Annotated in this window: 55 protein-coding genes (2 of these 55 cut by a window edge); 34 read left to right on the plus strand and 21 right to left on the minus strand. The window is 61.9% G+C overall.

Annotated elements, in window-relative coordinates; all coding sequences use genetic code 11:
- Together BUC36_RS09735 and BUC36_RS09740 are read right to left on the minus strand one after the other, a co-directional pair.
- Positions 1 to 955, minus strand: partial view of an MATE family efflux transporter gene (locus BUC36_RS09735; protein ID WP_073274103.1) — the 5' portion only. Its footprint begins 476 nt before the window's first position; only the first 955 of its 1431 coding nucleotides appear in the window; the start codon lies at positions 953 to 955; its stop codon lies off the left edge, out of view.
- Positions 956 to 1130: 175 nt separating this feature from the next.
- Positions 1131 to 1733: a LysE/ArgO family amino acid transporter gene (locus tag BUC36_RS09740; protein WP_073274107.1), complete on the minus strand. Its 603-nt coding sequence runs from the start codon at positions 1731 to 1733 to the stop codon at positions 1131 to 1133.
- 108 nt (positions 1734 to 1841) lie between these two features.
- Here BUC36_RS09740 and BUC36_RS09745 point away from each other — a divergent pair, with 108 nt between their 5' ends.
- On the plus strand, positions 1842 to 2729 hold the full coding sequence (locus tag BUC36_RS09745; RefSeq protein ID WP_073274109.1) for a LysR family transcriptional regulator ArgP: 888 nt from the start codon (positions 1842 to 1844) through the stop codon (positions 2727 to 2729).
- A gap of 22 nt (positions 2730 to 2751) precedes the next feature.
- Here BUC36_RS09745 and BUC36_RS09750 read toward each other — a convergent pair whose 3' ends face one another.
- The 4 genes from BUC36_RS09750 to BUC36_RS09765 all read right to left on the minus strand — a co-directional run bounded on the left by BUC36_RS09750 (position 2752) and on the right by BUC36_RS09765 (position 5362).
- The gene (locus BUC36_RS09750; protein WP_073274111.1) at positions 2752 to 3270 is read right to left on the minus strand and encodes a hypothetical protein; all 519 of its coding nucleotides are present in this window, start codon (positions 3268 to 3270) and stop codon (positions 2752 to 2754) included.
- A gap of 24 nt (positions 3271 to 3294) precedes the next feature.
- Positions 3295 to 3792 (minus strand): DUF2938 domain-containing protein, encoded by a 498-nt coding sequence (locus BUC36_RS09755; protein ID WP_073274113.1) that lies wholly within the window; start codon positions 3790 to 3792, stop codon positions 3295 to 3297.
- Positions 3793 to 3855: 63 nt separating this feature from the next.
- Positions 3856 to 4770, minus strand: coding sequence for a LysR family transcriptional regulator (locus BUC36_RS09760; protein WP_073274115.1), 915 nt, complete (start codon positions 4768 to 4770; stop codon positions 3856 to 3858).
- Between the two features lie 34 nt (positions 4771 to 4804).
- Positions 4805 to 5362, minus strand: a complete 558-nt coding sequence (locus tag BUC36_RS09765; protein WP_073274119.1) for a gamma carbonic anhydrase family protein — start codon at positions 5360 to 5362, stop codon at positions 4805 to 4807.
- Positions 5363 to 5427: 65 nt separating this feature from the next.
- On the opposite strand from BUC36_RS09765, the gene BUC36_RS09770 reads away from it, so the two are divergent.
- Genes BUC36_RS09770 through BUC36_RS09780 form a run of 3 tightly spaced genes read left to right on the plus strand, consistent with a single transcriptional unit; the run spans position 5428 to position 8616 of the window.
- Positions 5428 to 7479 (plus strand): M3 family metallopeptidase, encoded by a 2052-nt coding sequence (locus BUC36_RS09770; RefSeq protein ID WP_073274121.1) that lies wholly within the window; start codon positions 5428 to 5430, stop codon positions 7477 to 7479.
- A 32-nt stretch (positions 7480 to 7511) separates the two neighbouring features.
- Positions 7512 to 7781: a YheV family putative zinc ribbon protein gene (locus BUC36_RS09775; RefSeq protein WP_073274123.1), complete on the plus strand. Its 270-nt coding sequence runs from the start codon at positions 7512 to 7514 to the stop codon at positions 7779 to 7781.
- Positions 7782 to 7788: 7 nt separating this feature from the next.
- The gene (locus BUC36_RS09780) at positions 7789 to 8616 is read left to right on the plus strand and encodes a hypothetical protein (RefSeq protein WP_073274125.1); all 828 of its coding nucleotides are present in this window, start codon (positions 7789 to 7791) and stop codon (positions 8614 to 8616) included.
- A 110-nt stretch (positions 8617 to 8726) separates the two neighbouring features.
- Here BUC36_RS09780 and BUC36_RS09785 read toward each other — a convergent pair whose 3' ends face one another.
- From BUC36_RS09785 to BUC36_RS09815, 7 genes are all read right to left on the minus strand, one after another.
- A complete protein-coding gene (locus BUC36_RS09785) occupies positions 8727 to 9386 on the minus strand; it encodes a hypothetical protein (protein WP_073274127.1) in 660 nt (219 codons plus the stop codon).
- Between the two features lie 105 nt (positions 9387 to 9491).
- Positions 9492 to 10844, minus strand: a complete 1353-nt coding sequence (locus tag BUC36_RS09790; RefSeq protein WP_234994939.1) for an MATE family efflux transporter — start codon at positions 10842 to 10844, stop codon at positions 9492 to 9494.
- A 32-nt stretch (positions 10845 to 10876) separates the two neighbouring features.
- Positions 10877 to 12340 carry an aldehyde dehydrogenase family protein gene (locus BUC36_RS09795; RefSeq protein ID WP_200797218.1) on the minus strand — a complete coding sequence of 488 codons (1464 nt, stop codon included), beginning with the start codon at positions 12338 to 12340 and terminating at the stop codon, positions 10877 to 10879.
- Positions 12341 to 12359: 19 nt separating this feature from the next.
- Complete coding sequence (locus BUC36_RS09800) at positions 12360 to 13772, minus strand: NAD(P)/FAD-dependent oxidoreductase (protein WP_073274129.1); 1413 nt, start codon at positions 13770 to 13772, stop codon at positions 12360 to 12362.
- 19 nt (positions 13773 to 13791) lie between these two features.
- Complete coding sequence (locus BUC36_RS09805; protein WP_073274131.1) at positions 13792 to 15183, minus strand: APC family permease; 1392 nt, start codon at positions 15181 to 15183, stop codon at positions 13792 to 13794.
- Positions 15184 to 15196: 13 nt separating this feature from the next.
- Positions 15197 to 16798 (minus strand): tetratricopeptide repeat-containing sulfotransferase family protein, encoded by a 1602-nt coding sequence (locus tag BUC36_RS09810; RefSeq protein WP_073274133.1) that lies wholly within the window; start codon positions 16796 to 16798, stop codon positions 15197 to 15199.
- Positions 16799 to 16919: 121 nt separating this feature from the next.
- Entirely contained in the window at positions 16920 to 19289 is a 2370-nt protein-coding gene (locus BUC36_RS09815) for a TonB-dependent receptor (protein WP_073274135.1), read from the minus strand.
- A gap of 281 nt (positions 19290 to 19570) precedes the next feature.
- Here BUC36_RS09815 and BUC36_RS09820 point away from each other — a divergent pair, with 281 nt between their 5' ends.
- From BUC36_RS09820 to BUC36_RS09845, 6 genes are all read left to right on the plus strand, one after another.
- Positions 19571 to 20461 carry a helix-turn-helix transcriptional regulator gene (locus BUC36_RS09820; protein WP_073274137.1) on the plus strand — a complete coding sequence of 297 codons (891 nt, stop codon included), beginning with the start codon at positions 19571 to 19573 and terminating at the stop codon, positions 20459 to 20461.
- Between the two features lie 101 nt (positions 20462 to 20562).
- Complete coding sequence (locus BUC36_RS09825) at positions 20563 to 22269, plus strand: amidohydrolase (RefSeq protein WP_073274139.1); 1707 nt, start codon at positions 20563 to 20565, stop codon at positions 22267 to 22269.
- Positions 22270 to 22643: 374 nt separating this feature from the next.
- Positions 22644 to 23789: a cytochrome c oxidase subunit II gene (coxB, locus tag BUC36_RS09830; protein WP_073274142.1), complete on the plus strand. Its 1146-nt coding sequence runs from the start codon at positions 22644 to 22646 to the stop codon at positions 23787 to 23789.
- A gap of 9 nt (positions 23790 to 23798) precedes the next feature.
- Positions 23799 to 25349, plus strand: coding sequence for a cytochrome c oxidase subunit I (gene ctaD, locus BUC36_RS09835; protein WP_073274144.1), 1551 nt, complete (start codon positions 23799 to 23801; stop codon positions 25347 to 25349).
- Between the two features lie 16 nt (positions 25350 to 25365).
- Positions 25366 to 25938, plus strand: a complete 573-nt coding sequence (locus tag BUC36_RS09840; protein WP_073274146.1) for a cytochrome c oxidase assembly protein — start codon at positions 25366 to 25368, stop codon at positions 25936 to 25938.
- Positions 25939 to 25943: 5 nt separating this feature from the next.
- On the plus strand, positions 25944 to 26834 hold the full coding sequence (locus BUC36_RS09845) for a cytochrome c oxidase subunit 3 (protein WP_073274148.1): 891 nt from the start codon (positions 25944 to 25946) through the stop codon (positions 26832 to 26834).
- Positions 26835 to 26882: 48 nt separating this feature from the next.
- Here BUC36_RS09845 and BUC36_RS09850 read toward each other — a convergent pair whose 3' ends face one another.
- A complete protein-coding gene (locus tag BUC36_RS09850; RefSeq protein ID WP_073274149.1) occupies positions 26883 to 27107 on the minus strand; it encodes a DUF2909 domain-containing protein in 225 nt (74 codons plus the stop codon).
- A gap of 35 nt (positions 27108 to 27142) precedes the next feature.
- Between BUC36_RS09850 and BUC36_RS09855 the strand changes: the two genes are divergently transcribed.
- From BUC36_RS09855 to BUC36_RS09900, 10 genes are all read left to right on the plus strand, one after another.
- A complete protein-coding gene (locus BUC36_RS09855; protein ID WP_084535783.1) occupies positions 27143 to 27934 on the plus strand; it encodes an SURF1 family protein in 792 nt (263 codons plus the stop codon).
- Positions 27935 to 27962: 28 nt separating this feature from the next.
- Positions 27963 to 28604, plus strand: coding sequence for a hypothetical protein (locus tag BUC36_RS09860; RefSeq protein ID WP_073274151.1), 642 nt, complete (start codon positions 27963 to 27965; stop codon positions 28602 to 28604).
- Positions 28605 to 28618: 14 nt separating this feature from the next.
- The gene (locus BUC36_RS09865) at positions 28619 to 29719 is read left to right on the plus strand and encodes a COX15/CtaA family protein (RefSeq protein ID WP_073274153.1); all 1101 of its coding nucleotides are present in this window, start codon (positions 28619 to 28621) and stop codon (positions 29717 to 29719) included.
- A gap of 14 nt (positions 29720 to 29733) precedes the next feature.
- Positions 29734 to 30093: a hypothetical protein gene (locus tag BUC36_RS09870; RefSeq protein ID WP_143186928.1), complete on the plus strand. Its 360-nt coding sequence runs from the start codon at positions 29734 to 29736 to the stop codon at positions 30091 to 30093.
- A 55-nt stretch (positions 30094 to 30148) separates the two neighbouring features.
- Positions 30149 to 31042: a heme o synthase gene (gene cyoE, locus BUC36_RS09875; RefSeq protein WP_073274157.1), complete on the plus strand. Its 894-nt coding sequence runs from the start codon at positions 30149 to 30151 to the stop codon at positions 31040 to 31042.
- A 3-nt stretch (positions 31043 to 31045) separates the two neighbouring features.
- Positions 31046 to 31732 carry an SCO family protein gene (locus BUC36_RS09880; RefSeq protein ID WP_073274159.1) on the plus strand — a complete coding sequence of 229 codons (687 nt, stop codon included), beginning with the start codon at positions 31046 to 31048 and terminating at the stop codon, positions 31730 to 31732.
- A gap of 84 nt (positions 31733 to 31816) precedes the next feature.
- Positions 31817 to 32614, plus strand: coding sequence for a CPBP family intramembrane glutamic endopeptidase (locus tag BUC36_RS09885; RefSeq protein ID WP_073274161.1), 798 nt, complete (start codon positions 31817 to 31819; stop codon positions 32612 to 32614).
- Between the two features lie 46 nt (positions 32615 to 32660).
- On the plus strand, positions 32661 to 32990 hold the full coding sequence (locus BUC36_RS09890; protein WP_073274164.1) for a hypothetical protein: 330 nt from the start codon (positions 32661 to 32663) through the stop codon (positions 32988 to 32990).
- 104 nt (positions 32991 to 33094) lie between these two features.
- The gene (locus tag BUC36_RS09895) at positions 33095 to 34303 is read left to right on the plus strand and encodes a dipeptidase (protein ID WP_073274166.1); all 1209 of its coding nucleotides are present in this window, start codon (positions 33095 to 33097) and stop codon (positions 34301 to 34303) included.
- 48 nt (positions 34304 to 34351) lie between these two features.
- Complete coding sequence (locus BUC36_RS09900) at positions 34352 to 34708, plus strand: heavy metal-binding domain-containing protein (protein ID WP_073274168.1); 357 nt, start codon at positions 34352 to 34354, stop codon at positions 34706 to 34708.
- Positions 34709 to 34784: 76 nt separating this feature from the next.
- Here BUC36_RS09900 and BUC36_RS09905 read toward each other — a convergent pair whose 3' ends face one another.
- From BUC36_RS09905 to BUC36_RS09915, 3 genes are all read right to left on the minus strand, one after another.
- Positions 34785 to 37403 carry a TonB-dependent receptor gene (locus BUC36_RS09905; RefSeq protein WP_084535787.1) on the minus strand — a complete coding sequence of 873 codons (2619 nt, stop codon included), beginning with the start codon at positions 37401 to 37403 and terminating at the stop codon, positions 34785 to 34787.
- Positions 37404 to 37642: 239 nt separating this feature from the next.
- On the minus strand, positions 37643 to 38443 hold the full coding sequence (locus BUC36_RS09910) for an iron chelate uptake ABC transporter family permease subunit (RefSeq protein ID WP_084535789.1): 801 nt from the start codon (positions 38441 to 38443) through the stop codon (positions 37643 to 37645).
- Complete coding sequence (locus tag BUC36_RS09915) at positions 38444 to 39181, minus strand: ATP-binding cassette domain-containing protein (protein WP_234994940.1); 738 nt, start codon at positions 39179 to 39181, stop codon at positions 38444 to 38446.
- Positions 39182 to 39329: 148 nt separating this feature from the next.
- Here BUC36_RS09915 and BUC36_RS09920 point away from each other — a divergent pair, with 148 nt between their 5' ends.
- Positions 39330 to 40217, plus strand: a complete 888-nt coding sequence (locus tag BUC36_RS09920; protein WP_234994941.1) for a metal ABC transporter solute-binding protein, Zn/Mn family — start codon at positions 39330 to 39332, stop codon at positions 40215 to 40217.
- A 6-nt stretch (positions 40218 to 40223) separates the two neighbouring features.
- Here the strand turns inward: BUC36_RS09920 and BUC36_RS09925 are convergent, their stop codons facing one another.
- The gene (locus BUC36_RS09925) at positions 40224 to 40682 is read right to left on the minus strand and encodes a hypothetical protein (RefSeq protein WP_143186929.1); all 459 of its coding nucleotides are present in this window, start codon (positions 40680 to 40682) and stop codon (positions 40224 to 40226) included.
- A 317-nt stretch (positions 40683 to 40999) separates the two neighbouring features.
- Positions 41000 to 41293 carry a hypothetical protein gene (locus BUC36_RS09930; protein WP_073274174.1) on the minus strand — a complete coding sequence of 98 codons (294 nt, stop codon included), beginning with the start codon at positions 41291 to 41293 and terminating at the stop codon, positions 41000 to 41002.
- A 358-nt stretch (positions 41294 to 41651) separates the two neighbouring features.
- Between BUC36_RS09930 and polA the strand changes: the two genes are divergently transcribed.
- Complete coding sequence (gene polA / locus BUC36_RS09935; protein WP_073274176.1) at positions 41652 to 44390, plus strand: DNA polymerase I; 2739 nt, start codon at positions 41652 to 41654, stop codon at positions 44388 to 44390.
- A 398-nt stretch (positions 44391 to 44788) separates the two neighbouring features.
- Here polA and BUC36_RS09940 read toward each other — a convergent pair whose 3' ends face one another.
- Entirely contained in the window at positions 44789 to 45826 is a 1038-nt protein-coding gene (locus BUC36_RS09940) for a hypothetical protein (protein ID WP_073274179.1), read from the minus strand.
- Between the two features lie 78 nt (positions 45827 to 45904).
- Here BUC36_RS09940 and BUC36_RS19210 point away from each other — a divergent pair, with 78 nt between their 5' ends.
- The 6 genes from BUC36_RS19210 to BUC36_RS09970 all read left to right on the plus strand — a co-directional run bounded on the left by BUC36_RS19210 (position 45905) and on the right by BUC36_RS09970 (position 51506).
- Complete coding sequence (locus BUC36_RS19210; RefSeq protein ID WP_073274181.1) at positions 45905 to 46561, plus strand: phosphoribosyltransferase; 657 nt, start codon at positions 45905 to 45907, stop codon at positions 46559 to 46561.
- Positions 46558 to 47202, plus strand: a complete 645-nt coding sequence (locus BUC36_RS19215) for a dienelactone hydrolase family protein (protein WP_073274184.1) — start codon at positions 46558 to 46560, stop codon at positions 47200 to 47202. Before BUC36_RS19210 ends, BUC36_RS19215 begins: the two co-directional genes overlap by 4 nt.
- Entirely contained in the window at positions 47199 to 48167 is a 969-nt protein-coding gene (locus tag BUC36_RS09955; RefSeq protein ID WP_073274186.1) for a ribose-phosphate diphosphokinase, read from the plus strand. Before BUC36_RS19215 ends, BUC36_RS09955 begins: the two co-directional genes overlap by 4 nt.
- Before the next feature lie 262 nt (positions 48168 to 48429).
- On the plus strand, positions 48430 to 50259 hold the full coding sequence (locus tag BUC36_RS09960) for an adenosylcobalamin-dependent ribonucleoside-diphosphate reductase (protein ID WP_073274189.1): 1830 nt from the start codon (positions 48430 to 48432) through the stop codon (positions 50257 to 50259).
- 575 nt (positions 50260 to 50834) lie between these two features.
- Positions 50835 to 51281 carry a tetratricopeptide repeat protein gene (locus BUC36_RS09965; protein ID WP_073274191.1) on the plus strand — a complete coding sequence of 149 codons (447 nt, stop codon included), beginning with the start codon at positions 50835 to 50837 and terminating at the stop codon, positions 51279 to 51281.
- 15 nt (positions 51282 to 51296) lie between these two features.
- The gene (locus BUC36_RS09970; RefSeq protein WP_073274193.1) at positions 51297 to 51506 is read left to right on the plus strand and encodes a hypothetical protein; all 210 of its coding nucleotides are present in this window, start codon (positions 51297 to 51299) and stop codon (positions 51504 to 51506) included.
- A 21-nt stretch (positions 51507 to 51527) separates the two neighbouring features.
- Here BUC36_RS09970 and yihA read toward each other — a convergent pair whose 3' ends face one another.
- A complete protein-coding gene (yihA, locus tag BUC36_RS09975; protein WP_073274828.1) occupies positions 51528 to 52157 on the minus strand; it encodes a ribosome biogenesis GTP-binding protein YihA/YsxC in 630 nt (209 codons plus the stop codon).
- 131 nt (positions 52158 to 52288) lie between these two features.
- Here yihA and BUC36_RS09980 point away from each other — a divergent pair, with 131 nt between their 5' ends.
- The 6 genes from BUC36_RS09980 to BUC36_RS10005 form a co-directional block, all read left to right on the plus strand.
- Positions 52289 to 52945, plus strand: coding sequence for a c-type cytochrome (locus BUC36_RS09980; protein WP_073274195.1), 657 nt, complete (start codon positions 52289 to 52291; stop codon positions 52943 to 52945).
- Between the two features lie 214 nt (positions 52946 to 53159).
- Positions 53160 to 53858, plus strand: coding sequence for a thiol:disulfide interchange protein DsbA/DsbL (locus tag BUC36_RS09985; protein ID WP_073274197.1), 699 nt, complete (start codon positions 53160 to 53162; stop codon positions 53856 to 53858).
- 318 nt (positions 53859 to 54176) lie between these two features.
- Complete coding sequence (locus BUC36_RS09990) at positions 54177 to 55388, plus strand: c-type cytochrome (protein ID WP_073274199.1); 1212 nt, start codon at positions 54177 to 54179, stop codon at positions 55386 to 55388.
- A gap of 42 nt (positions 55389 to 55430) precedes the next feature.
- Positions 55431 to 55898, plus strand: coding sequence for an ecotin family protein (locus BUC36_RS09995; RefSeq protein WP_073274201.1), 468 nt, complete (start codon positions 55431 to 55433; stop codon positions 55896 to 55898).
- Positions 55899 to 56145: 247 nt separating this feature from the next.
- Positions 56146 to 56631 carry a hypothetical protein gene (locus tag BUC36_RS10000; RefSeq protein ID WP_073274204.1) on the plus strand — a complete coding sequence of 162 codons (486 nt, stop codon included), beginning with the start codon at positions 56146 to 56148 and terminating at the stop codon, positions 56629 to 56631.
- Between the two features lie 87 nt (positions 56632 to 56718).
- On the plus strand, positions 56719 to 56976 hold the 5' end (the start) of the coding sequence (locus BUC36_RS10005) for a hypothetical protein (protein ID WP_073274206.1). Its footprint extends 459 nt past the window's final position; the window shows 258 of its 717 coding nt (coding positions 1-258); it begins with the start codon at positions 56719 to 56721; the stop codon falls past the right edge of the window.

The raw sequence follows: 56976 nt of genomic DNA on the forward strand, positions 1-56976 counted from the left end.
AGGCGGGCATCAGGGTAAACATCATGATGCGCACGGCGATAGTGGCACCGGCCACCGCATCATTGCCCACTTCGGCGAGGATGCGCATCAGGAATATCCATGAAGTCATGGCCACGATCATCTGGCCGATACCGCCGAGTGCCGTGCGCACAATTTCGAGGGCCACTTTCGAATTCCACACCAGCTGCGAGCCGAATGCGCGGATATGCTTGCCGCCGCGGAAGAGGATCCACAACTGCATGGCTACGCCTACACTGCGGCCGATGTTTGTGGCTATGGCGGCGCCCTCGATGCCCATGGCGGGAATCGGCCCCAGGCCGAATATCAGGATGGGGTCGAGCAGCATATTGATGCCGTTGGCGATCCACAGCACGCGCATGGCGATGGCCGCGTCCCCGGCGCCGCGGTAGACGGCATTGATCACGAACAGCAACATGATCACCGCGTTGCCGCCCAGCATCCACTGGGTGTACCTGTATCCCTCTTCAAGCGCCCAGGCATCCGCGCCCATCAGCGCCAGCAGTTCCCTGGCATAAAAGATGCCGGTGAGCGCAAACGGCAGTGAAACCAGCAGGGCAATAAAAATCGCCTGCACCGCCGTGAGGCCCGCGTCGGCACTCCTCTTCTCGCCGACGCGCCGCGCTACCAGGGCGGTGACGGCGGTGGCGAGACCTATGCCGATGGCGTAGAGCAGGAACAGGTAGGTTTCGGTCAGGCCCACGGTGGCGACGGCCGAAGCCCCGAGCTTGCCCACGAAGTAGATATCCACCACCGCGAAGGTGGCCTCCATGACCAGCTCAAGCACCATGGGCACCGCCAGCAGGAATACGGCGCGACGCATGCCGATGCGGGTGTAGTCCGCCTCGGTACCGCGGATGGCGTTCACAAGTTCGCGCCACAGGGAGCGCGCGCTTGCGGGAGGCGCACTGGCGGAGAGGGTGCTGGATTCGGTCATGGTCGGGTATCCACCGGCTTGTCCGGGTAAAACTGGGGTGAGACCCCCCGCCGGATTCCCGCGGGAGTTGCAACTGGTCGTCTGGGCAGGCTGCCAATCGACAGTCTGCGGACGGGAGAATAACGCCTCGATAGTGCTTGGGGTCAAGTCCCGGGAACCTGTCTGCAGTTTGTTATCAGTTGTCGATCAACAGCTGTGCGGCCACGCCGAACATCATGATGGCCACACCGAGATCGAGCAGGCGCCAGGTCGCGGGGCGCGCCAGCCAGGGCGAGAGCCAGGCCGCACCCAGCGCGAGGCCGAAGAACCAGGTCAGCGACGCGCTGGCGGCGCCCAGCGCATAGGCGCCCGGTTCGGCCTGCTGGACGCCGAGGGAGCCGATCAGCAACACCGTGTCCAGATAGACGTGCGGGTTCAGCAGAGTCACCGCCAGGGCGGTGAGCAGCACCGCACGGCGCGAGCGGGGACCGGCTTCCGCGGCCTGTTCCAGCCCCTGCGGGCGAAGGGCGCGGAGCAGGGCCTTGAGCCCGTACCAGAGCAGAAAGGCCGCGCCGCCCCAGCGCGCCACCGCCAGCAGGGCCGGGCTCTCCAGCAGCAGCGCGGCCAGGCCGAAGACTCCGGCGGCTACCAGCACCGCGTCGCACAAGACGCAGAGCGCGGCCACCGACAGGTGGTATTCGCGGCGCAGGCTCTGTGCCAGCACGAAGGCATTCTGCACGCCGATGGCGACGATAAGCCCGGCGCCCACCAGCAGCCCGTTCAGGTAACTCTGCCACATTCCAGTATTACTCCATTTTCTCTCGGGTAGAGATGACAGTGGTGAGTGTGGGCTGGAAGGTGTTATAAGAAAAACAAATTTTGCTGATCTCCCATTAGGAAAATCGATATGTTCGACTACAAGCTGCTCTCCGCACTCGCCGCCGTGGTGGAGCAGGGCGGTTTCGAGCGGGCCGCGCTGCTTCTGGGCCTGTCGCAGTCGGCGGTGTCGCAGCGGATCAAGCTGCTCGAGGCGCGGGTGGGTCAACCGGTACTGGTGCGGGCGACACCGCCGCAGCCCACCGAGCTGGGCCGGCGCCTGCTCAACCACGTGCAGCAGGTGCGCCTGCTCGAGCGCGACCTCCAGGGGCAGGTGCCGGCGCTCGACGAGGGCGGCGGGCCGGAGCGACTGCGCATCGCGATCAACGCCGACAGCCTGGCGACCTGGTGGGCGCCGGCCGTGGCCGATTTCTGTGCCGCGCAGCGGCTATTGCTGGATCTGGTGGTGGAGGATCAGGAGGTCGGCCTCAAACGCATGCGTACCGGCGACGTGGCGGCGTGCGTCTGCGCCGCCGAGCGCCCGGTCGCCGGTGCGCGCAGTGTTGAGCTGGGAGCCATGCGCTACCGGGCGCTGGCCAGCCCGGCGTTTATCGCCCGGCATTTTCCCGGCCCGGTGACGCCCGCCGCAATGGCGCGCAGCCCGGCCATCGTCTTCGGCCCGGACGACTACCTCCAGCACCGCTACCTGGAATCGCTGGGCGTGGCGGGCAGCTTCGCCTACCACCTGTGCCCATCTTCGGAAGGTTTCGTCCGCCTGATCTCGAACGGCCTCGGCTGGGGTCTGGTGCCGGAGCTGCAGGTGGCCGGCGAGCTGGCCCGCGGTGAACTGGTCGAGCTGTTGCCGGAGCGGCCGCTGGATGTGCCGCTTTACTGGCATCACTGGCGCCACGGTGGTGAGCTGCTGGCAGAACTCACCCGCCAGCTTGTGCGTGCAGCGGAGCGGCTGTTGGTGCGCTAGTCGTTGCGCCGGCAAATACTGCTCAGGCCGCGAATTCGATTTCCACCAGGCTGCAGCTCTGCGTGTAACCCATGGCCCGCTTGATGGTCGGGTACACCGAAGCGGTGGCCACGCAGACTCCCAGCTCGATGCGCTGGCGCTGGTCCAGCTGTGCATCGATGCGCTGCTCCAACAGCGGATCGATATTGCGATAGCTGGCCACCGAGGTGGCGAAGTCGAAAATATCCTTGAGGTTTTCCGGCAGGCGGCTGCCGCCCTGCAGGCAGGCCTGCACTATGGATTTTTCTATACCCGCCTCCAGCGCCATGCGCACATTCAGCTGCAGGCACTCGCCGCAGTCGGCCACCTGCATCGCGGCCAGTTTGCTGACCCAGAAAATATCCAGCGGTAGGAACTCCCGGTGGGTGGCGAGCGGCTGGAAGTCGGCGAATTTCTCGAAGCCCTCCGGCGAGCCGTTCAGGAATTCCTTCAGGTAGCCTGTATCGTAGCGATAGTGCCGGGAGAAGGCCTCCAGTGCTTGCAGGTGCTGTTCCTCGTTCATGACGGTGACTCCTCGTTGGTCGGATTAAATCAGTTTCTGTAACAGAAGCGCGGACAGGTACAGGCCCATGCCGAAAACCCCGTGGGTGAGCAGGCTGTTGATGCGGGCGCGACGGGGATTCGGTGTCCTGGAAGCGGCTACACCGGCACCGAGCGCCGGCTGCATGATGAAAAAGGGCGCGGCCACGGTGGCGAGCCCGAAGGCCAGGGCCGGCAGCGGCGTCGGCTGGCGGACCCAGTCGAGACCACAGATCGAAAGCAGCAGTGCCGCGAAAACAACGCCGGTGGCGTAGTGGGCGCACCAGCCGAGCGCGCGCTCACCGCGCACGGCAGTGGCAGTGGCGATTCCTGCGTGGGCGAAGCGCCCGCGGGGGATACTGCCGAGCCAGCGCCCGACCAGGGCCCAGTCCAGCGACGGCACGCCGAAGAAGCGCAGGCGCAACAGCGCCCAGAGATCCATAAAGGCGGTGGCGCCGACGCCGATCAAAACGGAAAAGAACAGAAATTGAAATGAGTCGCTCACCTGCCGACACCTCCTCAAGCCGATGGAGGCTGCAGTGTCGGCGACGCCGGCGATCGATAAAAGTTAGATGCTATCGGCCACTTCGATAGGTGGGCTGTAGTAGTTGCCGTAGAGGCGCCGCGCCTCCCGTGCAAACCAGCGCGCGGCGGTGCCCTGGGGCGTGCTGGCGGACCACAACAGGTCGACGCCGAGGCTCCATGCGCTGAGCGCGTTGGTCAGGTTCAGCTCCACCAGCTTGCCGCTCTTCAGGAAGGGGCGCGCCAGCTCGTAGGGGGCGTTGACCCAACCGACGCCCTTGCAGGCCAGGTCCAGTGCCTGCAGCAGCGAGTCGCTGTGCCAGGTTTGCGGCGACAGCTGCCAGCGGCGCTTGGCGGACGGCGAGGCCGCGACCAGTTGCCGGTACTGGGCCGCTTCGCTCAGGGCGGCGCCGGGCATCTGCGCCAGCGGGTGCTCGGGGCAGGCGAGGGTCAGAATGCGCTGCTGGCCCAGGTTGTTGAAATCCACTTCGTCCGGGTAGTGGTCGCGGGTGGTGACAAAGGCGAAATCCGCATCGCCCTCGGCGATCCGGCGTATGGCGCACTCGTGGCTGGCGTTGCAGGCGCGGACTTGCGTGTGCGGGAAGCGTTCGCTGAAGGCGGCGAGCATGTCGTTCAGCTTGTCCGGCATCACCAGCTCTTCGAAGACGATGCGCAGCAGCGGCTCCTCGCCGCTCTGGTAGGAGTCCGCCGCCTGCTGGAAACGGCGCAGCTGGCCAATGGCCTGGCGCGCCAGCGGCAACAGCGCCTGGGCAGCCGCCGTGGGGCTTGGGTATTTGCCACTGCGGTCGAAAAGGTCCAGGCCGAGATCCAGTTCCAGGTTCTGGATTTGGCTGCTGACCGCGGACTGGGCGCGGCCCATGTCCCGCGCCACGGCGGAGAAGGAACCCTTCTCGCAGGCGGCGACGAAGGTGCGCAGCTGGTCCAGGTTGAGGTTGTTCATGGGACTTCCCTGTGTGCGGATTGCGGGCGCTAAATCAGGGCTGCTCGTGTTCGGTCAGGTATTGATTCTTCAGCTTGACGTAATTGGCGGCAGAGTAGCGGAAGAACTCTTTTTCCTTGTCCGACAGCGGGCGCGCCTGCTTGCAGGGTGCGCCGACGTAGAGAAAGCCGCTCTCGAGTTTCTTGCCCGGCGGCACCAAAGCGCCGGCGGCCAGCACCACTTCATCCTCGATCACCGCGCCATCCATGACGATGGAGCCTATGCCGATCAGTACGCGACTGCCAACGGTGCAGCCATGCAGACAGGCCTTGTGGCCGATGGTGACGTCGTCACCGATGATCAGCGGCCAGCCATCCTCATTGAAGGGCCCGGCATGGGTGATGTGCAGTACGGCACCGTCCTGCACGCTGGTGCGCTCGCCAATGCGGATGCGGTGCATATCGCCGCGGATTACCGCCATCGGCCACACGGAGCTGTCATCGCCCAGGACGACGTCGCCGATAACGGCGGATTGCGGATCGACATAGACGCCGTTGCCGAGCTGTGGGCAGGTTTCGCGTTCGGAATCGCCGTGAGAGCGCAGTGGGGACATAGACAAGCTCCTGTACAATGAGTCCTCTATCATAGCTTTAACGTCTTCCTAGCACAGGGTGTTGTATGTCCAATCCGCTGCTGAATTTGCCGCTACTGCCCCCATTCGACCGGCTGCAGCCCGAACAGGTGGAGCCGGCGATCGCCGAGTCGATTGAACATTGCCGGCAACAACTCGCGGCGGGACTCGCCGATCCCGGCTGGGATAGCACGCTGGCACCGCTGGAACAGGCACAGGACCAATTGAACCGCGCCTTCTCCCCGATCAGCCACCTGAACAGTGTCTTGAGCGGCCCCTGGCGGGCGCCCTACGAAGCGGCGCTGGCGCAGGTGACCGCATACTGGACCGAACTGGGCCAGAACCGCGACCTGTATGGGGTTTACCAGCAGCTCGCGCAATCCCCGGAGTTTGCCGCCTGGCCGCAGCCGCGCCGCAAGGCGGTCGAACTGGGGCTGCGCGACTTCGATTTGAGCGGTGTCGGCCTGGAGGGCGAAGCGCGCGATGCGTTCGCCGCGAACAGCCGCCGCCTGGCGGAGCTGTCGAGTCAATTCGCCAACAATGTACTGGACGCCACCAATGCCTGGACCTGGCACACGGAGAATGAAACCGAACTGGTCGGCCTGCCGCAGACGGCACTGGCTGCGGCCAAAGCCGCGGCGGAGGCGAAAGATCTAACAGGCTGGCTGATTACCCTCGACGGTCCCAGTTACCTGGCCGTTATGACCCACGCCGACAACCGCGCGCTGCGCCAACAAGTGCATACCGCATTTATCAGCCGCGCATCCGAAACGGGCCCCAACGCCGGTGAATTCGATAACTCGGCGGTGATGGAGGAAATACTGACACTGCGCGCCGAACAGGCGAGATTGCTCGGCATGGCCAACTACGCCGAACTTTCCCTCGCCAGCAAGATGGCCCAGGACAATGCCAGGGTACTGGAATTCCTCAACGACCTGGCCGCGCGCGCCAAACCCGCGGCCGAGCGCGAATTTGCGGAACTGCAGGACTTTGCCCGGGGCAAGCTTGGGCTGGACGAGCTGCGCTCCTGGGATATTGCCTGGGCGGCGGAAAAGCTGAAACAGGAGCGCTACGCCATCAGCCAGGAAGAGCTGCGACCCTATTTCCCCTACGAAAAAGTGCTCGCCGGCCTGTTTACCGTCGTGGAAAAACTATTTGACGTGTCGGTGCAACGGGACGACACGGTGCCGACCTGGCATCGGGACGTGCAGTATTTCTGGCTGTACCGCAATGGCGAGCGCATCGCCGGCTTTTACCTGGATCCCTTCGCGCGCGAGAAGAAGCGCGGCGGAGCCTGGATGGACACTGTCTGTGTCCGCCGGCAGACGCCCGAAGGACTGCAACTGCCGGTGGCTTACCTGGTGTGTAACTTTTCACCGCCGGCCGCAGGCGATGCGCCGTCATTGTTGACCCACTACGAAGTCACCACCCTGTTCCATGAGTTCGGCCACGGGCTGCACCATATGCTCACGCAGATCGATGTGGCGGCGGTATCCGGAATCAACGGTGTGGCCTGGGATGCGGTGGAGCTGCCGAGCCAGTTCCTGGAGAACTGGTGTTGGGAGCCGGAGGTGATCGCGATGATCTCCGCTCACTATCAGAGTGGCGAAGCGCTGCCCCGGGAACTTTTGGACAAGATGCTCGCGGCGAAAAATTTCCAGTCGGCGATGTTTACCGTGCGCCAGTTGGAGTTCGCCCTGTTCGACTTCCGCCTGCACTGCTGCGAGCAGGGCGCCAGTGCCGCCGAGATCCAGCAGCTCCTCGACGAAGTGCGCGGGCAGGTGGCGGTAGTACCGATCGCCGACGAAAACCGCTTCCAACACGGTTTCAACCATATTTTTGCCGGCGGCTATGCGGCCGGTTACTACAGCTATAAGTGGGCGGAAGTACTTTCGGCCGACGCCTTTTCGTTGTTCGAGGAACAGGGCATTTTCGACCGCGCTACCGGTAACAAATTCCTGCACGGTATTTTGGAGCAGGGAGGCAGTCGCGATGCCCTGGAACTGTTCACGGAATTTCGCGGGCGCGAGCCTAATATAGATGCCCTGCTGCGCCACTCGGGTATCGAGCAGCTCGAACTGAATATCAACCCGGGCTAGGCCCGACAATTGCCAGTGATTAAGCAGTAACAATGATCATGACCAACGATAGCGACAAGCGGGACAAGCCGCCGAAAAAACGATTTATCGCGGGCGCCGTCTGTCCGCGCTGCAGTGCGATGGACCGGATAGTAAATTACCGCGAAGGGGAAAAAAATTATCGCGAGTGTATCGCCTGTGGATTCAAGGATGAGATACGTCTGCAATCGTCGCCGCTGGAACCGGCGACCAGAGTCAATGAGAGCGGCAAAAAAGAAGCTGTGGAAACACCGATAAAAATCATCCAGCCAACAAAAAAATAACCAAACAGTGAAAAAAATCTATCTGCTACTGGCGTTCCTGCTGGTCGCTGCCGTTGCCGGTCTGTTTGCCCTGCAGCACTACCGGGAATTGCGCGAGCAACAGCGAGACCAGACCGCGCATTTTCTCGCGCGCTGTGTGAACCAGGGTTTGTTGACGCTGTTTCGGCTGCAGGCCAACGACTGGCGGGCGCGGCCGGATTTCTACGGCGAGCAGGAGCAGCTACTGGAACAGACCGTTGCACAACTGCCCGGGCAACTGCTGGAGGGGGATACGTTTGAGGAGTGGCGGGAAGGCATCGCTATTTGCGAGAGGCTGACCAGGCACAGCAATGTGCAACACGCCACCATCTTTCGTCCACTGGCGGAGTTCGCCGGCCGGGAGGTGTCGGACAGCCGCAAGCTGAAAGAAAGGAAATCGCTGCGCTGGCGCCAGCGGACAATCAACCGGCTAAAGAATTCGGCCGCGGCGGCCGAGAGCTACCTGCAGGACCTGCGCGCGGATGTCGAGACTCAGCTGAGCGGCAGCAGTCTGTCGCCGCTGAGCCGCGAGCGGGCGTTGCAGCAGATCGATGCCGAGGTGCTGGATTACTATCGTCCTGGCAATTTCTCGCGCCGTCAGGTGGACGTCCATCTACAACGGGTGGAACGTTACTATGAATTGCTGGCAGACAATCCGCGCGGCTACAGCGTGAGAGGGGGCAGCCTGTTTTTCTACGACAGAAAGCTACAGCGCGAAGTCGATGAGCTGTACCGGGCTATTTTGCAGGGCGAAGGGCATTTCTATGGGAACTGGCGGCAGATAGTGCAGCGTCAGCAGGCGCCGATAAGGGGTTAAAAAATGGCGAGCGGGCACTGTTATCCGTTATTTTGCCCGCTCAATTCGACCATCCTGATCTTTTTATTATGTGAATCGATTGCTCGTCATCGCTGTAAAATTTGCTGTGCTCAGTGCAGCGTGCTGCTAACCAATTCGGCGATTGGTGGCCGCAATTGGATGTTCAGCGTTCGCGCAAAGTCCGGCCAGGCTCCGGGCGTTTCATTGAAGCGCTGACGGCAGAGAATCATCGCCACCAGGCTGTCCGGGGCCAGGCGCAGGCCGCGGAATCGCCCACCCAGCCCGCAACAGATACTATCGATCTCGCCGGCAAACCGCTCACCGAGCAACTCCCGCACTACCGTATTGGCGATGATCGGATCCATCGGTAACAGCGGCATACCGCAGGCCGGTTGTAAGTGTTCGTTGATCTCTTCCAGTGCGCGGTGGGCCAGGTAGGCATCGTCCAGTAAGGCCGCCAGCCCTACCTGGTCCGGATGGCGTTCCGGCGGTGCGGCGAAGCTGTGGCCGATCACCTTGCGCACCGGGGTGAAATCCAGTCCCGCCACCGAGCACAACTGCTCGACTTGCCACAGCCATTCGGGCACACATTCGATATAGCGGATCACAAAGCAGGTCAGGTGCCGGGCTCTGTCCTGCGGTGGCAAATCAATACTGCGGTGGAGTCTGGGCAGTGCGCGTTTGACAGCGCGGTGGAAGCGGCCCTGGTGGCGCTCCAGGGTGATGGCGCGATCGATACATCGCTGCATCAGCAGATAGTCGTCGGACATCCCTACCACTTTTATTCTGTCAACGGTGCATCCACTCGTACGTTGCATTGCGCTGCGGCAATGCCGCGCAACGATGAAAGCAGATGCTTAGTACCGTCGCTCCAGTCACATCCACGATTTGCCTAAAGTGTAGACGCGAAAATAAATAAGCAGCCCCAAAGAACGTGCGCCAGTCCACAAAAATAGGCTAAACCAGACGCCATGGTTGCCCCAGTCGCGTGTCAGCCACCAAGACGGGAAAAAAATCAGCACCGTGGCAACAAACATCGTATCGCGCATCTGCCGACTTTTTCCCGCACCGATAAAGACACCATCCAACTGGTAACTCCAAACCGCCAACAGCGGCAGGGCGCACAGCCACCAGTAAACGCCATGGGCCTGACTGAGTACCGCTTCCATATCGGTGAACAGCGGCAAAATCCAGTCCCGAGCAAAAACAAGTACCAGCGTGATTGCGCTGGCACTTCCCAGAGCCCAGATACTTGCGCTGCGGACCGTCGAATAAAAAAGTGGAGAAGACTTTTTTCCCACGGCCTCCCCCACCAATGCTTCCGTCGCATGGGCGAAGCCGTCCAGGGCATAGGAGGTCATCATCAATAACTGCAGCAAGATGGCATTGGCGGCGAGCACTGCGTCGCCCTGAGCAGCTCCCTGGGCGGTGAAGAAAGTCAGTGTCAGCAGTAAAAGGCACGTGCGTACAAAGAGGTCGCCATTAATGCGCAGTAGCTCCAGCCAGGGGGCGGCGCGACGCCAGGGGAAAAAATCTGCGGCATAGAGATTGCGCGCAAGCTGCTGCCAGATATCCGTTTCCACGCGCTTGAGCAAGTGCAGGCCGAAAGCAAACGCAAAGATGTCGGCACAGACGGTCGCCATGGCGGCACCGCGCGCTCCGAATCCGAGGCCCATGATCAGCGCGAAATCCAGCAGAATATTCAGCAGATTCGCCGCGAGCAGGATAAATAGTGGCGCCCGGCTGTCCTGGCGGCCAATGAAAAACCCGAGCAGCGCGAAGTTGGCCAGCGCCAGCGGTGCGCTCAACAGGCGGATCTGCAGATAGGCGAGGGCATGGGGCGCAGCGCTGGCGCTGGCGTTCATCCATTGCACTATGGTCGCGAGCAGCGGCGATGCTAACAGCAGCAGGGCCAGGCCGAGCACAAGCGCCAGGGAAAGTGCGCGCAACAGCCAGGCGGCACCACTATCGTCACTGGCATCGCTACCGCTAGTGCGCGCTACCAATCCCGTGGTGCCCATGCGCAGAAAGCCGAAGGCCCACAGCAACATCGACATCACGCTGGCACCGATGGCGACGCCGGACAGGAACTCCGGCGAGTCAAGATGGCCGAGAATTGCCGTATCGACAGCGCCGAGCAGCGGCACCGAGATATTGCTCAGAATCATCGGCCACGCCAGGCTCCATACGCGCTGATAAGACGAGCGCTCGACGGTGGGGTGTTGCATGGCCAATCTCAGTGCGCGGCGGTGACTTCAGCTCAGGATTTGTCGAACCAGTTTATCGCCCGCGCGGCAGGGTCGAAATCCCAGTGCACGTGTTTGGTTTCCATAAAACTGAACAACCCCTCCTCGCCCAGCTCACGGCTGTGGGATCCGCTGTGCTTCATACCGCCGAAGGGTCCGGCAACATTGTCCGGCAGTGGGTCGTTGATCCAAACGGTTCCCGCCTTCACGTTGACAAAAAACTGGCGAATCTGCCGCGGGTTATGCCCCATAAACACGGCACCCAGGCCGTAGCTGGTAGCGTTGACCAGGTCGATCGCCTGCTCGATGTCCCGGTAGGGGGCGACGGCAACAGTCGGTCCAAAGGTCTCCTCCTGCATGCACAGCATGTCCGGGATCGCATCGGCAATGACCGTGGGTTCGAAAAAATAGCCTGAGTCGTGTTGTGAGCTGCGTCGGCCGCCCACCAGTATGCGCGCACCCTTTGCCTGCGCGTCGGCGATATGGCGCTCGACCTTGTCAAAGCCGCTGGCGTCGCACATAGGACCGACGTCGGTGTCTGGATCGAGGCCGTCGCCCAGGCGCAGCGCCGCTACCACCGCGACCAATTCTTCGAGGAACTGCGGGTAGAGGGATTCAGCCACGAATACGCGCTCGGTCGAGGTGCAGATCTGGCCCGCATTCCACATCGACGAGGTAGCGATAGCGCGCGCGGCCAGGGCCGGGTCCATGTCCTCGGCAATTACCGCCGCGTCCTTGCCGCCCAGCTCCAGGTGCAGATTTTTAACCTGATGCGCAGTCGCGCGAATGATGTGTTGGCCGACTGCCGTGGAGCCGGTAAACGCGATAGTCGGCACTTCCGGATGCGTGGTGAGTGCATCGCCGATTTTGTCACCGTAGCCGGTGACGATATTGATTACGCCCGGGGGGAAATGGGCCAGCACTTCTACGGCGAGTTTCAGGGTCGCCAGCGGCGTCTTTTCCGAAGGCTTGACGATCACCGTGTTGCCCGCGGCCAGCGCCGGGGCGATTTTCCAGAACAGGAGCAGCAGCGGGTAATTGAACGGGATAATACACGCGGTAGGGCCGTATGGTTCGCGCATCACGAAGTTGAACGCCGTCTCATTGTCCGCGGGGATCACCTTGCCGATGCCATTTTTGATCAACTGTGCATAGTAGTCGATGGTGTTGAGGCAGATGTCGAGTTCCTCGCGGTGCTCCGCCAGTGCCTTGCCCTGTTCGCGCGTCAGCAGCTCCTCAAATTCTGCGCGGTGGGTCTCGAGCTTCTGCGACATCTGCTTCAGGTAATCGCAGCGCTCGCGTGCTGGCAGTTTGCGCCAGTCCGCGAAAGCGCGCTTCGAACTGGCAATCGCGCGCTCGACGTCTGCAACCGTGGCACTCGGCACGGTATCCAATATTTCCTCGGTCGCCGGGTTAATTACCGCGATGGTCTCGCCGTCGGCCGCATCGCACCAGAGGCCGTTGATATACATCTGCATTTATTGTTCTCCCGATTATTTAATGCATCAACTTTTCCAGCCGGTCCGCTGTGGCGGCGGCAATCCACTTCTGCCACTGCGGCGCCAGGGCACGCAGGTACAGCTGCTCCTCCCAGGCGAACACCCGGTTAATGGTCTTGTAGGCGAGCCAGCGCAGCGGTTCGGGTTCCCAGCGCCGCACGGCATTTTCCGCCGGGCCGATATGCGCCCAGGGCATGGCGCAAAGGTCGGAGCCGCGTTGCAGAATCAGGTCTGCCAGCGTTCGCGCTATCAGGTTCGCTGCACCCACACCCTCACCGACATAGCCGCCGCCGAGGGCGAGGCCGCTGTCGGGATCGAAACTGGCGTGGGGCCGGTAGGCGCGCGGTATACCAAGGGAACCGGCCCAGGCATGGGTGATGCGCGCGTCCTCCAGCTGCGGAAAGAAATCCAGCAGGTAGCGGCGCTGCTGCGCGATTTCCTCGACACTCAGCGCGGCATCGCGGCGAATCTTTGCGCCGAACTCGTAGGAACCGCGGGCACCGAACAGCAGGCGACCGTCTGCGGTGCGCTGGGCATATGAGATGAGGCGGCTAAGGTCGGAGAATGCCGGCCGCGTCGAGAACCCCAGTTCCTGCCACTGGCGGGAGGATAGCGGTTCAGTGACCAGGATCTTGCTCGCCACCGGGATCGTGTGTCGTGCCAATTTCGTGCGCGCGGTCGCCGAATAGGCCTCGAGCGCGGATACCACGGTGCGCGCCCGCACGCGTGCTGACGGGGTTTCGAGACACCGCGACGCGACGGCGACCGCGGGCGTGCGCTCAAAAATCTGTACGCCCATTGCCTCGACGGCATTCGCCAGTGCACGAACCAGCTTGGCGGGATTAATCGTGGCGATGTGCGGCGTGTAGATACCGCCGCGACAGCCGCGCACGTTGACCAGTGCAGTCGCCGCAGGGGCGTCCAACCAGCGATAGTCCTTCTCGCCGAAGCCCTGTGCGTGCAAATCGTCGAGCAACGCCAGCGCGCGTGTTCGCTGCTCGGGGAAGCGGGCCGCCGCGAAGAGGCCGCCGCCGCGCTGAAAATCACAGTCGATATTTTCCGTCTTCAGTACCCGCTCGACTTCGGGAATGATGCCGAGAATCTGCGCGCGCACGGTGTCCGCCTGCGGCGCGGCCAGTTCCCGCAGCATGGCGCCGCTGCCCTCGAGCGCGCTCATCAGCCAGCCACCGTTGCGCCCGGAGGCGCCGAAGCCGGCGGTCTCGGCCTCGAGAATGGCGATCGACAACTCCGGGGCGAGCTTCTTGAGATAGTAGGCGGTCCACAGACCGGTAAAACCGGCCCCGGCGATGGCCACATCCACCTCCAGGTTCCGGGTCAGCGGCGCCCGCGGTGTCACCACTTCATTCAGCTTGTCGAACCAGTAACTGAGGTGGCGGTAATCCCTGTCCATGGGCAGCAGGCGGCGCTGTTCACACCGCGGTCGCGGCGGCCGTGGCCGCACGCTGCGCGCGCTCGTTGACGGCTATCAGTATCTCGCCCACGGCAATGGCCACCAGCGCGCCGATCAGGACCGGCCACTGCACGCCCTCGCCGGGCGTGTAGCAGAACAGGGTGACCGACAGTGCCAGGATGGCGACGCAGGTCCACGCCAGCAGCGTGGCAACGGCCGAGCCGCCGGGCACCCGGTAGGGTCGCGGGGTGGCGGCTTCGCTACTGCGTAATTTCAGGAATGCCAGCACCATGCCGATATAGGGCAGCAGGAAGAGGACGGCGCTGAACGCGAACAGCGACCAGAACAGCTCTTCGTTGGAACCGGCCATAAACCCATACAGCAGTAATACCACTGTGCTGATACAGCCGGTCGCGATGGCGGCTCCGACCGGTGTGCCGTAGCGGGGGTGTTCGATGCCGAGAAACGCCGGCAGTTCGCCGTCATTGGCCGCAGCGGCCGCGGTCGTGTTCACGCCGATGCACCAGGTCACGCCGTTGGACAGGAAGGTAAACAGGGCGGCGGTCCCGAGCACCAATACCAGGGCATTGCCCGCGGCACTGCCGCCGAAGAAAAGGCGCAGCGTATCGAGGAGGCCCTCGACCAGGTTGATGTTGTCCAGCGGAATTGCCGTCAGCACCGCCCAGGTGCCGAGGGTGTAGAGACTGATGATGGTGATGCCGGCCAGCAGCACCGCCCGTGGCACATTGCGCGCGGGCCGTTCGATAGCGTCACTGTTAGCGCACATCAGCTCGAAACCGAGCAGGCCGTAAATGATCACCGGAATGTACTGCAGGCTGTTGCTCCAGTCCGGGGTCAACGCCTTCAGGGTAACGGCGTTCGCCATGCCGTGATCGCCCACATACATCAAACAGCCGGCGATGACCGCAGCAAAAATGACCATCTTCAGGATGGCGCCGAGATTCGGTATCCACTTGCCGATGTCCAGGGTGACGACGTTGATGGCCACCGCAACCCAGGACAGCACTATGCCCATGGTGATCTGCCAGGTGAGTGACAGGTCCGGCGCAAACAGCTGGCTGAAGACACCGGCGAACAGGATAAAGATCGCCGGCATCCACATGGCGTTATTGATCCAGTAACCCCAGATGGCACGCGTGGCCCAGCGGCCGCCGAATGCGCGGCGCATCCACGCGTAGATACCGCCGTGTTCCGGCCAGGCGGTGCCCAGCTCCGCGCTGATCAGGCCGATCGGCACGTAAAAAACCAGCCCGAGAAAAATCCACCAGAAGATGCTCGACACCCCGATGGCCGCGGCTCCGGCCAGGGTTTCCAGCAACAGGCTGGCGGAGACGGTGTACAGGATCAGGTCGGTCAGCTTCAGTGCTTTGTGATTGCCGACAGTGGTCATAAGTGCAGCTCGTTTAGATGGAGTCCGTGGCGATGCCCTGATTGCGCAGTTCCTCAATCATCGGCGCCAGTTGGGTAGCGTATTTTTTCCAGCGCCCGAGGGAGCGCGTGTGCACCGGCTCGCGCACCTGCGCCGCGCTGGCGGTGGACACCGCCTGCTTCTGCGTGTGGAAGTCGAGGCAGGCGTCCTCCCAGGGCAATTCCAGGTGCGCGAGCAGCCGTTTCGCACTGCTGTCGAGATCCGTCACCGCATCCTCGTAAGAGATGTCGAGAAAACGTCCGGGGAAGCGTTCGCGCCAGGTATCCATCAGGCGGCGGTAGCGGGCGTGGTGCCGGGCCATCTCGCGCTGGTCATAGGAGTGCAGGTAGGCATCGGCGAACAGCTGCTTGAAACTGGCGAAGCAGGCGTCCATCGGCTCCCGCGTCAGGTGCACTATCTTGGCGTTGGGCAGCGCCTTCAGGATCAGCGGAATCAGCAGGTAGTTCTGCGGCAGCTTGTCGACAAACCGCGGCTTGTCGCCGCGCATCCGGGCACAGGTCTTCAGGTAAAGCGAACCGAGCTTGGCCATATCGACATCGGCAGCCTGCCGGAATAGATCGGCCGAAAACCGCTTCGGGTTCTGGTGGTTGGTCAGTCGCCGGATCGCCAGACCGAATTGCTGCAGCTCGCCGGCAGAGTGCGCCTGCGAGTGACTGGTGATGATGCGCTCGATCAGGGTGGTGCCGGTGCGCGGCTGGCCGAGTACGAAAATCGGCGCCGGATCCGGATCGCCCTCCGGCAGCGCGTCGAACCAGTCGCGGGTGCAATGCTGTTCGAGAAAGTCGAACATCTCGATCTCCGCCGCCTCGTCATATTCGACGGTCTCGCGCCGTGCCGCCGCGCCGCGGCTGAAGGCGTCGAAGGCGCGGTCCCACTGGCCCAGGTCTTCACACTCCTTGCCGATTGCGTAGTAGTAGAAGGCCCGCACCCGCGGTGAACGGTTGCGCGCGGCCAGGTCTTCCATCTGCTGAATATGGCGTTCGTCGGTCGCCTTGCTGGCACTGGCCATATGCCAGTGCGCCTGCGGGCTGTCGGGGCTCAGGCTGACGATCTTGTTGAAGACCGCGTTCGCCGCGTCGAGCTCGCCGCTGTAGACGAGATTGTTGGCGTAATTCAGTAGGTAGGGCGGGTGGTCGGGCTGCAGGCGGTTGGCGGTTTCGAAACACTGGCGCGCCACGCCGTAGTCGCCCATCAGTGAATAAATGGAACCGAGCAAATCCTGCACCAGTGGGTCTTCGGAGCGGTATTTCAGTGCCTCGCCCAGCGCGGCGTCGGCGGCATTGACCTGGCCCTCGCCCATATGCAGCTTGGCCAGCTGCGCCCAGGCCGCCGGGTGTTCCTTCTGCAGCTTCACCACCGAGCTGAAGGCGCTGAAGGCAATCTTGCGGTTTCTGGATTCCAGGGCGACCAGGCCGACCAGGAAGTGCCCTTGCACCAGGTCCGGCTGGATGCGCAGGACCTGCTGGCAACAGTCGGAGGCGCGCTGGATATCGCCGGCGGCCAGCGCCTGCATGCCCCGTTGCAACAGGGACTGGAGATGTTGAAGCTTTTCGAGCCGTGCGGTTGATTGAATCATCGGTACTGCCCCGCTTATTGTTATTACGTCTGGGTATCCCCGGCCCGGTGGGGAAGGGCGGCAGCCGCGGGTGCGGCCACCGCCGGGGTTGGACCTCTGTCAGTATGCACGCATTGTGCGATCAGTCGAAGTCCATGCCGAAGCGCAGGCCCAGGGTGCGCGGACGCTTGGGCCCGAAGAAGTGCGATGGCAGCACGCCGCCGTTGTTGTTGAGACCGTCCCAGGTAAATTCGTTGGTCAGGTTCTCCGCATAGGCGTCGACGCGCCAGTTGCTGTCGGACTCATAGCCCACGCGCAGGGTCAGGTCCTGGTAGGAATCGATCATGGTGGTATCGAGACCTTCCCAGCCGCCGCCGCGCTCGCCTTCCCAGAAGACTTCCAGACTGCCGGTCAACATGCCGGCACCCAGCGGGAAGTGGGCGTCGAGCACCATGGCGCCGGACCACTCCGGTGCCCAGAACAGCGGGCTGCCCTCGCAGGCGTCGTCGCCGGTGGCACAGATGCCCTGTATCCCGGTCGCCTCGCTGTCCATCCAGCCGAGATTGAACAGCACATTGAAGTTGTCGGTGATCACGGCGGTGATTGAACTCTCGACACCATGCGCATTGACGTTACCGGCGTTTTTGATGATCGCGCCGCCGCCATCGGCTACCACTACCTGCAGGTCGGTGTAGTCATAGGTAAATGCGGACACATCGAAATTCGCGCGGCCGTCGAACAGGGTGTTCTTGTAACCGATCTCCCAGGAGTCGACCAGTTCAGGGGCAAACTTGTTCGGCGCAAAGCCGTCGCCCTGGGCGATGTCCAGGTTGCCGATGGCCGGGTTGCCGTCGGCGTCGTTGCCCAGGTTAAAGGTGCCGAAGCCCCCGGCCTTGAAGCCCTCGGTGAAGCTGGCAAACAGCATGCCACCGTCCTCGAACTGGTATTTGGCAATCGCCCGCGATGTGACCTTGTCCCAGGAGGCGTTGTCGGTGAGGAAACCGTCGGTGGAGAAGCCATAGGCCCAATAGGCGCCCAGGTCGCTATCCGGGGTCGGCACGCTGAGGGCAAAGTCCTTGGTGTCCTTCGTGTAGCGCACGCCGATACCTAGGCTCAGGGCGTCGGTAATCGCGTAATCGAGATCCACGTAGCTGGCCCAGCCGGAATAGCTGCCCTTGACCCGGCCGGTCTCGATCAGGCGGCCGTCCGCCGAGGGACTGAACGGCGATCCGTAGTAGGCGTAAAGGTCGGCACAGCCGCTGAAGGTCATGCCGTTGTAGTAGTTGCCATAGTACTGACACATGATGTCTTCGCTACTGGCGAAGGTGAACTCGGCATCGATCTCTTCCTTGTAGTAAGAGACGCCGGCATACCAGGACAGCGGGCCATCGGTGTCGGATGCCAGGCGGAACTCCTGCTGGAAGTAATCGCCGGTCTGGTCCTGCTGGTAGTCGAGCACATTCAGCGGGGTGCCGTCGTAGTCCTCGGTGTAGAAGTAATCGTGGTCCTTGTAGCCGGTGTTGGAGGTCAGCACCAGCTCGCCGAAGTCATATTCCGCGTGAATGCCGAAGGTCGCTACCTTGGCTTTGTCATTGTCGCCAAGGGTCTGGTCGGAATCCGCATCGCCACGTCCGCCGCGCAGGTTGACGTCGCCGATCGCCGCCTCGAAGCTGTCCCAGATCTCGCCCTTTTCGATGGCGCGGTACACCGAACCGGACTGCTTGCGGTCCTCAAACTCAGCCACGGTGTTAATGGTCAACTGATCGGACTCATAAGTGGTGGACCAGCGCACCGCCTTCTTGTCGTGCTCGATCAGGTCATCGGAGCCCGGGTAGTGGTTTTTGACGAAACCGTCCTCCTGGGAGCTGTAACCGGCGAGGCGCATGGCGAAGTTGTCGTTCACCGGCAGGTTGACGGCACCCTCCACGGCGAAGTGGCCGCGCTGGGCGATGTCAGTTTCGATATAGCCGGTGGTGCTGTCACCGACCTGCGCCTTGCGCGTGTGCACGCTGAAGGCGCCGCCGATGGAGTTCCGCCCAAACAGGAAGCCCTGGGGACCGCGCAGAATCTCGGAACGCTCCATATCGTACATGCTGGTGACCGCAGAACCGTTGCGGCCCTCGTACAGGTCGTTCTTGAAGAATGCCGCCGAGGGGTCGCCGCCGACGCCGAAATCCTGGGTGCGGATGCCGCGCACGCTGATCGCGTCGATAAAGCTGTCCTGGCTGTTGCCGGTCACACCGGGGGTAAAGGACACCAGGTCCTTGACGTCGTTGATGTTGACCTTCTGCGAGAAGTCACCGGACAGGGCGGTAATCGCCAGCGGTACGTCCTGCGCCGACTCCTCGCGCTTGGTTGCAGTTACTGTAACTTCTTCGATTGACAGCACCTGCGCATTGGCAGAGGTGGTGACTGCGGACGCGAGCACAGCGGAAGCCACTGCTAGCGCCAGTTTGGTTTTTGGAATGGCGGGCGCCCCGGAGTCGCGGCGTATCTTTTGATTGGCGGTCATGGTGGTTCCCATCTTTTTATAATCGTTGCCATACCATTACACGTTCAGAAGTTTGCTCAAGTCCCCAAATGGGGTACAAAGGGTGTCTGGCGGCGCGGGCGCCGCCCACAGGACCAGAGGTATCCGCAGCAACTAATGGCATAACGACCGGCTAATCCACGGAATTCCCGGCGCGGGAAGGCGGCGATTTGTATGCGGGCAAATCGCCAGAAACCGGTTATCCGTGCCAGCGGCGGCGATGCCGTCGGCCGGTCGCTGCCGTATTCCTGCAGGTGTCACCTATGTCAGTTGAACTCGCCCGCTTCGAGGCCTGGAATCGCAAGGCGGCGGAATTGCTGGTGCATTCCGGCTGTGTCACTTTCTATGAAGAGCTGGTCGCGGCGATCCGCACGCTGGCGGCCGTGGATCACCCGCAGGTGTGGCTCTATTGCCGTAACCAGCCCCCGCGGATCCTGTTTTACGATATCGACGCGCAGGAACAGGAAGTACAGATAGATTTCTACCGCGATGGCTCCTATCTGCTCGATCCCTTCTACATGGCAATCTCCAACAACAGCAACGCCTCCGGCGTCTACCGCCTGACGGAAATCGGCCCCAGCGAGTTCAAGCAGAGCGATTACTTCCACAGCTACTACGCCCAGCTGGACACCCGCGATGAAATTGTCTTCATGATGGAAGTCGATGCGGACACCTCGCTGCATCTCTGCCTGATGCGCAGCCACAATTCGGACGAGTTCAGTTGCGCCGAGCTGGATTTGCTGCGCGCGGCCGAACCCATGGTGCGCAACCTCGTGGTGCACCACATGAACCAGCTGGACAGTGCGTCGCGGGAAAAGCCGGCGGAATGGCTCGCGGTCACCCGCACAAATCCGGGTATCGGCAACAGCATCAACCAGGCCTTCAATATGTTTGGGCGCTCGATACTCTCCGGCCGGGAGCGCGACGTGCTGGGGCTGATGCTGCGCGGCAACAGCACAAGGTACGCCGCGGAAAAACTCGGCATCGCAGTGGACACACTGCGCAAGCACCGCAAGCATATCTATGAAAAACTCGATGTAAGCTCCCAGAGCGAGCTGTTTTCGCTGTTTTTGAACGCGATATCCAGTGTCGATTCGGCGGCAAACGAGGATCCCCTTTCAATCTATCTCGGCAGTACCGAATCCCGCCCGTAATCTATCCGTTGCCGTGTCCGGAGTTCCCCGATTGGGGAATTTAATCCCCGGTGTCCGCTGGTTAACCTGAAGTTTTGATAAAAACAATAGGGAGTTGTCCGATGGCCCGGAGCAAAAGCAAACTGGCATCGCTGGGTATCGCTGTGTGCGCGGCACTGTTGAGTGGCTGTGATTCCGCCGAAAAAGCGGATCTGGTTATCCTCAACGCAGATGCGCACACGATGGAGATGGCGAGCCCGCGTGCGCGGGCCATAGCGGTGCGCGGCGAGCGTATCGTCTACGTCGGTGACGACCAGGGCGCGGAAAAATGGGTGGGCGCACGCACCAATGTGGTCGATGCCCAGGGCGCTACGCTGCTGCCGGGCCTGATCGACACGCACACCCATCCGGTCACCAGCGCTGTGCAAATGGATGACTGCACCCTCGAGGACCGCGACCTGACACTGACACAGATCGGCGAAGTGGTTACCGAATGCTTGGCGGGAGCCGCGCCGCCGCCGGGACAAATCTTTCAGGTGGTCAATCTCAACCCGGCAAATTTCGCCGCGACCCGGGCCGATCTGGATAAGATCTCCCGGCAGCCGCTGGCGTTGTTCGGCTCTGACGGGCACACCGCCTGGGCCAACAGTGCCGCACTGGAACTCGCCGGCATCGACGAGAACACCGCGGACCCCAGCACCGGCCGTGTCGTGCGCGACGAGGCCGGTGTGCCCACCGGCCAACTGATCGACGATGCCGAAAAATTTCTGCACCCGTTTCTGCACGAGGATGACTTCGTCACCAGGGTCGAGATGACGGCGCGGGCACTGCAGCTGATGCACGGCGTGGGGCTTACTTCGCTGATGGAGGCGGCAGCGACCGAAGAGGAACTGAAAGTCTATCGGGCGCTGGCGGACAGCGACCGCCTGACCATGGACACCACCGTCGCACTCCTTTCCCAAACCCATAACACGGCGGAAAATCTGCAGAACCTGGTGCGCCTGCGCGATCAATACAGCGGCGTCGATGCGCTGCGGATCAACACCGCGAAAATATTTGTCGACGGCGTGCTCGAATATCCGACGCAGAGTGCGGCGCTGCTGGAGCCATACCTGGGCGGGGACGGCTCGATCAGCGATAACCGCGGCGCGCTCTACGCGTCGGAAAAAGAACTCAACGGTCTGGTTCACGACCTGGCCGGAAAAAATTTCAATGTGCACTTGCATGCGATAGGCGACCGCGCGGTGCGCTCCGGACTGGACGCCTTCGCGGCCGCGCGGGCGCAGCAGCTGAGCGCGGCGAAATTCAGTATGTCGCATCTGCAGCTGATTCACCCCGACGACCTGCACAGGTTTGGCGAACTCAATGTCTACGCCTCCTTTCAGCTCCACTGGGCGCGGCCGGAAAATTACTCAGTCGAAGCGGTGCAGCCCTACCTGGGCGACGAGCGCAGCCACTGGATGTACCCGGCGAAAAGCGTGCTCGATGCCGGTGGCACAGTTACCGGTGGCTCCGACTGGAATGTCAGCACCTTCAATCCATTCGAGGCCATGGCCGCGGCGGTATGCCGCTGCAATTTCGATGAGCCGGGCCGCGGCACGCTGATGCCGGAGCAGGCTGTCGGTAACGAGGACATGCTCAGGGCTTACACCATCAATGCCGCCGCCATGCTCGGTCGCGGCGAGGAAACCGGTTCGCTGAAAGTGGGCAAGCGCGCGGATCTGATTCTGGTCGATCGGGACGTCAGTGCCGTCGACGCGGCGGCGCTGCGCGATACCCGTGTGCTCGCCACACTCGCCGCCGGACGGCTGGTTCACGGCGCCCTGTGACCATGGCAAGAAACGGCGTATCGGCGTGGCGGATCAATTGACTTTTTTTTGGCGATGTGTTCCTTTTGTACATGCAGTAGATGCGACAAATAAATACACAGGTTGTTGGTTGTACCTTCCGGACGACGACATCTGAAGTAAAAAATCTTTAATTAGAATAACAAGTTGCACTGACGGCAGTATCGCGGGGAGTTCTCTCCGCCCAGTGTATGTAGTCTTGTGTTACTACAGCATGTCCACAATTTTTGTGTGGAATTGTCCCGGTACCGATTTTCGGCAACCGGGGGGAGTCCAGTTATCCGTGACGCCAGCGGCCGAGAATAATAATTACGGGTTTCGCTACCGAAGCTCGCAACCACGGAGATCTGTAGGCGATGTTGAGAGGCTTCAAACGGCTGTTCGCCTTGCTGACCACTTCGGTGCTGGCTCACTCCGCCCTGGCGGAAGAGCAGGGGGCTGAGCGCTGGGGGGTCAATATGACCCAGGGGGTGACGGAGGTTGCCCACACCACTTATAACCTGCACATGTTGATCTTCTGGATCTGCGTGGCCATCGGTGTGGTGGTATTTGGCGTCATGTTTTACAGCATGTGGCGCCATCGCAAAAGCAAGGGCTACCAGGCGGCGCAGTTCCACGAAAGCACCGCGGTGGAGCTGGCGTGGACCATTGTTCCCACCATCATTCTCATCCTGATGGCGATCCCCGCCACCAAGACCCTGTACGACATCTACGACACCGAGGAAGCCGATCTGGATATCATGATCACCGGCTACCAGTGGAAGTGGAAGTACAACTACCTGGGGTCCGATGTCTCCTTCTTCTCCAACCTCTCCACCCCGCGCACCCAGATCGACAATCAGCAGCCGAAGGGCGAAAACTACCTGCTGGAAGTGGATGAGCCGCTGGTGGTGCCGGTCAACAAGAAGATCCGCTTCCTTATTACGGCCAACGACGTTATCCACGCCTGGTGGGTGCCGGACCTGGCCGTGAAGAAGGATGCTATTCCCGGTTTTATCAATGAATCCTGGACGCGCATCGACGAGCCCGGCATCTACCGCGGCCAGTGCGCCGAACTCTGCGGCAAGGACCACGGCTTTATGCCGATCGTCGTCAAGGCGGTGCCCGAGGCGGAATATACCGCCTGGCTGGACGAGCGCGCGGCCGCTGCGGTGAAGATGCGGGAGCTGACCGAGAAAACCTTCACTTTCGATGAACTGCTGGCGCAGGGCGAGAAAGTCTATAACCGCGCCTGTGCGGCCTGTCACCAGCCGAATGGCCAGGGTGTGCCTCCCACCTTCCCGGCGATCGCCGGCTCCAAGATCGCCACGGGCCCGCTTGATGGTCACATGAGCATGGTGATTCGCGGTTCGCAGAAAAATCCGGCGATGCAGGCGTTTGGCGAGCAGCTGTCCGAGGTGGACCTGGCCGCGGTGATCACCTACCAGCGCAACGCATTCGGCAACGACATGGGCGACACCGTGCAGCCCATCGACATTCTCAATTTTAAGAATAAGCAGTAGGAGTTAGTCATGGCACACGGTCCGCAACCCGGATTCAAGCGGTGGCTGTACACCACCAACCACAAAGACATCGGTTCGATGTATCTCTGGTTCAGTTTTGCAATGTTCCTGCTGGGCGGCTGCATGGCGCTGGTGATTCGCGCCGAGCTGTTCGAGCCGGGCCTGCAGATAGTGCAGCCGGAATTCTTCAACCAGATGACCACCATGCACGGCCTGATCATGGTGTTCGGGGCGGTGATGCCGGCCTTCGTCGGTCTCGCCAACTGGATGATCCCGATGATGATCGGCGCTCCGGACATGGCGCTGCCGCGCATGAACAACTGGAGTTTCTGGATTCTGCCATTCGCCTTCGCGATGCTGGCGTCCACGTTGTTTATGGAAGGGGGGGCGCCCAACTTCGGCTGGACCTTCTACGCCCCGCTGTCCACGGAGTACGCGCCGCCGAGCGTGACCTTCTTCATTTTCTCCATCCATATCATGGGTGCGAGTTCGATCATGGGCTCGATCAATATCATCGCCACCATCCTCAACATGCGCGCCCCTGGCATGACCCTGATGAAGATGCCGCTGTTCGTGTGGACCTGGCTGATCACCGCCTACCTGCTGATTGCGGTAATGCCGGTACTCGCCGGTGTGGTGACCATGATGCTGATGGATATCCACTTCGGCACCAGCTTCTTCAGCGCCGCCGGCGGCGGTGACCCGGTACTGTTCCAGCACGTATTCTGGTTCTTCGGTCACCCCGAGGTGTACATCATGATCCTGCCGGCGTTCGGCATTGTGTCGGCGATCATTCCCACCTTCGCGCGCAAGCCGCTGTTCGGCTACAGCTCGATGGTGTATGCGACCGCGTCCATTGCTTTCCTGAGCTTTATCGTCTGGGCGCACCACATGTTCACCGTCGGCATGCCGATTGCCGGTGAGCTGTTCTTTATGTACGCGACCATGCTGATCGCGGTGCCCACCGGGGTAAAGGTATTCAACTGGGTCACCACCATGTTCCGCGGCTCGATGACCTTCGAGACGCCGATGCTGTTCGCGGTGGCGTTCGTGATCCTGTTTACCATCGGCGGCTTCTCCGGCCTGATGCTGGCCATCGCCCCGGCGGACTTCCAGTATCACGACACCTACTTCGTGGTGGCGCACTTCCACTATGTACTGGTACCGGGTGCCATCTTCTCGATCACCGCCGGCGTCTACTACTGGCTGCCGAAGTGGACCGGCAATATGTACAACGAAACCATGGGCAAGGTGCATTTCTGGCTGGCATTTATCGGCCTCAACGTCACCTTCTTCCCGATGCATTTCGTTGGCCTCGCCGGCATGCCGCGCCGCATTCCCGACTACGCGCTGCAGTTTGCCGACTTCAACCAGATTGCCAGTGTAGGTGCCTTCCTGTTTGGCGCCGCGCAGCTGGTGTTCCTGTTCAATGTGATTCGCACTGTGCAGGGCGGCAACAAGGCCACAGATGAAGTCTGGGAAAATCCGGAAGGGTTGGAGTGGACTGTGCCCTCGCCGGCTCCGTACCACACCTTCAGCACCCCTCCGGCTGTTCGCTGATTTAGGGTGTTGAGCGATGTGGTGGAGTGACAACGCAAAAATAGCTACGAAGCTGCTGGCGCTCGCCGCCAGCATGCTGGTGTTCGCGATTTTTGTGATGCCGCCGCTCTACGACGCCTTTTGTGAAATTACCGGCTTGAACGGCAAGACCGGCGGTAAATACGAGGCGGTACCGGCGGCGGTGGATCGCGACAGACTGGTCACCGTCCAGTTCGTGGCCAGTAACAATGAAAATATGCCCTGGGGCTTCAAGCCGAGTGTTGTCACTGTCAAGGTGCACCCGGGTGAGGCAATGGATACCGTGTTTCTCGCCTCGAATCCGACGGACCGCGATATGGTCGCCCAGGCGATTCCGAGCCTGGTGCCATTCAAGGCCGCCGAGTATTTCCACAAGACGGAGTGCTTCTGCTTCAACCAGCAGGCACTGAAGGCCGGGGAGAGTGCCGAGTTGCCACTGCGTTTTATTGTCGACCCGGATCTTCCCCCGAGCGTTAACACCATTACCCTTTCCTATACGCTGTTTGATATCACGGAAAGAGTCTCAAGCAATCTCGATAACAAAAATACCGACTCCGAGCGAGAGGGATAAAAATTATGGCCAGTGAAAGCAGCTACTATGTGCCCGAGCAGTCCCGGCTGCCAATTTTTGCCACCATAGGCCTGTTCCTGACGGCCTTCGGCGCCGCAAACTGGATTAACGGCGGCAGCGCGTATATTTTCTTCGCCGGTGCCCTGGCCATGGCGACCGTGTTGTGGTTCTGGTTTGCGCAGGTGATCCGCGAAAATATGGCCGGCCTTAACAGCGAGCAACTGAAACGCTCGTATGTGTGGGGCATGGGTTGGTTTATTTTCTCTGAGGTGATGTTCTTCGCCGCCTTTTTTGGTGCCCTCTACTACATTCGCAATTTTGCCTTGCCCTGGCTGGGTGGTGAGGGCGATCGCGGTGCATCGAATATGCTGTGGCAGGGCTTTGAAAATACCTGGCCCCTCTATGTGACGCCGGACGCCGCTGCACATGGCGACGCGGCAAAAATAGTCGGTCCCAAGGAGATCATTGATCCCTGGCACCTGCCACTGCTGAACACCGTTATCCTGCTGTCGTCGAGTGTCACCGTACACTTCGCCCACGTGTTCCTGAAGCAGGGCAAGCGCCGTGCATTTAACCTGTGGCTGGCGCTGACCGTAGCACTGGGCGCGCTGTTCCTGTTCTTCCAGGCAGAGGAATACTACGAGGCCTACAAGCACCTGGGCCTGACACTGGAATCCGGAATCTACGGCACTACCTTCTTCATGCTAACAGGGTTCCACGGCGCGCACGTGACCCTCGGTACCATTATGCTGTTGATCATGCTGTTGCGTTCGGTGATTGCACACCACTTCAAGCCTGACGATCACTTCGGTTTTGAGGCCGCCAGCTGGTACTGGCACTTCGTGGATGTGGTATGGGTGGGACTGTTTATCTTCGTCTATGTGCTGGGGGCGTAAGCAGGCTCGCGCGTGGCGCCCATCGTAATCGGGCGCCCGTCAGGAAAATCAGTATTTTTCAGCCCAGGGCGCCGTATTGGATAGAATCCCGCTGTCAAAGCCATACCAGATGGCCAGTAGCAGCAGTGCAGCGAGGGAGATACGGATGCCCAGGGCATAGAGTGTTCTCTTGGATTGCGGCGCGCCCATATCGCGCAGCAGAAAGAAAAGTGCGCTGGACAGGCTGGCCAGCACCGCGAGAAACAACAACACAATTACGACTTTCAGCCACATAGTTTTTATTCGCCATTTGATGTAGGAGTAGGCCTGTGACCGCCGAGGGTGGCGGCAACGCAGAGTTTGCAGGAGCAATATTCTGCCAGGCAAAAATCGGCATGACAGTTCACACCTCTTCAGTGCCAGCGAAGAACGCCAGTGTAGCACTGATTCGCAGCTGGCCCCTTACCCTGCTAAGCGGCCTGTTTCTACCTTTGCTGTTGTCGCTGGGTGCGTGGCAGTTGCAGCGCGCCGCGGAAAAGGCCGAATTGAATGCGGCCATTGATACCCGCCTGGCATCACAGCCACAGGATCCCGCCAAACTGAAACATCTTCAGGCCTACACACCGGTGCGCCTGCTCGGTTTCTACACGGACGAATACCAACTGCTCGACAATCGTACCCGCGATGGTCGCGTCGGTTACGAGGTGCTGCAGGTTTTTGTTGCCGCTGACCAGCGCTGGCTGGTCAATCGGGGATGGGTCGAGGCGCCGGCACAGCGGGATCAGCTGCCCGCGGTCAGCTGGCCACTCGCGGCAAAGGTTATTACCGGCTTTCTCTATCCGGTGCCGGCAGCCGCTGACACAGCGAACCCGCCACGGGACACCAGAATTCAGCAGCTTGATCGCTCGATAACTGGTAGTCTGGAACTGCAGTCGCCCCAGTGGAGCATTCGCCTCAGTGCCGATTCGGACACGGCGCTGGTGACTGACTGGCAGCTGATCAACAGTCCGCCACAACGCCATCGCGCATACGCCTTTCAATGGTTCGCCATGGCCGCGGCACTGATAGTCTTGTGGCTGTTCGCCGCCACCCGGGCACCGCAACTACTGCGAAAAAAATAATTATAAATACCACCGAGGTAACAATGTCGTGAGTCAGATCAGCCAAAATTCCTCCGCTGGACGGGATGCTTCCGCTGCGAAGCCCTCCGGAATCGGGACAATACAGGGTGTCTCTGTCGTTGCTTCCGTATTACTGCCGATAGTGGCCGCCTACATCGTCTTCTATACCGGTGTGGGCATGCCAACGGGTACAATCAATCAGGGCGAATTGCTGCAGCCACCGGTCAATATCAATCAGCTGACATTCACCGACGGTGATGGTGCGCCTTTGCAACTGGGTGAAGGGCATCCCAAGTGGCGCTACCTGATTCTGCCCGGCGCCGAGTGCGCAGCCGAATGCGAACAGCTGCTTTATACCAGTCGCCAGGTGCATGTTCGCCTCGGCGAAAAGGCAGACCGGGTCGAGCGGCTACTGGTCACGGCGACGCCGTTAACAGACGAGGAGCAGGAGAAATTACGACGGGAGCATCCGCGACTGCGCATTGTGCAGCAGCCGCCGGAGTCGCTCCTCGAGCTGCAGCAACAGACCGCACTTGCCAACATTGCGGAAACAAAGCTGCTACTGATTGATCAAAGGGGCTTCGCAATGATGGCCTACGACAATCATCACAGTGGCAACGAACTGCTGAAAGATATAAAACGTTTACTGAAGTACTCCTACGAGAAGTAGACGGGAGACAAACGATGAATAATTACGAACTGGACCCAACCGACAGCAAACCACACACAGCCTGGCGACTCCGACTCGCGATGGCGGGTTGTGCTCTGGCGGTGGTTGTCGTCGTGCTGGGTGCGTTCACCCGTCTGGTAGACGCCGGTCTCGGCTGTCCGGACTGGCCCGGTTGTTACGGACACCTGACCTGGCCCGACGAACACCATGAAATACAGAGTGCCAACGCGGCCTTCCCCCATGCGCCGGTGCAGACCGATAAAACCTGGCCGGAAATGGTGCATCGCTACTTTGCCGGTTCCCTGCTACTGCTGGTCGGCGGCTTGACCGTACTAGCCTGGCGTCGTCGCGGTCAGCGCGCTTTCAAGCAGACTCACTTCCTGCTCGCACTGATTTTACTGCAGGCAGTGTTCGGCATGTGGACAGTGACGCTGAAACTCTGGCCCCAGATAGTTACCGCGCATTTGCTCGGCGGTATGGCGACGCTATCCATGTTGTGGCTGATCGTCGAGCGCCTGCGCAATAAGGGACGCCTTATCCCTGCGCATGAGTTCCGCTCGTTACAGAAGATTCGCCCGCTGGCTTTCATCGCCGTTGTTGCGGTTGTCCTGCAGATTGCCCTTGGGGGGTGGACCAGCTCCAACTATGCCGCTCTCGCCTGTGCCGACTTCCCGACCTGTCACGGCCAGTGGTGGCCACAGGCGGATTTTCAGCAGGGTTTCAATATCGCCCAACAAATCGGCCCCAACTATCTAGGCGGCGCGCTGGAAAGTGATGCGCGCACCGCCATTCACCTGACCCACCGTATCGGCGCACTGATTGTGAGCGTGCTGGTGTTGGGTCTGGCCCTGCTCGCCTGGCGCGCCGGCTCACGGCGGTGGGCAGTGGGTCTGGCTGGCGTTCTCGGTTTACAGGTGTGTCTCGGCATCGCCAACGTAGTGATGTTCCTGCCGTTGCCGATTGCCGTCGCGCATAATGCCGGCGCGGCATTGCTGTTGCTCGGCCTGCTGACTTTCTGCTATCGCATCCAGACGGCACAACCGACCGATACGGCCAGAGAAAGCTCGCAAGATAAATCCGATGCACATGGCACCGTGCTGGCCGGAGAACTATGAAAAAAAATTCACCAATGCTAGTGGCACTCATGCTGAGCGGCTGCAGCGGGATGGAATTCAATACGAATTTTGGTGGCTATGCCACAAACAGAGTGAAGGCGACCAGCGTCAGAGAGTACTCGGTTGAGGAAATCGATAAATATACCGCAACTTCTCTCGGGTTTGTCGAGGCCTCCAGTTGCCAGGAAAAACCCGGTGATCGGGAGTCCAGTCGCAAGGCACTGGTCTACGACCTGAAGCTCAGGGCCCAGCGGCTCGGCGGCAACGAAATCGTTGTCGAGACCTGTGGCACTGGTGCTGCAGCAATGTGCCAGGCGTATATGGAATGCCGCGCTGTGGCCTATCTGGTGCCGGAGAGGAAAGGCCCACCCTAGCGTCGGTGATGAAATTAGAATCAGCAGGCAATAAAGATAATAACGAGGTGACATCATGAGCACACAGACTGCCACACTGAGCCACAACAGTTGGCGCGACTATTACGAGCTCACCAAACCACGTGTGGTGATGCTGATGATACTCACCTCGGTGATCGGCATGCTGTTGGCGGTGCCCGGTATGGTGCCGCTCGATATTCTATTGCTCGGCAATCTCGGTATTGCCCTGTGTGCCGGCAGTGCCGCCGCGGTAAATCATCTGGTGGACCGCCATATCGATATCAAGATGGCGCGCACCAGCAACCGCCCGATCGCGCGTGGCCGCGTTGAGCCGCAAAAGGCACTACTGTTTGCGCTGTTGCTCGGCAGTATTGGCATGGCCATTTTGCTGGTCTTCGTGAACGCGCTGACTGCATGGCTGACCCTGTTCTCCCTGCTCGGTTATGCCGTCGTCTATACGATGTTCCTGAAGCGCGCCACACCGCAGAATATCGTAATCGGTGGCCTCGCAGGCGCGGCGCCGCCGCTGCTGGGCTGGACGGCAGTGACCGGTGATCTGCACGGCCACGGCCTGTTGCTAGTACTGATTATCTTTGCCTGGACGCCACCACATTTTTGGGCGCTCGCCGTGCACAGGCGTGAGGATTACGCGCGGGCGGACATCCCGATGCTGCCGGTAACGCACGGCGTGGCCTATACAAAGTTGCACATACTGCTGTACACCTTCGTCCTGTTCGCCGTCAGCCTGCTGCCCTTCGCCACCGCCATGCTCGGCTGGCTGTACCTGCTCGGTGCTGTGGTGCTGGGGCTGGGTTTTGTCTACTGGGCGGTGGAAATGCTGCGCGACAAAAATCCGAATGCAGGTATGGAGACCTTCAAGTATTCCATCATCTACCTGATGGCGCTCTTCTGCATTATGTTGCTGGACCACTACCTGATCGCGGTATAAGACATGGAAACTACGGCAAGCCAAGAAAAACTGTTGGGCAGCAGTCCAACGCAGAAACGCGGTATCTGGCTGACAGTAGCGGTGCTGATCCTCTTTATGATCGCCGTCGTGGCCGGCTTCCTGCACAAGATGAGTCAGCCGAGGGTCATCACCGATTCCGAATTGCGCCTGAACGGTGCGGTGAAGCTGGAGCGCCCGCGCATATTGAGCGACTTCGAGCTGGTGGACGACAGCGGCGAGGCATTTCGCACCGGTAGTCTCAGCGGCAACTGGACACTGGTCTTCTTTGGCTTCACCCACTGTCCCGATATCTGCCCAACCACATTGGCCACGTTGAACAGCTTTTACCAGACACTGGACGAAGAGACGCGTGCAGACACCGATATCCTGTTGGTGTCGGTGGATCCGAAACGCGATGGCCCGCAGCAGCTGCACGACTATGTACGTTACTTCCACCCGGACTTTCGCGGCGTTACCGGTGAGTTCCTCAACCTGAAGAGATTTGCCAACCAGCTCAACGTGCCATTCAACAAGGTGCCATTGGCAGATGGGGAATATACCGTCGACCACGGCTCCCAAGTGGTGCTGATCAATCCACGCGGCCACTACCACGCGTTTTTCAAGGCACCGCTGGACCCGGCAAAAATGAAGTTGACCTACCGCTCGATGCGCGCCACCTTTAACGGCTGATAGTGCACGCCGCCAAGCGGTCATACTGGCAGCCCATGCCAAGACCGTACGCGTGTGCCAATGTACACCGGCAAAAGGTTTCTTATGGGTAGTGAATCACTGCACCGCGACGGGCCCCATCGCGCGCTCCAAGGCCGCAATGCCGGCCTCTGGGCCGCGCCGCTCTTGCTCACATTGTGCGCCATACCGTTTGGCTGGACCGGGCTGGCCGCACCGCTGATCTGGCTCTCACTGTATGTTATCGAAACCACGCATGGCTGGCAGAGGGGGCTCGGTTATCTGGCCGCCGCCGTTCTGATGTTGACCACTGCGATGGGATTGCTACCCGGCGGTACGCGCATCGAGCTGATGCCCCCCTATACGGACGCTGCCGGCAATAGCATTTACGCGAACTTCAATACCGGCAAGGCCGTCATCGCCATCGCACTGGTCGCGTTCATGCTGCGCCTGCGCCAGTCTATTCGGGTGGCCGACCTGCCCTATATCCTTGCCGCGGTGACAGTTCCGATTGTCTGCGGCCTGCTGGTGTTTGGCATTTCTGGAAAATTCACGCTGACAATCGTCGTCGCCGCGGTGATCAATCTATTGATTGTCTGCGTGAGTGAAGAGGGGTTTTTTCGCTGGATACTGCAGCGCGGTGCGGAAACTGCGCTGCAGCGCTGGCGCTGGCGCTGGCTGGCGGTACCGCTGGTAACCGCCGTTTTTACTTTCCTGCACACGGGTTGGGCCGCTTCCGCACCGGCGCTGGCCCTGGTGACGGTGGCGGGCCTGTGTTATGCGTTGCTCTGGCATCTGCGACAGAATTTCTGGGCATGTGTACTGGCGCACTGGGGTGTAAATTTGCTGCATCTGTTCGCGCTGCCTTATCCCCTTCCTGGCTGAACAGCCGTACGAACATCAATATCAAAAACCTGACAGGGACTCACAGGTGGACCTAAGCACTCATATCATATTTTCTCTGATTTCCTACAAGATTACCTCGCTGGTCGTGGGCTGCGTATTTGCCTATATGGGCTATCGCCTCTTTATGTCCGGTATCTGGGGCCACGCCGGTGAACTGGAAACCGGCTTCGGCGATAGCCGGGTCGTAATCAAGAAAGCCGCACCGGGTACCTTCTTTGCCCTCTTCGGTGCGGTGATCATTGCGATCACGCTCTACAAAGGACTCGAGTTTGAGAACTATACCAGTGGCAACAAGTCATTTGTGGAGATTGCGGAAGAGGGCGGTAACGATTTGCCCGCTCGGGAATCCCTATAATCGCTGTGGGCATCGCGGAATCTGGCGCATAGTGCAGACGATGTCGATAAGTTGCCGAAACAAGTAGCAATATCTTCGGTCGCAGAAAAATAAAGGTTAATCAAATGAAAAAAATCGTGTTGGTCGCGGCATTGGTTGTAGCTGGCTGTGGTCAGGATCAGCAGGTTAATCGTCGGGCTGAGGCCCTGGCACAACAGTACTTGCTGATCGATACCCATATCGACGTACCCTATCGGATGACCGAGAAACCTGCCGATGTCGGCCTGGCGACACAGGGAGGCGATTTTGACTACCCGCGCGCGAGCAGGGGTGGGCTCAATGCGCCGTTTATGTCGATCTACATCCCTGCGGAAAAAGAAAGCGACGGCAGTGCCAGGGCCTACGCCGATCAGCTGATTGACCTGGTGGAAGGTCTGGTCGCGCAACACCCGGACAAGTTTGCGATTCCACACTCAGTCGCAGAAATGGAGCAGCAGGTGGCCAGCGGCCATATATCGCTGCCACTGGGAATGGAAAACGGCGCAGCCATCGCCGGCGACTTGCAGAATCTGCAGCATTTTGCCGAGCGCGGCGTTCGCTATATCACCCTGACTCACTCGAAAAGCAACCATATTTCTGACTCGTCCTACGATGAGCAGCGGCAGTGGCGGGGATTGAGTGAATTCGGCAAGCAACTGGTGGTGGAAATGAACCGTGTCGGCGTCATGGTGGACGTTTCCCATATTTCGGATGCCGCCTTCTGGCAAGTCATGGAAATCTCTGAGGTCCCGGTCATCGCATCCCACTCGTCGGCGCGGCACTTTACTCCAGGTTTCGAGCGCAACATGAGCGACGAGATGATCCGGGCGCTGGCGGACAAGGGCGGAGTCATCATGATCAACTTCGGCTCCACGTTTATCAGCGCGGCGTCACGGCAGTCGCGTGAAAAGATCCGTGCGGCCACAGACGAATTCATGCGCGAGCGGGGCCTCAACGAGGACAGTGAGGAAGTCAGCGAGTTTGAACAGCAGCTTACCGAAGACACCTTCGTCTATGCGGAGCTGGACGACGTACTCGACCATTTCGACCATGTGCGCGAATTGGTTGGTGTCGACTATATCGGTATCGGTTCTGATTACGACGGTGTCGGCGACAGTCTGCCGATGGGGCTGAAAGATGTCTCTCAGTATCCGAACCTGATCCGCGGACTGCTGGAGCGCAATTACAGTGAAGCCGATATCGAGAAAATCCTTGGCGGCAACCTGCTGCGGGTATGGCGAGCCAACGAGACCTATGCGCGGGCAAGGCGCGAAGGCGAACAGGTGCAGCGCTGACGGAAATCCGTGTAACCAAAGTGTACAGAACAGGGAGAGAAAATCGCGATGTTGAAAACGACAACTTCAGTGGTCGATGGCCGGGAGATCAAGGACTACCTCGACGTGGTAGTCGGTGAGGCCATTCTGGGGGCAAATATTTTCAAGGATATCTTTAGCGCTGTGCGGGATGTTGTCGGTGGTCGCGCCGGCTCTTACGAACGCGAGATGGCAAAGGCGCGCAAGGTGGCCTTTGAGGATATGGAAACGCAGGCCCGCAATCTCGGTGCCGACGGTATCGTAGGCATCGACATCGACTACGAAGTGGTCGGACAGCAGGGCGGCATGATGATGGTCAGTGTCAGCGGCACCGCCGTAAAGTTCGCCGCTAGCGAGCGTTTATCGGGTTCGCGACAGCCCGAATAAGTAGCGAGTGAGCCGGGAATAAAAAGGGAGAGCCGAAGCTCTCCCCTGGTTTTACATCCTGTAACGGCAATCTGACTTAGAAGCTGTAGGTCATCTTGCCGTAAACGAAGCGACCGCGCGGATCGTGCAGTCCGGAAACATAGCCATACAGATCCGAGTCGCCGTCGCCGATGGCGAAAGGCGGTTCCTCATCCAGCGCGTTGTCAGCGCCGATGCTCAGTACCATGTTGTCGAAGCCGGTATAGCGGGCCTGCAAATTCACGGTCATGAACGAGTCCACCGTGCGGGAGTCATTGGTGTCATAGTCCAGGGTGCCGTCGAAATCGATATCGGGCGTATCCTCAAACTCGCCGATATAGTTCAGGCCCACGGTGAATGCGAAGGCATCGCGTGCCCAGTCCGCGGATGCCGCCCAGCGGTGCTGCGGGTATTCATACTCGCCGGCCAGGTCGCGGGTCAGGAAGTCGTCGCCACTGGAATTCAATTCCACTCGCTCAAACTCCGCCAGGTAGGAGTAATCCAGGCGCAGACCCAGATCGCCACCGGCCACGGCCATGCCGGAATAGACCAGGCTCAGGTCGACACCGGAGACCGTCTGCTCACCGATATTGATAAAGCCGCTGTTGATGGACTGCAGTGAGCCGAGGGACTCGCCGGGCAGGGGGGCGGAACGGACGCACACGGTGCTGTTCTGGTCGTTACAGAACTGGCTGTAGAGGTAGCCGAACGGCACCTCGTCGATCTTGCCTTCCTGGGTGATGCTCCAGTAATCCACGGACAGCTGCATGCCGTCGATGGGCTTGACCACCGCGCCCAGGTTGAAGGACTCGGACTCCTCGGCCTCCAGATCCGGGTTGCCGGCGAACTCGATCGTGTAATCGGTGCTGGCACAGTAGGCGTCATTGACGGCGCAACCGAAAGTATCGGCAAAGAAAATGGATTCCTGCGACGGCCCCAGACCTATCTGGGCCAGAGACGGCGCACGGAAACCGGTTCCCCAGGAAGCGCGCAGGGACAGCATGTCACTGGCGGTCCACAGCAGGTTGGCCATCGGGTTGGTAGTGGTGCCGAAATCACTGTAGTCGTCGTAGCGGCCGGCCAGTGTCAGGTCGAGGTTGGCGGGCAGCGGAATCGCGAACTCAACAAACGCCGAGGTGATATCGCGGCTGGCGGAGGCGGATACGGACTCGGTGCCGAAGATCAGCCCGCGCTGGAACTGGTCGTCCGGAATATCGGAGGCCTTTTCCTCGCGGTGTTCGACACCGGCAGCCATGGCGATGGCGCCATTGGCGGTGTCGAACAGGTTGCCGTTGATGGTGAAGTCCATACTGCGCAGTTCGGACTTACCCTGGCGCACCAGGCTGGTGGTGATGGCGTCGATCACAGACTGCGGATTCTGCACGCCGCCGAAGGGGTTGTAGCGGCCCGCATCGATCTCCTGCTGCAGCAGGTCGGTGCGCACCCAGCCCTGGGAGCGGTTGCCGGTCTGAGTGGATTCGCTGCGCGAGCGCTGCACCGAGGCTTCCCAGTCCCAGTCAGCGACACTGCCGCGCAGGCCGAATACACCGCGCAGGTTGTCGGTCTCGATGCTCCACTGGCGCGCGCCGGCATCGACGGTGCGGTAGCGGCCGACATCGATGCTGCTGGCACCGGTAAACGGGTTGTCCGGATGGGTGATGGGCACGGTCAGGCCGGCGTCCTCATCCAGCGGGGTCGGCGCACCCTGGGCGATGGAGGTGTTGTGCTGCACGGCGATTTCGCTGAAGAACTCCACGCTGTCGCTCAGCTGGGTGTGACCCAGCATCAGCATACCGGTGCGCTCGGCTTCCGGGGTCAGCAGGGTCCAGGGGCCGTAGTCGTAGACACAGGTCTGGCCGAAGGCGCTACCGGACGGGCAGCCCGGATCGATGGTGGTCTCGCCGTCGACGATAAAGCGGCCCGGATAACCGCGCGAAGAACGGAAATCCATACCGCCGCGGGAGGACTGGTCGGCGGTGTCGAGACCGCTGCGCTCCACACTGGCGAGGGTGGAGTTGCTGCGGTGATCGAAGATCAGGGTCAGGTTCGAGTCGTCACCGTTGACACCCCAGACAGCGGCCACCGACTGCTCGTCATAGCCGTCGGCACCACCGTAGTCGACGGAAATCTCTGTGCCTTCAAAATCCTTGCGCAGCACCAGGTTGACCACGCCGGCAACGGCATCGGATCCATAGATCGCGGAGGCGCCGTCCTTCAGTATTTCCACCCGCTCTACTGCGGCGAGGGGAATGCTGTTGATGTCGACGAAGTTGGTGGTGATGCTCTCGGCAAAGGCGCTGATGGCGACGCGCTTGCCGTTGACCAGTACCAGGGTGGCGTCGGCGCCCATGCCGCGCAGACTCACGGCGGCGGCGCCGTTGGCGGTGGAGTCCTGGTTGTTGCCGCGGGTGGAGAAGGTGCCGTTACCGGCAGCGGGATTCTTTTCGAACATCTGCTGCAGGTTGGTGTAGCCGGACTTTTCGATGGCCTCGCGATCCATGACCTGGATCGGTGTGGCCGTCTCGAATTCGGCGTTGCGCTGAATGCGCGAGCCGACTACGGCGACTTCCTCGATAGCGCCCTCCTCGGCGGCGAAAAGAGTTTGCGGTACGGCCGCAGCGGCCGCGGTGAGTATTGCGCTAGCCAAGGCGTTGCGACGAAAGAACAGTTTTTCCATGATCGTTGCTCGTCCATTTATTGTCGTTATCAGTGACCGACCGAAACTGACTGGTCGTCGGCCAACACTAGCAACGGCCGAATTCTGAAACAATTGGCTGGCGACGGGATGAGCAATTATTGAGGGGATTGGTGAGGGCGATCACGACTGCAGTGCAATCTTGGTCGCAAATCTAGAATAAAGCTTAACGAATGTACCAGTTGGTTAGGTCAAAATTCCTCCTACTGCGGGATGAGGAGTCAGGCTTTGCGAAACTGGCACCCGAGAAAAATCATCCCGGCCGCCAGCACGATAGATGGCCCCGCCGGTGTATCCCACAGGATCGATGCCAGCAGTCCGAGTACCACTGCCGCACAGCCGATCGCCGACGCGAGACCGGCCATGCGCTCCGGCGTATTGGAAAATTTCCGCGCGGCGGCGGCGGGAATAATCAGCAGCGCGGTGATCAGCAGTACGCCGACCACTTTCATGGCGATGGCGATCAGCAGTGCCAGCATCAGCATCAGCGCCAGGCGGATTTTTTCCACCGGCACACCCTCCACCGCGGCAAGCTCTTCGTGCAGGGTAAAAGACAGCAGCTTTTCCCACAGAAAATACAGCAGCGCGGCAATCAGTGCGGCCGCGGCCAGCATCAGTACCAGATCGCGACCGCTGACGGCGAGCAGATCGCCGAGCAGCAGCGACAGCAGGTCGACTTTGATCTTGAACAAACTGACCGTGACGATACCCAGCGCCAGCATCGAGTGGGACAGTATCCCCAGCAGGGTGTCGACCGCCAGCTTCTGGTGGCGCTGCAGATAGACGAGCAGTAACGCCAGCACACAGCAGGTGGCGCCGACGGCCAGCGTTGGCATCACCTGCAGCACGAAACCGAGCGTGACGCCGAGCAGTGCCGAGTGGGCCAGGGTATCGCCGAAATAGGCCATGCGCCGCCACACGGCAAAGCAGCCCAGCGGGCCGCTGACCAGCGCCACCAGCAGGCCGGCGGCCAGGGCGTACCAGAGAAATTGGCTGTGCAGCAATTCGCCGAATTGGGCCACTTATTTACGCTCGTCTTGGTTGGCGGAGTGAGTGTGCGGTTGACGCGCGGAGTGATCGCAGCGCTGCGCCCCGACGATATCGCCACTCAGGCCGTGTTGGTGATTGTGCTGGTGGGTGTAGGGGGCCACCTTGTCGCCGAAGAGTTCCAGGTAGGCCGGGTCGCGGCTGACCTGCTCCGGGTGGCCGTGGCAGCAAATGTGCTGGTTGATACAAAGCACCCGGTCGGTCGCCGCCATCACCAGGTGCAGGTCGTGCGAAACCAGCAGCACGCCGCAATCCAGCTCGTCGCGCAAGGCGGCGATCAGCTGGTACACCTCGCCCTGGCCGCCGACGTCGACGCCCTGGGTTGGCTCGTCCAGCACCAGCAGCTGCGGCTTGCGCGACGCGGCGCGCGCCAGCAGCACGCGCTGCATTTCACCGCCGGAAAGGTCCGCCAGCTTGGCATCCGCGAGCTGTCCGGCGCCGACGCGCCGCAGTGCCGCCTGCGCCTGCGCGGCCCCGAGGCGCGGTTGCCCCAGCAGCAGGAAGCGCATGACCGACATCGGCATGGACGCATCGATCTGCAGCCGCTGCGGCATATAGCCGATACGCAAATCCGGCCGCCGCCACACCCTGCCGTCGGTCGCCTTGGTGAGGCCCAGCAGCAGGCGCAGCAGTGTGGTCTTGCCGGCACCATTGGGTCCGATAACCGTGACGATCTCGCCCTGTTGCAGTTCCAGCGTGATGTTCTGCAGCAACTGGCGGCCGGCGATTTCCAGGCCGAGATTGTCGGCGGTGATGAGCGGCTCGGAATGACTCAGGGCGAATTCTCCGCGAAAGGCGTGGGGATTGGATGACTGGCAGGCGCAGGCCGGGTGTGATTATATCGCAGTTTTTTGCCGCCCAATGTCCGTCATGTTTTTCCTCAAGCGCCTCTCCCTGTCCCTGTGCCTCGTTCTGCTCGCCGCCTGTGACCGCCCCGCATCAACCGCCGATAGGGAACTGGTGGTGAGCATCCGCCCACTGGCACTGATCGCACGGGAGATTGTCGGCGCGGATATGCCGCTGCGCGTGCTGATCAGCAGCGGTGATCCACACCACTATGCGCCGAATGTATCGGCGCGCGCGGCGCTGGAGCGGGCGCAGCTGGTGGTGTGGATGGGGCCACAGCTGGAGAGTGTCCTGGCCAGGCAGGCGGCGCTGCTGCCCGCCGAACAGCAGCTCGAACTGCTCGCCAGCGGTAGCTACGAGTATCAGGGTGCCGCGGCGACGGATCCGCACCTGTGGCTGCGGCCGCGCAATGCGGCGATCATCGCCGCGCAGATCGCCGAGCGCCTGGGCCAGCTGCAGCCGCAACAGGCTGAGCTCTACCGCAGCCGCGCGCGGGACTTTTCCCGCGCCATGGCCAATCAACAGAAGGTGCTGGACCGGGCCCTGTGGGCCTATCGGGATGTACCCATCGTCGTGACCCACGATGCCTATGGGCACTTTTTCGGTTCCGCCGGTGTGGTGACCAAAGCGCTGAGTGACAGCGGTAAGGGCGGGCACGGTGCCCGCGCGCTACTTCAGTTACAGGGGCGGGGCGATGGCTGTCTGTTCGGCGAGGTGCCGGAAAATGACCGCGACCGGCAGACTGCGGCGAATCTCGGCCTGCGCTACGCCGCTCTGGACCCGCTCGCCGAACGGCTGCCAGCAAATGCCAGCTATCGCGACCTGGTCGAGCAGCTGCTGGCGCAGGCGCGCAGCTGTCTGGCCGAAGTGCCGGACGCGACGCCCGTCGGCAGCGCCGGCTAGGCGCACTCAGGAGGGTTCCTGCTGTTGCGCTTTCGCCTCGGTGCGCAGCCGCTCCTCTTCCAGTCGGCGCAGTTCCTCGGCGCGGTTTCGCTCCTGCTCCAGACGCAGTTCCTCGGCGCGGGCGGCCTCCTGTGTGGAATTGCCGCGCCTGTCGCGCTCTGCGGCCAGCGCCTTTTCCTTCTCGGTACGGAATCTGTCCAGCAGTTGCTGCTGACGCAACTTCAGTGACTGCACCTGTTCCAGCCGGCTGCGCTTCTGCTGTCGCTGCCTGAATTCGCGCGCCTGCTGCGCCTTCTCACGCGCCTCGTCATCGGTCTCGGGTTCGCCGATGACCTCGATGTACTCCATCTCCCCCGGCAGTGTCGCTTCGCTGTTGTTGCGCTCGATCGTGTCGGCGGACGCCAGCGACGGCCCGACAAGCACAGCGGATGACAGCAATAGGTGGCAAAAACTCGTACAACTCATGGTTACATCCTCTCGATAACTTCCGGTCAGCGGCGGCCGCTGCACGCGGCAGGATTCGCTCTATAAAAGCCTAGAAGTCCCCCGCTTTGCCGGCCGGCGACCTGCGGTGACTGCCATCCACCGAGCGCCGGAGTGAAGCCGTGGCGAGCGGGCGGCGGGCTGCTGGCACAGGGCCGCAGGGCATGCATGGTGGGGACTCTGCAAATGGTGTTTCCTGTCCAGGTGGGGCGGGGCGTGCAGGAGAATAGTGAAAAAATGGTGTGCGCTGCCGCGGTGTGGCCGCGACAGCGGGTGGGGCGAGCGGGGCGCAAATTGCGCTAGGAATTCTCTTTGAGCCGCTGCAGCTTTTCGGCCCGCGCGGCATCGCGCTCCGCCTGTTGTCGCAGCTGTTCCAGCTGGTGCATCTGCCGCTGCAATAGCGATTCATCCTGGCGGCGCTTGACGTCCTGTAGCAGCGATTCCCGTCGCTGCCTGTCACTCAATTCCAGCTTTTCCGTCGCGTCCCGCTGCAGGTCGGCGACAATCACCGGTGGATCGATGGCGGCGGCTACTGTCGGCGCGGCGACAGTGGCGGTTGCGAACAGAAATCCGGTCAATATCACACCTTTCATGGTCTATCCCTTCCCTCTGGTGTCTGCTGTGCTGAAGCCCGGCGTCCTGTAGCCGGGCGCCCATTACACTGCGCGGCTGTTGCCGGCAATTAACGGCTTGCGGATGATTTCGTGAACAACACATGTCGTTACCGTGAAGGAAGCCTAGATGGCGCCGCGCGAGCTTTGACGCCGCTGCGGTGACTGCCGCTGTCGGCGCGGCAAAGTGAAAGCGGCCCTTCTCGCGTGGAAAGTTGCACTCCGTGTGCGGAAAAAAGGCGGGCGCCGCGAGAAGAAAAAGTCGACGAAGGACGGTATGCTATCGGCCATTCCACACCGCCTCTCGCACAAACATTCCAACGATTGATTCCGAAGATTTATGACTGACAAGAACAGCAACGCCGCCCCGCTGATCCTGGTGGACGGCTCCTCCTACCTGTACCGCGCCTTTCACGCCCTGCCGCCGCTGACCACCAGCAAGGGCAAGCCGACCGGTGCGGTGCGCGGCGTGATCGCCATGTTGCGCCGCCACCTGAAGGAGCATCCCCATAGCACCGTGGCGGTGGTGTTCGACGCCAAGGGCAAGACCTTCCGCGACGAGCTCTTCGCCGACTACAAATCCCACCGGCCGCCGATGCCCGACGACCTGCGCGAACAGATTCAGCCGATCCACGACGTCATCGACGCCATGGGGCTGCCGCGGCTGGTCGTCGACGGCGTCGAGGCGGATGACGTGATCGGCACCCTGGCACTGGAAGCGCAGAAGCAGGGGCGCGAGGTGATCATTTCCACCGGCGACAAGGATATGGCGCAGCTGGTGCGCCCCGGCATCACGCTGGTGAACACCATGTCCAACACGGAAATGGACAGCGACGGCGTCAGGGAAAAGTTCGGCATAGGCCCGGAACTGATCATCGACTTCCTCGCGCTGATGGGCGACAAGGCCGACAATATTCCCGGCGTCCCAGGCGTCGGTGAAAAGACCGCGCTGGCGCTGCTGCAGAACCTGGGCGGACTCGAGGCGATCTACGCCGACCTGGATGCGATCGCGCCGTTGGGTTTCCGCGGCGCCAAGACCCTCGGCAAAAAGATGGCGGAGCACCGCGACGCCGCGGATATGTCCTACAAGCTCGCCACCATCAAGACCGATGTGGAGATGCCCTATCACCCACAGGAGCTGCACAACGCGGAGCCGCACACCGACAAACTGATCGAACTGTTCGGCGAGCTGGAATTCCGCGGCTGGCTGGAGGAACTGTCCGCCGAGCCGGCCGAGGAAGCCATGGCCGACGCGGTCGAGCGCGATTACATCATCATCACCGAGATGGCGGATTTCGACGCCTGGCTGCAGCAGCTGCAAGAAGCTGACATCTTCGCCTTCGATACCGAAACCACCAGCCTTAACTACATGCAGGCGAAACTGGTGGGGGTGTCCTTCGCGGTGGAGCCCTACCGGGCGGCCTACGTGCCGCTGGCGCACGACTATATGGGGGCGCCCGCGCAGCTGCCGTTTGACGAGGTGCTGCAGAAGCTGAAACCGCTGCTGGAAGATGACAAGCAGAAGAAAGTCGGCCAGAACCTGAAGTACGACAGCCATATCCTCGCCAACTACGGCATCGAGCTGCGCGGCATCGAACGTGACACCATGCTGGAATCCTATGTGCTCGACAGCACCGCCAGCCGCCACGATATGGACAGCCTGGCGCTAAAGTACCTGGGGGAGAAGACGGTGCATTTCGAGGACATCGCCGGCAAGGGCGCCAAGCAGCTGACGTTCAACCAGATCGAACTGGACAAGGCCGGTCCCTACGCGGCCGAGGATGCCGATATCACCCTGCGCCTGCACCGCGAGCTGTCCGGCCGCCTGGCCAAGGAGCCGTCGCTGGAAATGGTGCTGGATGAGATCGAGATGCCGCTGCTGCCGGTACTCGCGCGCATCGAGCGCAACGGCGCCTATATCGACGCGAAGATGCTGGCGGCACAGAGCAGCGAGCTGGAACAGAAGATGCGCGAACTGGAGCAGCAGGCCTTCGCCGTCGCCGGCGAGGAATTCAATCTCGGCTCCACCAAGCAGCTGGGTGCCATCCTGTTCGACAAGCTGCAGATCCCGGTGATCAAGAAGACCCCCAAGGGCGCGCCTTCCACCGCCGAGCCGGTGCTGCAGGAACTGGCACTGAGCCATGAGCTGCCGGCGCTGATCATGCAGTACCGCGGCCTGGCCAAGCTGAAGAACACCTATACCGACAAGCTGCCGCTGATGATCGATCCGGCCACCGGCCGCGTGCACACTTCCTATCACCAGGCGGTGGCCGCCACCGGGCGCCTGTCTTCCAGTGATCCGAATCTGCAGAACATCCCAATCCGTAGCGAAGAGGGCCGCCGTATCCGCCAGGCCTTCACCGCCGATCCGCGCGTCGATGGCGGCAGCGTGATCATCGCCGCGGACTACTCGCAGATCGAGCTGCGCATCATGGCGCACCTGTCCGGCGACAAGGGCCTAGTCGATGCCTTCGCCCAGGGCGCCGACATTCACCGCGCCACCGCCGCCGAAGTGTTCGAGGTGGCAGCGGACGACGTCAGCGATGAGCAGCGTCGCCGCGCCAAGGCGATCAACTTCGGCCTCATCTACGGCATGTCCGCGTTCGGTCTCGCCAAGCAGCTGGGCATTCCCCGCGCCGATGCGCAGACCTATATCGACCGCTACTTCGAGCGCTACCCGGGTGTGCTGCAGTACATGGAGAACACCCGCAAGCAGGCGTCGGAAAAGGGCTATGTGGAAACCCTGTTCGGCCGCCGCCTGTACCTGCCGGAGATTAACTCGCGCAACGGCATGCAGCGCCAGGCTGCCGAACGCACCGCGATCAACGCACCGATGCAGGGTACCGCCGCCGATATCATCAAGCGCGCGATGATCGCGGTGGACGCCTGGCTGGCGGAGCAGGGGCTGGCCAGCAAGCTGATCATGCAGGTGCACGACGAATTGGTGCTGGAGGTACCGGCCAGTGAAGTGAAGCAGGTCACCGCGGGCATCGTCGAGCTGATGCAGGGCGCAGCCGAACTGCATGTGCCACTGATCGTCGATCTCGGCCAGGGGACCAGCTGGGACGAGGCGCACTGACGGCGACGGTTGCTGCGCGGGTGCTTTATGGCTGCCGCGCGGAGCCGTCTGACGCTGCCATGTGCAAAGATAAGGAATACGGCGACAAATTATGTGCATTGATCAAAATTTTTACACTTTTTAACGGAAAGCGGGGAACCGTTCCGGCGACAGCCGCTCTAAAAATGCAAGATCGTTGGAATGCGTCATCATCCCCCAAGGAAGTCAGATGTTTGCCCCGGAGCTCCCCCAAGTCCGGGGCATTTTTTTTGGGAACTCCCTGAAAAACTACTGCGCGTGTGCCTGGCGGCGTCCGGCGGTGCTGGTGCGCCAGCCCGGTCGCAATCCTCACGTACTAGAAGTACGCTCCGGTTACTCCGCTCCGGCGGCCACCACCAGCCCCCCGCTCGCTACGTTTTTCAGGGGTTCCCATCCAAGGAATAGCGCCGCGCCGCCTGCAGATATAAACGCGTCTTGTTTTTCCATTTGTCCGGTTCCGCCAGTTCGCCGTCCTGCAGATGCGCCGCCGCCAGGTGCGCGCGCAGCAGGGCGCGGTAGGCCCGGTAGAAGCGCGCCAGGGCGGGCGGCGGCCGGTCGCCGCAGCAGCGATAGTAGCTCTGCAGCGCCGCATCGCCGAGGTCGGCCCGTCCCAGCAGCTCGCACTCCAGTGCCAGGTAGCTGAGTTCATCTACCGGATCGACACAGCGCAGGACGCGGTTGAATTCCAGGCAGTCGATCACCTGCGGCGGCTGCGTCAGGAAACAGTGTTCAGGGCGCAGATCGCCGTGACCCTCGACGATCTTGCCCGCTGCCGCGCGCGTGCCGAGCAGTTCCGCTGCGCTGCCGAGAAAGTGCAGCAGTGCCGCGGCAATATCGTTGATTTCCCCCGCGTCGAGCGCGAGTTCCCGCACCAGGTCTGGCGCCAGCAGCCGATCGCGCCAGTCCTCGCACTGGTGCCGCAGCCGCGTCAGGTACTGGGGTCCGCTCAACGAAATCGACTCGGCGTCGAGATAGAAGTCGCACAGCCGCTGCAGCAGCGGCGCCAGGGTTTGCGCGGTCGCGTTGTCGATCAGCGCCGGCAGGCTGGCGTCCTCGCGCAGGCGGCGCATCTTCACCAGCCACTCCACCGGTACACCGGCACCTTCTGCCAGGGCCAGTCGCCCGTCGGCATCGAGGCGCAGGGCCACCACGTCGAGATAGACATTGTCGGTCAGGCGCCGGTTCAGCCGCAGCTCCTCGCGACACACCGCATAGCGTTTGTCGAGGCTGCTGAAGTCCAGATAGCTGGAGCGCACCGGTTTCTTCATCTTGTAGGCGAAGTGATCGGTCAGGAACACCCGCGCCATATGGGTTTCCACCAGGCGCACCGATGTCGTCGCCTCCGGATAGCTGCCGGGCGCAAGCAGAAAACGAGTCTTATCCTCCAGGCCCGGAATGTTGACGGCAGGGTCGCTCATAGCGCACTTAGTCGGGGATCCTGTTTGCTAGTCTAGTTTTATTACCCAACCGTTGATTTCTGCGGGGGCCAAGTTGTGATGACGCCCTTCGAGAACCGCGTGGAGGCCGGCCGCATGCTGGCGGAAGCGCTCCGTGACTATGCGAACCGCAAAGACGTGATCGTGCTCGCCCTGCCACGGGGCGGTGTGCCACTCGGGCTGGAGCTGGTGCGCGCGCTGCACGCGCCGCTGGACCTGATGCTGGTGCGCAAGCTGGGGGTGCCCGGGCACGAGGAACTGGCAATGGGCGCCATCGCCAGCGGTGTGCGGGTGCTGAACGACGACGTGGTGCGCGGCTGCGGCATCAGCGACGAGGCGCTGGAGCAGGTGGCGCGCGCCGAGCAGGCGGAACTGGAGCGCCGCGCCAAGCGCTACCGCGGCGACAAGCCCTGGCCGGAGCTGAAGGATCGCTGCGTGATCCTGGTGGACGACGGCATCGCCACCGGCGCCACCATGGAGGTGGCCGCGCGCGCGGTGCGCCAGCAGCAGCCGGCCTTCATCGTGCTGGCGGTGCCGGTGGCGCCGCCGTCTTCGCTGCACCGTTTCTCCAGCCTCGTGGACCGGATCGAGTGCCTGATGACGCCGGAATCCTTCTGGGCCATTGGCGCCTGGTACCACGACTTTTCCCAGCTAAGTGACGAGCAGGTCATCGCCATGATGCGCGAAGCGGAAGACCTGCAGGGGAACAGCCCATGAATCGCCGCGAAGTACTGGTGAATGCCGCCGGTGAACAGCTGGAAGGGTTCCTGGCCCTGCCGGACGGTACCGGCTCCCTGGTGCTGTTCGCCCACGGCAGCGGCAGCAGCCGTTTCAGCCCGCGCAATAACATGGTCGCCGAACAGCTGAATGACGCCGGTATCGGCACGCTGCTGTTCGACCTGCTCACCGCCGACGAACACCGGATCGATGAGGTCACGCGCGAATACCGCTTTGACATCGATCTGCTGGCGCGGCGCCTGGCGGCGGCGGTGGATTGGGTTGCCCACGAGCAGACAACGGAAAAACTGCATTTCGGCCTGTTCGGCTCCAGCACCGGCGCCGCGGCGGCGCTGATTGCCGCCGCCGAGCGCCCGCTACTGGTGAAGGCAGTGGTGTCCCGCGGTGGCCGCCCGGACCTGGCCGGTTCCGATCTGCCGCTGGTAAAGGCGCCGACCCTGCTGATCGTCGGTGGCGATGATACCCAGGTGATCGAACTGAACGAGGAGGCGGCGGCGCGCATGGTCAACAGCCCGCAGCTGCAGATTATTCCGGGCGCTACGCACCTGTTCGAGGAGCCCGGCACCCTCGAGGAAGTCGTGCGCCTCGCCATCGACTGGTTCCGGCTGCACCTGTCATGAGTCGCCTGAAGCTGTTCAGTCTCGATGCCGGCGCCGACTTCGCCGGCCGCGTGGCCGCCGCGCTCGGTGAACCCCTGGCCGCGCACGAGGAGCGCGACTTTGTCGACGGCGAACACAAGCTGCGGCCACTGGACGACGTGGAGGGCGCAGACGTCTACCTGGTGCAGTCGCTGTATGGCGCCGAGCACGGCCGTGTCGACGAGCGGCTGGTGCGCGTACTGTTTTTTATCGGCGCCTTGCGGGACGCCGGCGCGGCGCGCGTGACGGCGGTGATTCCCTACCTGTGCTACGCGCGCAAGGACCGGCGCACCAAGCTGCACGATCCGCTGTCGAGCCGCTACCTGGCCAGCCTGTTCGAGTCGCTCGGCACCGACGCGGTAGTCACCCTGGACGTACACAACCAGGCCGCCTTCGAGAACGCCTTCCGCTGCCGCACCCTGCACCTGCCGGCGCAGCCCCTGTTCGTGGATTTCGCCGCGGAACAGCTCGCCGGCGATGAGCGCCCGCTGGTGGTGGCGTCGCCGGATGTCGGCGGCGTCAAACGGGCCGAGGCGTTCCGCACGGCCCTGGGTGAACGGCTGCAGCGGGACATAGGCCGCGCCTTCGTGGAAAAGTACCGCAGCGGCGACCAGCTCAGCGGCGGGGTGCTGGTTGGCGAGGTGCGGGGGGCCAGCGTTCTGATCGTCGACGACCTGATCGCCGGCGGCGGCACTCTGTCCCGCGCCACCGCCGCCATTCGCGATGGCGGCGCCAGTCGCATTATCGCGCTCGCCAGCCACGGCCAGTTCTGTGGCAATGCGCTCGCCGATATCCAGCGATTGCCGCTGGACGCCGTCGCCGTGACCAACTCGCTGCCGCAGGCCGCCGGCGCTGGCAAGCTGCGGGTTGTCGATTGCGCGCCGCTGATTGCGGAGGCGATCCGCCGTCTGCACGACAGCGGCCCGGCGACTCAGCTCAGTGTCTAGCCCGGATGTTGCATCAGGGGCCGCGATGATCGCGCCGAGGTCTGTGCGTTCGGTACATTTTTGCGGCGTATATGCATGCTTATTGCACGTATTAGCCGCAAAAATGTACTGAGCGTGCAGAGATCAAGCGAGGGCGTGGCCAGCGGTGGAGGGTAACAACTTGTACCTGAGTGAAAACCCAAGACATTTCTTCCAATCAAAGACTTAAGTGGAATATCAAGCGGCCTGGTGCAATATCCGGGCTAGGGGTTAACGGGTCCAGATGGCGCGCTTCGACTGCGAAATCTCCGAGTTTATCTGGGCGACCAAGTACCGCCACCGGGGCATTGGACGCGCCGGTGAGCACATCCTCGACCAGACCCTGGAGGACAGCTGGCGCCGGCTCGCCAATGCGCTGGCTGCGGTGGAGCCTCGCCAGCACGAGCTGTGGGCCCAGCGCTTCTACCACAACCTGGCGGATTTCCGCTTTCTACCCGGCGGCCGCATTCTCGCTGGCGCCGGTACCGGGCACCGGGTCACCCTGTTCAACTGCTTCGTGATGGGCACCATCGAAGACTCGATGGAGGCGATTTTCGAGCGCCTCAAGGAGGGGGCGCTGACCATGCAGCAGGGCGGCGGTATCGGCTGCGACTTTTCCACGCTGCGGCCGGCCGGCAGCTGCGCGCAGCACACCGGCACTGTCGCCTCGGGACCCGTGTCGTTTATGCGTATCTGGGATGCCATGTGCGCGACCTTGCTGTCTACCGGCAGCCGCCGCGGCGCGATGATGGCGACGCTGCGCTGCGATCACCCGGACATAGAGCAGTTTGTCGAGGCCAAGCGGGATCCCCGCGAGCTGCGCCACTTCAATCTGTCGGTGCTGGTCAGCGACGATTTCATGGCGGCAGTGGCCGGCGATGAAGAATGGCCGCTGGTATTCCCGGACCGCCAGCTGGAGGGGCAGGGCGGCGACTTGATTCCGCGCCGCTGGAGTGGCGCAGCCGACGTCGTGCCCTGTCGGGTCCTGCGACGCCTGCCGGCGCGGCAGCTGTGGCAGAAGATTATGCACGCCACCTACGACTGCGCCGAACCGGGGGTGCTGTTTATCGACCAGATCAACCGGCACAACAACCTCTACTATCGCGAGCACATCAGCGCGACCAACCCCTGCGGCGAGATTCCGCTGCCGCCGTACGGCGCCTGCAATCTGGGCTCGATCAACTTAACGCGGTTCGTGCGCGAACCCTTCAGCGACCGCGCGCGGCTGGACTGGGACGGCATCCGCGACTGCGCGGCCCTGGGGGTGCGCATGCTCGACAACGTCATCGAGCTGTCCCGCTATCCGCTGCCGGCGCAGGAACAGCAGGCCCGCGGCAGCCGGCGGATCGGCATCGGTATCACCGGTCTTGCCGACGCCCTGATCACCCTGGGCATGCACTACGACAGCGACGCGGCGCGGGACCTGGCCGCACGGGTCATGCGCACCCTGCGCGACAGCGCCTACGGCAGCGCCATTGCGCTGGCAGAGGAGAAAGGCACATTTCCGTTCTTCCAGCGCGATGACTACCTGCGCGGCGCCGATATCCGAGCGCTGCCGGACGCGCTGCAGCGCGCCATCGCCGAGCGCGGCATCCGCAACAGTCACCTGATAGCGATCGCGCCCACCGGCACCATCAGCCTGCTGGCGAACTGCGTTTCCAGTGGCGTGGAACCGGTGTTCGATTTTCGCCACCGCCGCCGGGTGCTGACCGCCACCGGCGCCTACCGCGAGTTCGAAATCGTCGATCCCGCCTACCGGCTCTGGTGCGACTCGGGCGGCAATTGCGGCGCCTTGCCGCCGACTTTTGTCGCGGCGCGCAGCCTGTCGCCGCGGGCCCATCTTCTAATGGAAGCGGCACTGCAGCCATTTGTGGACAATGCAATTTCGAAAACAGTGAACGTTCCGGCGGATTATCCTTTCGAAAAATTCGAATCCCTCTATCGCGAGGCCTTCGAGCTGGGTCTGAAGGGCTGCACCACTTTCCGCCCCAATCCCATCACCCAGTCGGTCCTGACCAGCGGTGCCGAGCAGCCGGCCGGTCACTGCTGCGATATCGAGCGGGAGGGCGAGTGATACCCACAGGGACATCTGCGCCACTGCCGGCCGTTAACGCTTCTTTACTCAATGCAAAGGAACCACCTTATGTGGCGCCCCTCTAAATAGACAAATCATTGTTGCTCCTCAAACCCCCAACACAATCAGCTTCCCCGGCCCCGAAACCTCCCCAACATCGGGGCTTTTTTTTGCCCGGTATAAACAGTGGCTATTGCCCCGATTGGAATCCACTGGCGGAACAGCGGCGTAAAAAGCGCTACTATTTTTGTGCTACTTCCGTGCGAGCGGTCACCGATTTACTGGGGAAACGGGCGTCGCGAGCCTAATGTTGTACTGGTTGGGAGCAGAAAGATTTTGTGGGTGTGAACCCACAGGCGCATCCGTCCCCCTGGGTGCGTCTGTAAGTGCCCGTCCCCAAGGGCACTAACCCCTAGCCGGTAGTCCCCATCTACCGGCTTTTTTTATGCCCGCTGTATTCGGCGGCCGCCGTCCCGCGGCGGCGACAAGAAATCAGGCGCGTGCTTCTTCTTTGATTTGTTGCAAACGATAATGATTCGCAATAACCTGCTCGCAGGTCAAACGAGGATTTCGCCGTGAAGTTACGATTTCTCTGTGCCAATCACCGCCAGTGGCTGACGGCCGATAGCGGGCGCGCGGAACAGGCGTGGCTGGATTGGGTCGAGAGGGGCGCCACTCTCTGTGAAGAGGGCAACCACGCCGAGGCTATTCCGCTGCTGGGCTGCGCCTTCGACCTGGCCAGTTTCCTGCTCGGTGAGCACTGGCCGGGCTATGCGGTCGCGGCGGTGCGCTTCAGTGACACTGCCCGCCAGCTGATGGCGGCCTACCGCCGGAACGGTGAATCCGGCCCGGCCAACTACATACTGGTGGGTGCCAGTTCGCTGCTGGCGCGGGAGCTGCACGATCGCCGTAACTACCAGGTCACCGCGGACTGCATCCGCACGCTCTACGCCGGCCAGCCGCACGCGGCGGCGCCGCAGCCCTGGCCGAAGGACAGCGCCGGCGCCCGGCGCCTGCACTGAGCCGGCGATCGCCGCATGGACGCCGTCGAGTCAGCGCAATTTCTGCAGATTGAGATACGCGAGGAAACGCTGGTGCTGCTGCTGGCCCAGCGGCGCCTGCGCGCCGAAGAGCTGCGCGGCCTGACCCCGCAGGCGCGCCGGCAATTGCGGCGGCTACTGCTGCGGTCGCTGTTGTCGGGCCCGGATCGGGATGGCGGCGCCGGTCTCGGCAGGGCACGCTGGTAAAAGCCCCGGGCGGGGCGGATCTCACTGCTCCAGCGCGAGCCACGCGTTCAGCTTGCGCTCCAGCTTGTCGAGGCCGGTCTTCTTGGTCGACGAGAAGATCTGCACGCTCACCCCGGTATCCAGCCCCTGCTCCTTCAGCGCCTTCTCCACCGCAAAGCGGGTGTTGTTGGCGGGACCATTCTTCAGCTTGTCGGCCTTGGTCAGCAGTATGTGTGCTGGCAGGCCGGACTGCACCGCCCAGGTCAGCATCTGCAGGTCGAACTCTTTCAACGGCTGGCGGATATCCATCAGCAGAATCAGGCCGCGCAGGCACTCCCGCTTCTCGAGGTAGAAGGCCAGGTGGCGCTGCCACTCGTCCTTCATCGACCGCGCCACCTTGGCGTAGCCGTAACCGGGCAGGTCCACCAGGCGCTGCTGGTCGGACACGCGGAAGAAATTGATCAGCTGGGTGCGCCCCGGTGTTTTGGAGGTGCGCGCCAGCTTATTGTTGCCGGTCAGGGCATTGATCGCACTGGACTTGCCGGCGTTGGAGCGCCCGGCGAAGGCTACCTCGGCACCGGTGTCCTCGGGGCACTCCGCCAGGGTCGGCGCGCTGGTGAGGAACTGCACAGTGCGGTAGTTGAGTTTTTCCGGATGGGGTTCGGTTTGCATATCTGGCATGGTTTAGTCTGCTGATTCGGTACACTCGCTTGGCGCGCAAGTATATAATGCCGCGGATTACGCGTCGCAGGACTATTGGGGGCGGCGCAGATGCCATATTTCAGCGCGCAATGGGACGACGTATGAACAGCATTATAAAGAACACCGCTCTGGCTCTCGGTCTGGCTCTGCTGGGGACTGCACCCCTGGCCATGGCGGCCGGAGATGCCACCGCGGGCAAGGCGAAGGCCGCTCAGTGCGCCGCCTGTCACGGTGCCGACGGCAACAGCCCGGCGCCGACCTTCCCGAAGCTGGCGGGACAGGGTGAGAAATACCTGGCCAAGCAGCTGATGGATATCAAGAGCGGTGCGCGCCCGGTACCACAGATGATCGGCCAGCTCGACAATTTCAACGAGCAGGACCTGCAGGACATGGCCGCTTTCTTCGCCTCCCAGCAGATTCAGCTGGCCGGTTCCGAGGCCATTTCCGTGATGCTGAACAGTGGCGAAAGCGTAGACGGCCTGATCCTGGGCCGCGACCTGTTCCGCGCCGGCAACTCGCAAACCGGCGTGCCGGCCTGCATGGGCTGCCACTCGCCGACCGGCGTGGGCAATGCGCCGGCGGGCTACCCGCGCCTGTCTGGTCAGTTCGCCCAGTATGTGGAGACCCAGCTGAAGGCATTCCGCGAGGGTACTCGCGCCAACGATGGCGACACCCGCATGATGCGCACCGTGGCCAAGCAGCTGTCCGACGCGGAGATCAAGGCGCTGGCCAACTATGTGGCGGGCCTGACCGACTGATCGCAGCGCGTCTAGCTACCGAAAGGCCGGTCACAGACCGGCCTTTTTTGTGCCCGATAACTGCCTGGATCCGGCTCGATCAACGCATTTCTGCCAAATTGTGCATTTATTGGCCAGGATCCTTGCTTGTGCGCGCGGGAACTTAAATAATCTGCGCTGTCTATTGAGTACTAATGAGGCCCCCGGGTCGAAAAAATAAAGTTGGAGAAGACTTATGAGAGCCGTCGTCGCCCCCCTGTTCAAGGGATTCGCCATGGTTTTGGCAATGCTGTTCAGCCTGGTCGCCTGTGCCCAGGACAGCGGTGAGTTCAAGGCCGGTCAGCACTACCAGGTCCTGCCGGAGGCGGTGCCGCAGAAAGACGACAGCAAGATCGAGGTGACCGAGCTGTTCTGGTACGGCTGCGGCCACTGCTACCACTTCGAGCCGTCCCTGAACACCTGGAAGAAAGACGTCCCGGAGGACGTCACGCTGCTGAAGATCCCCGCTATCTGGCAGCCGGTGATGGAAGTGCATGCCCGCATGTACTACGTGGCCGACGCCATGGGCGTGCTGGACACGATGCACGCACCGATCTTCAACGCGGTCAACAACCAGCGCAAGATGTTCGCCACCCGCGACGGCCGCGACTGGAACGCCGATCTGGCGGCGATCGAGGCGCTGTTCAACAAGCATGGCACCGATGGCGCCAAGGCCGCCAAGCTGATGAACTCCTTCGCCGTCAACAGCAAGGTCAAGCAGGGTATGGCCAATCAGCGCGCCTACCAGCTGTCCGGCACTCCGGAAATGGTAGTGGCCGGCAAGTACCGTATCAGCACCTCTCTGCCGGGCCTGAAAGGCAAGAGCAATGGTCAGGAACTGATGCTGCAGGTGGCAGACTACCTGATTGCCAAGGAGCGCGCCGAGCGCGGCTGATCGCTTCGGTAATCCAAAACCCCGCCGCGAGCGGGGTTTTTTGTAGCTCGGCACATCCCTGTGCCTCGCCCGCTTCGCGGGCAGCCCCAGGCTGCGCAAATTTGTTCCAGACAAATTTGTCGGGCCATTCCTGGCTCGGAACGCCGAACCGCTCACCCCTGCGGGAGCAGCCTTCGGCTGTGCAAAACGGTAGTCCGTGGCGTTTCGTGTGCCCATCGGTTGCTAATGGTGCGACCGAACAGCACTTTGTATTCATTTCGGCGCCGTTTCTGGCGTTGGCCTGCTAACCTTTTGCCGAATCCAGAAAAAGAATTTCCGATGCGACGCAACCGGTCAGTTTCCCGTCTGAGCCTGTTCTTGAGCCTGTGCTTGTGGCTGTCGCCGGCGGTGCTAGCGCAGGACGCGCCGCAGCGGGAACCCCTCGCCGCCCAGGCCAGCAATCTCCTCTCTTATATCGCCGTGGATTACGGTGATTCGGTGAAGAGCGGCGAAATTCAGGACAATTCCCTATATCAGCAGCAGCGCCGCTATCTGGCGCAGGCTCTGGAGCTGGTGCGCCAGCTACCGGACAAGCCCGGGCGCGCAGCGCTGGAAAACAGCGTGCTGGAACTGGATGTGGCCATTGCCGAAAAGCGCGATGGCGAGCAGGTGCGCCGCCGCGCCAATGCCGCCGCCGACCGCCTCGCGGCACTCTACCAGCTGCAGCGCTCACCAGCGGAAACGTTGCCCTCGGCGGCCTTTGCCCGGCCCCTCTACCGGGAGCGCTGTGCCGGCTGCCACGGTGCCGGCGGCCAGGGCCGCGCCGGCGCACCGGACCTGAGCGACCCGAAGCGCATGGCCAGTTTCAGCCTCTACGACCTCTACAACACCCTGGATCCGCTCGCCGACGCGGTACACGCTGCGCGTATCGACGGTGATCTCAGCAGCGCCCAGCGCTGGGCGCTGGCCGTCACCGTCGCCAACTTCGCGGTGGCCGGCGATGAACCGCCGCCGGCGGACCTGGCCCAGCGCTACCCGGCGCTGATCGGCCTGCCCGGCATGGCCACCACGCGGCCGGTCGAGCTGCCCGACGATGCCGCCGCCGCGCTGCTGTGGTCGCGGGGGCACCCGGAGCGGGTGCGGGCGCTGGAACACCCACTGGCCCGCGCCGACGGTCTGCTCGAACTGGCGCAGACCGCCTACCGCGCCGGCGACACCGCCAGTGCCTATCACAAATTGATGCTCGCCTTTCGCGAAGGCTACCTGCCGGTGCGCGAACAACTGGCGGAGCGCGATGCCCCGCTGGCCGCGCAGCTGTCCGAATACTGGCAGGGACTGCGCACTGCGATCCTCGGCGACGCGCCCAACGCCGAAGTGATTGCCGCGTTCCAGCGTCTGCGCGGGTCGCTCAACCAGGCCCGCGCCGGCCTGGAACCGCCCGCCGGGACCCATCGCTATTACCTGTGGGCCGCGTTTCTTTTCGCCGCCGCCCTGGCATTGGGTCTGCTGCTGTGGTTCGGCCTACGGCGCCGAAAACTGACTAGACTATAAAAGATTTACGCGCCAGCACGTCACAGAGGTAGGGAGGTCGCCATGGCACTGCGCTATGCCCTGTTCGCCACACTGTTTTGCCTTTTTCCTGCGGCAGACGCAGCCGACCTGGATGCCTTTCCCGCCTCGCTGGACGGCAAGCCGCGCCAGGTAATACGGCTGCCCAAGGTGGCGAACGAAGGCCGCTTTATGGTGGAACTGGTTCCGGGGCGGGTCGAGCTGGTCGACTGTAACCTGCGTAGCTACAGCGCGCGGCTTCAGCGCAAAACCGTGGCCGGCTGGGGGTATTCCTACTATGTACTTTCCGATCTGCAGCTGGGCCCGACCACGCTGAAAGCCTGCCCCCCGGACTCCAGAAAAGTGCGGCGATTCGTCCGGGTCCGCGGCGACGAGCTGATGCTGCCCTACAACAGCCGCCTGCCCCTGGTCGTATACGTGCCCGAGGGCGTGGAACTCAAATACCGCGTCTGGCGCGCGGACAAGACACTCTCGGAAGCGCGCACCGAATAATCACGCACGGCGCACGCCAGGCCCGGACTGGCGCCTGAATAAATATTTTTGAAGCTTCTGCTGCCACGGTGGGATTTTGCGTCTAGCCTTATTTGACAAGGGACGTGAAAAATAGCGCCTAAGCGATTTTTCATGCCGGCGTGCCGCGCGGTACCCCGGACAGGAAAATCGGCGGCGACCAGCGCCGCCTGTCGCAGAAACCCGGGCCCGAAGTTCTGCCTTCCGGTCAAACACAGCAGAGTTGCGCATGAAGTTGTTGCGTCACCCCTCGTCCATCCGTGTATTGATCTCATTTCTCCAAGCGCATGCAGTCATCCTGCTGCTATTCCTGTTGCTGCCTTTGGCCGCCGCCGCGGAATCGGCCCAGCGCCAGTGGGCGGGTAACTGGTTGGTCGTCAGTGAAGGCGATGATCAGTTGGTGTGGCAGTTGCACGCCGACGGCTCCGGATTTGCATACGGCTTTCACCCCAGTGGCCGCCTGTCCCACGGTTTTGCCATCAGTTGGCAACTGAAGGGCGATCGCGTGCGCGTGCGCACCGGCGCCTCGGTGCGCTGCACCGCGGGTGTGATTGCGGTGAGCTTTACCGGTTGGAGTCCGGTCACCTTAGACTTCTCGGTAGTGGACGGTCGTCACTGGCTGCAGGATGGCGGCGGCCTGCTGAGCTTTCAGCGCCGCCTGAGCAGCTGGAACACGCCGCGGGCCGGCAGCAGCTGCCCCGACCTGGCGAGTTGACACAATCCGTTCCCACAACGCAAATGAACGACTGAACGAGAGGGAAATAAATTTCACGGAAGAGTAAAGCGGACCTGGAGTAAAGCAGTGATACAGCGACGCTTTATTCTCACGCTGACATTTCTGTGTGCGTGCAGCCTGGCCTTGGCCGCCGATCCCCCCGCTGATGAAACGGCGGCCGGCTGGGAAACAGAATCGCGCTTTGAAGCGGGTCAGTGGGTGGGGGCCTGGCTGATTTCCCGCGACGGCGAAGCGCGTCACGTCTGGAGCCTGAAGGCCGACGGCACCGGGCGCTCCTACGCATTTCTCGAGCGCGGGGGACAAATGCGATTTGCCTACGGCTAC

Source organism: Microbulbifer donghaiensis (assembly GCF_900129095.1).
Classification (GTDB): Bacteria; Pseudomonadota; Gammaproteobacteria; order Pseudomonadales; family Cellvibrionaceae; genus Microbulbifer; species Microbulbifer donghaiensis.

Coding starts and splice junctions, on each gene's coding strand:
- BUC36_RS09740 (WP_073274107.1), bottom strand. CDS start 1,733: ATGTGGCAGAGTTACCTGAACGGGCTGCTGGTGGGCGCCGGGCTTATC.
- BUC36_RS09745 (WP_073274109.1), top strand. CDS start 1,842: ATGTTCGACTACAAGCTGCTCTCCGCACTCGCCGCCGTGGTGGAGCAG.
- BUC36_RS09750 (WP_073274111.1), bottom strand. CDS start 3,270: ATGAACGAGGAACAGCACCTGCAAGCACTGGAGGCCTTCTCCCGGCAC.
- BUC36_RS09760 (WP_073274115.1), bottom strand. CDS start 4,770: ATGAACAACCTCAACCTGGACCAGCTGCGCACCTTCGTCGCCGCCTGC.
- BUC36_RS09765 (WP_073274119.1), bottom strand. CDS start 5,362: ATGTCCCCACTGCGCTCTCACGGCGATTCCGAACGCGAAACCTGCCCA.
- BUC36_RS09770 (WP_073274121.1), top strand. CDS start 5,428: ATGTCCAATCCGCTGCTGAATTTGCCGCTACTGCCCCCATTCGACCGG.
- BUC36_RS09775 (WP_073274123.1), top strand. CDS start 7,512: ATGATCATGACCAACGATAGCGACAAGCGGGACAAGCCGCCGAAAAAA.
- BUC36_RS09785 (WP_073274127.1), bottom strand. CDS start 9,386: ATGTCCGACGACTATCTGCTGATGCAGCGATGTATCGATCGCGCCATC.
- BUC36_RS09790 (WP_234994939.1), bottom strand. CDS start 10,844: ATGCAACACCCCACCGTCGAGCGCTCGTCTTATCAGCGCGTATGGAGC.
- BUC36_RS09795 (WP_200797218.1), bottom strand. CDS start 12,340: ATGCAGATGTATATCAACGGCCTCTGGTGCGATGCGGCCGACGGCGAG.
- BUC36_RS09800 (WP_073274129.1), bottom strand. CDS start 13,772: ATGGACAGGGATTACCGCCACCTCAGTTACTGGTTCGACAAGCTGAAT.
- BUC36_RS09805 (WP_073274131.1), bottom strand. CDS start 15,183: ATGACCACTGTCGGCAATCACAAAGCACTGAAGCTGACCGACCTGATC.
- BUC36_RS09810 (WP_073274133.1), bottom strand. CDS start 16,798: ATGATTCAATCAACCGCACGGCTCGAAAAGCTTCAACATCTCCAGTCC.
- BUC36_RS09815 (WP_073274135.1), bottom strand. CDS start 19,289: ATGACCGCCAATCAAAAGATACGCCGCGACTCCGGGGCGCCCGCCATT.
- BUC36_RS09820 (WP_073274137.1), top strand. CDS start 19,571: ATGTCAGTTGAACTCGCCCGCTTCGAGGCCTGGAATCGCAAGGCGGCG.
- BUC36_RS09825 (WP_073274139.1), top strand. CDS start 20,563: ATGGCCCGGAGCAAAAGCAAACTGGCATCGCTGGGTATCGCTGTGTGC.
- coxB (WP_073274142.1), top strand. CDS start 22,644: ATGTTGAGAGGCTTCAAACGGCTGTTCGCCTTGCTGACCACTTCGGTG.
- ctaD (WP_073274144.1), top strand. CDS start 23,799: ATGGCACACGGTCCGCAACCCGGATTCAAGCGGTGGCTGTACACCACC.
- BUC36_RS09840 (WP_073274146.1), top strand. CDS start 25,366: ATGTGGTGGAGTGACAACGCAAAAATAGCTACGAAGCTGCTGGCGCTC.
- BUC36_RS09845 (WP_073274148.1), top strand. CDS start 25,944: ATGGCCAGTGAAAGCAGCTACTATGTGCCCGAGCAGTCCCGGCTGCCA.
- BUC36_RS09850 (WP_073274149.1), bottom strand. CDS start 27,107: ATGTGGCTGAAAGTCGTAATTGTGTTGTTGTTTCTCGCGGTGCTGGCC.
- BUC36_RS09865 (WP_073274153.1), top strand. CDS start 28,619: ATGAATAATTACGAACTGGACCCAACCGACAGCAAACCACACACAGCC.
- BUC36_RS09870 (WP_143186928.1), top strand. CDS start 29,734: ATGCTAGTGGCACTCATGCTGAGCGGCTGCAGCGGGATGGAATTCAAT.
- cyoE (WP_073274157.1), top strand. CDS start 30,149: ATGAGCACACAGACTGCCACACTGAGCCACAACAGTTGGCGCGACTAT.
- BUC36_RS09880 (WP_073274159.1), top strand. CDS start 31,046: ATGGAAACTACGGCAAGCCAAGAAAAACTGTTGGGCAGCAGTCCAACG.
- BUC36_RS09885 (WP_073274161.1), top strand. CDS start 31,817: ATGGGTAGTGAATCACTGCACCGCGACGGGCCCCATCGCGCGCTCCAA.
- BUC36_RS09895 (WP_073274166.1), top strand. CDS start 33,095: ATGAAAAAAATCGTGTTGGTCGCGGCATTGGTTGTAGCTGGCTGTGGT.
- BUC36_RS09900 (WP_073274168.1), top strand. CDS start 34,352: ATGTTGAAAACGACAACTTCAGTGGTCGATGGCCGGGAGATCAAGGAC.
- BUC36_RS09905 (WP_084535787.1), bottom strand. CDS start 37,403: ATGGAAAAACTGTTCTTTCGTCGCAACGCCTTGGCTAGCGCAATACTC.
- BUC36_RS09920 (WP_234994941.1), top strand. CDS start 39,330: ATGTCCGTCATGTTTTTCCTCAAGCGCCTCTCCCTGTCCCTGTGCCTC.
- BUC36_RS09925 (WP_143186929.1), bottom strand. CDS start 40,682: ATGAGTTGTACGAGTTTTTGCCACCTATTGCTGTCATCCGCTGTGCTT.
- BUC36_RS09930 (WP_073274174.1), bottom strand. CDS start 41,293: ATGAAAGGTGTGATATTGACCGGATTTCTGTTCGCAACCGCCACTGTC.
- polA (WP_073274176.1), top strand. CDS start 41,652: ATGACTGACAAGAACAGCAACGCCGCCCCGCTGATCCTGGTGGACGGC.
- BUC36_RS09940 (WP_073274179.1), bottom strand. CDS start 45,826: ATGAGCGACCCTGCCGTCAACATTCCGGGCCTGGAGGATAAGACTCGT.
- BUC36_RS19210 (WP_073274181.1), top strand. CDS start 45,905: ATGACGCCCTTCGAGAACCGCGTGGAGGCCGGCCGCATGCTGGCGGAA.
- BUC36_RS19215 (WP_073274184.1), top strand. CDS start 46,558: ATGAATCGCCGCGAAGTACTGGTGAATGCCGCCGGTGAACAGCTGGAA.
- BUC36_RS09955 (WP_073274186.1), top strand. CDS start 47,199: ATGAGTCGCCTGAAGCTGTTCAGTCTCGATGCCGGCGCCGACTTCGCC.
- BUC36_RS09960 (WP_073274189.1), top strand. CDS start 48,430: ATGGCGCGCTTCGACTGCGAAATCTCCGAGTTTATCTGGGCGACCAAG.
- BUC36_RS09970 (WP_073274193.1), top strand. CDS start 51,297: ATGGACGCCGTCGAGTCAGCGCAATTTCTGCAGATTGAGATACGCGAG.
- yihA (WP_073274828.1), bottom strand. CDS start 52,157: ATGCAAACCGAACCCCATCCGGAAAAACTCAACTACCGCACTGTGCAG.
- BUC36_RS09980 (WP_073274195.1), top strand. CDS start 52,289: ATGAACAGCATTATAAAGAACACCGCTCTGGCTCTCGGTCTGGCTCTG.
- BUC36_RS09985 (WP_073274197.1), top strand. CDS start 53,160: ATGAGAGCCGTCGTCGCCCCCCTGTTCAAGGGATTCGCCATGGTTTTG.
- BUC36_RS09990 (WP_073274199.1), top strand. CDS start 54,177: ATGCGACGCAACCGGTCAGTTTCCCGTCTGAGCCTGTTCTTGAGCCTG.
- BUC36_RS09995 (WP_073274201.1), top strand. CDS start 55,431: ATGGCACTGCGCTATGCCCTGTTCGCCACACTGTTTTGCCTTTTTCCT.
- BUC36_RS10000 (WP_073274204.1), top strand. CDS start 56,146: ATGAAGTTGTTGCGTCACCCCTCGTCCATCCGTGTATTGATCTCATTT.